Source organism: Paenibacillus sp. cl141a, from assembly GCF_900109305.1.
Taxonomy (GTDB): domain Bacteria; phylum Bacillota; class Bacilli; order Paenibacillales; family Paenibacillaceae; genus Paenibacillus_AQ; species Paenibacillus_AQ lautus_A.
Window position 1 is genome coordinate 860,941 of the sequence record NZ_FNZO01000002.1, and the last position, 57,671, is coordinate 918,611.

Here is a 57,671-nt window from a genome sequence, read left to right on the forward strand (position 1 = left end):
ACGAGGAAGCGGGAAGCGAATCGCCCAACATGCATGCTTTATTCGAGCGGTTCATGAAGGAGGAAGCTCAAGCCGGCAGGCTGAATAAAGCCTTAACCTTGGAGCAAGCCGTACAGATTTGTTTCACCGTTTTTTACGGGGCGTTTCTGACGGCTCAGTTGTACAATTCCACGGAAATCGGCTGCTTCTACGAAACGCACCTAGGTCTGCTAGAAATCAAGGAAGGGGAGTGAGCAAGCATGAGCAAAGTGATTCCAGGTCGATATACCGCCCACATGGACGGTTCTTTCGTTGTATTCGTCATCGGGTTTCGAATTAACAAATGGTGGGCGGTACATAAGTGGCTGCCGGTCATGAACGCCATGTCCCCGATGCTGCAGGAGCTGTATCGGAACAAGGAGGAGCTCGGCTTCATGGACGGTACCTATCATTTTTCGGGGCGCGGGCTTACCCTCATCCAATATTGGAGAAGCTTCGAACACCTCGAGCACTATGCCCGCCACGGAGCCAACCACCTTACGGCATGGCGGGATTTCAACCGCAGGGTCGGAACGGGAGGGGACGTGGGGATTTTTCACGAAACCTATCTGGTCCAGGAAGGCCAGTATGAATGCCTGTACAACAACATGCCGCAGTTCGGTTTGGCCAAAGCCGGAGCCCATGTATCCGCGACAGGCCGCAGGGAAACGGCAAGCCGGCGGCTTGGCCGCGAGGGTGAACCCGCTGTGCCGACTCCTCCCAATCCCTAGCCCCTTATAGATTTACGGCGGCGAATCCTCTACGTTTCCCTCAGTAAAGATAAGTTTGATTACCATAGGATCAAGACCAAGTCAATGCTATGGAAGTAATGATGCTTTAGACGCGTTTTTCTTCCGAGTTTCAAAAAAGTGTTGGTAAACCCCGTCCGTTCTTCTATGATGAAATTACTTTCAATCGATGACGAGATAAGGAATTAAACGCTCAGGGGGATGCCTATGGGAAGGAAAGCGTGGTTTTACCGTCAGCTTTTATCGTATATGCCGGTCTTCTTTATCGTGATTTCCTTTGTGTTTTTTGTCTTTTTCCAAATGCTCGGGGAACAGTCGCGGCAAGGCGCGATTCAGGCTAATGAGACGATGATTCAGCAGGCGATGCGTTCGGTCGACAATTCGCTGAAGGCCATCGATCAGATGCTGGTGCAGGAATTGCTGTTCAACCCTGATATGTCGGAATTTTTCAATCAAGAGGATCAGGACAACGTCTATTTGAACATGCAGGCCGTGAAGGCCATGAAGCAGTTCAAGGTTTCCAACCCGCTTGTGGATTCCATGGTCCTCGTTCGAACCCAGGATGAATTCGTCCTAAGCACTTCGTCCACCTTCCGTTTGCAGGATTATGCGGATTATGACTTTCTCCAGCCTTATTTGAGCCAGGTCAATAGCGAAGCAAAATGGAGTGCCCTGCGGAATTTTCGGGAATTCAGCTTTAACAGCACGCAGCAGGTGGTCACCCTGGTACGGGATGCTCCCTTCGTTACCCATGGCAAAGGCGTGATTGCCGTCAATATCAAGGTGGACGCCATACATAACATGATTCAGGGCATGGTTAATCCCGAAGTTAGTTTCATTCATGTGATGGACACGGGGGGCCGATCCTTGATCGCCGGCACCTCGGGCGCCGAGCACGGGGAACTTGTGTCCCAAGCGATATCCCCTTACACCGGATGGGTTTACGAAGGGGGGCTTACCCAAGGCAGGGTGGTGGGTATCGTCAGCCAATTGTACAATGTCTGGTTTATCGTCGGCCTTCTGATGTGCATGGCCGGCGTGGTCTGGATCGTATTCGTCACGCGCCGGAACTATAAGCCGATTGAAGCCATCGTGTCCCGGATTTCAAAATATTCGCAGACCAAAACGAGCGTTCTGCTCCATGGCGGCAAACAGGATGAGTTTGCTTTTATCGAATCGGCGCTGGAGAGCCTGCTGGAACAGGCGAGCAGCTTTCAGCAGCAGCACCGTGAAGATTTGCTCCTGCGCAAAGCGTACCTGTTTCAGCAGCTGATGGAGGGACAGTATCCTTCTCATCTGGAGCAGTGGAACGAGCAGCGCGAAGCCATGGGGCTGCCGGATCTGTCCCAACCACAGATCGTCAATGTCATCGAAATCGATAAATACCCACTGTTTTGCGAACAGTATCCTCAGCAGGACCAGTATCTGATCAAGTTTGCCTTAAAAAGCGTCGTTCAAGAAATTGCGGCCGGGCAGGAAACGATGCTCTGGACGGAATGGATCTCAGCCTCGAAGCTGGGAGTTCTCGCGGCAGCGGAAGATCAGGATCCGAATCGGCATGTGGCCACGCTGCTGGAGCAAGCCCGCCAGTGGGTAGAGGAGCACCTGAAGCTGACCATAACCGTTGGCATCGGAGAGAAAGCGGAGCGGTATACGGAGATCCCGGAATCCTATGAGCAGGCACACGCCGCATTGAAATACAAAATGATCCTCGGCGACAACCGAATCATTCATTATGCCGAAGTATCCGGTGAGGACCGGGGGAATGCATTCGATTTTCTGAACCTGATCCGCTCGATGGCGCAGTCCTTCCGGCTTGTCAACAAAGATTGGCAGGCGAAATACAGCACCCTTATCCATAATATCGAGCAGAACATGCTGGACCGGGACGGCGTGGTGAACCTGGCGGATTACATGATGTACTCGCTGGGGCGCGAAATGTCCTGCATGGCGAAGGAATTTCAGGAATTGTGGCTTACGGAGGGGCAGCCTGCCTTACGGAACGCGCTTCAATCGTCCGATACGCTGGAGGAGCTGGAACAGGAACTCGGGGAGGCTTTATCCGCTCTATACGACAGCATCCTCGCTCTCATGGAGGGCCGAAATCATGCGGACACGATTCAGAAGGTTCGCTTGTATATGGAGCAGAACTCCAGCAACCCGGACCTGTCCCTCAATTATTTAAGCGAACGCTTCGGGATGAACTGGAAAACGCTGAGCAAGCTGTTCCGGGAGGAGACCGGCCAGAAATTCGTGGATTATTTGATCGAGCTGCGGATGAACCATGCCCGGAGACTGCTGGAAGAAACCCTGCTGCCCGTACAGGATATCGCCACCGAAGTCGGATATTCCAACGCCATCTCGTTTGGCCGGATGTTTAAAAAGCTGATGGGAATGTCGCCGGGGGATTATCGGGAGCAAGCTGCTATCAAGCAGCAGAAATTCGGGAACTAACGATCCTTCTGACTGCTTCATGCATACTGAATCAAGTAGAGAGTCCTTCTGACTAGTTCATGCATACTTTAGCCAAGTACAGAGCCCTGCGGACGATGCTGTCCTGCGGGCTTTTTTGCCGTCAACGGAGAGAGGTTTAGCGGCGGAAAAAGGTTTATCGTTCTCACGGCCTGCCAGCTCTGAAATTTTCCCCTGCTCGCGGAAATACGTTGATTCGGAGAATCTTGTTTATTGATCGGATGGAACCGTCCGCTCTAAACTTAGGACCAACACAAAGCGAAGGAGGGTGACCCCATTGGCTCGTATGAGCAGCACAATTCCAGTACCTGCAGATGCACAGGCACCAACGAATCTACGATCGAACAAGCCCATGAACCGAACGAGGAAGAAGCTGATGAAGCACTGGCAGTTCTACCTGCTCGTGTTCTTCCCGTTAGTCTACATCATCCTCTTCAAATACGTTCCGATGTTCGGCGTACTGATTGCATTCAAGGAATACAACGTCGTACAGGGGATCTTCGGCAGTCCCTGGGTAGGGTTCGATTATTTCCGGCAATTGTTCGACGCGCCGTTCTTCTGGCAGTATGTCCGCAACACGCTCGAGATTTCCCTGTACGGCCTGCTGGTCGGATTCCCCGCACCCATTCTGTTGGCGCTGGCACTGAATGAGATCAGGAACGGCCGATTCAAGAAAACCGTCCAGATGGTGACCTACGCGCCGTACTTTATTTCAACGGTTGTCATCGTCTCCATTCTGATCGTGAACCTCTCACCCAACACCGGGCTGATGAGCAACCTGTTCCGGGCGCTGGGACTGGAAACCGTTGATTTTCTCGGCGTGCCGGAGCTGTTCAAATCGATCTATGTCTGGTCCGATGTATGGCAGTTCACCGGTTACGGCGCCATCATCTATATTGCGGCCTTGGCAGGAGTCAATCCCGATTTGTACGAGGCGGCCCGAGTAGACGGGGCGACCCGGTTTCAAAAAATCGTCAATATCGATATTCCCAGCTTGTTTCCGGTCATCGTCATTTTGCTCATATTGAATCTGGGCAATCTGATGAGCCTGGGCTTCGAGAAAATCTATCTCATGCAAAACCCGCTGAATCAGAACACGTCCGAAGTCATCTCCACCTATGTGTACAAGGTCGGCCTGCTCGGAGCGAACTTCAGCTTCTCTGCCGCCATCGGCCTGTTCAATTCCGTTATCAATTTCATTCTCTTGGTCATCGTCAATTACGTATCCAGAAAAGTCTCATCCACAAGTCTATGGTAGGAGGAATCGCATGAGCAGATCAACCATACGGGAGTCCGCTGCAGACCGGATTTTCCTTGGTATCGTATATTTGTTTCTATCCGTCGTCCTGATCGTCATCCTGTTTCCGCTGCTGCACATTGTAAGCGCATCCTTCAGCTCCCCGGGAGCGGTGTCGTCGGGCAAGGTGTGGCTGTGGCCGGTGGACGTGACCCTGATCGGCTACAAAGCGGTATTCCAGAATTCCAACATTCTGATCGGGTTTGGCAATTCGCTGTTCTATGCCGTTGTCGGCACGCTTGTCAACGTCGCATTCACGGTGATGCTTGCATATCCGTTAGCCCGAAAGACGTTTTACGTTCGCAACATCATCATGATGCTGCTGGTGTTCACGATGTTTTTTGACGGCGGGCTCATTCCGAACTATCTGCTCGTAAAGTCGCTCGGCATGCTGGACACGCGCTGGGCCATGATTATACCGGGTGCGTTAGCCGTGTTTCAGGTCATCATCGCCAGAACCTTTTTTCAAACCACGATCCCGGAGGAGCTCGCCGAAGCGGCCGAAATGGACGGCAGCAGCGACATTACCTTTTTTCTGAAAATCGTCCTTCCGTTATCCAAGCCGATTCTGGCCGTGCTCGCGCTGATGTACGCCGTCGGCCATTGGAACTCCTATTTCAACGCCCTGATTTATTTAAAGGACAGCAGCCTGTTTCCGCTGCAAATCTTCCTGAGGGATATTCTGATCCTGAATTCCGTCAGCGCCGAGATGGTGACCAACGTGAATGAGCTGCTGGTCCGCGAAGGGCTGAAGGATCTGCTGAAGTATTCGCTGATCGTTGTGGCAAGCGCCCCGGTACTGGTCATTTACCCGTTTGTGCAGAAGTATTTTGTCAAAGGCGTGATGATCGGGTCCTTGAAAGGGTGATTCCTGCTTATTGTGAAGGAGGTGAGGCCGGCAGTACAGAATGGGTAAATTCCGAAGAACGGACACATAGGGGGTATATGCAACATTACGGTTCGGTTATGAAGTACGGGCAAGCATTTCATATTAGGGAGGAATTGATTTGAAAAGGTTCACTGGATTAGGTTTAAGTCTGATTCTCGCGGCAGTGCTGGCTTTATCCGCTTGCGGCAAATCGAGCGAAACAGGAACTGAAAATCCGGCAAGCCCTCCGGAGTCTGGGGCACCCGTTGAACTATCGGTATTCGCTCCTCAGTCCGCCGGCATCGAGAGCCTCGATGTCAATCCATTCTCCAAGCATATCGAAGAGAAGCTGGGGATTACGTTCAAATGGAATACGACGCCCGACGCGGTATTCAACGACAAGAAACTGCTGATGCTGGCCAGCGGGGATTATCCGGCGCTTATTATGAATGCCGGCATATCCAAGGCGGATCAGATCAAGTACGGAATGCAGGGGGCCTTTATCCCTTTGAATGATTTAATCGACCAGCATGCGCCGAACATCAAGAAGGCATTGGAGGAAGTTTCCTATTTGAAATCCGCCATGACCGCCCCGGACGGCAATATATACGCGCTTCCGAAGGTGAACGAGTGCCTGCACTGCACGTATGGCCAGCGGATGTGGATCAATACGACCTGGCTCGAGAAGTTAGGGCTTGAAATGCCAACGACCACCGACGAGTTCTATGAAGTGCTGAAAGCCTTTAAGGAGCAGGATCCGAACGGCAACGGAAAGGCAGACGAAATTCCGATGACCACTTCGCTCGATGTATGGGGAGGAGGAGTTGACGCCTTTTTGATGAATGCTTTTATATACAACAATGGTACGACATATCTAAGCGTGAAGGATGGCAAGGTGATTTTGTCCGCGGCTGAGCCCGAATGGCAGGAAGGGCTGAAATATCTGCGTAAGCTTTATGGCGAAGGACTGATCGATAAAGGAGCCTTTACGCAGAACGGCGATGCCGTCAAGCAACTTGGCAACAAAGCGGAGAATGTGGTCGGAACCGTCGGTTATGCGCTGATCAGCAGCGTGCTGGAGCCGACCGACGCCAAGCCCCGCCATAAGGAGTACGATGTCGTTCCCCCGCTGAAAGGACCGAATGGCGTGCAGCTAGCAGGTTATAGCGTCGGAGCAGGGGACGGATCGTTTGTCATTACGAACAAAGCGACGGAGGAGCAGCGGATCGCAGCGATCAAGCTGGCGGATTACTTGTTCTCCGAAGAAGGCACCGTGATGACGTCCTGGGGGTTCGAGGGAGACGGATGGCGAAAAGCGGAGTCCGGTGCGCTTGATTACAACGGCGAACCGGCCGCATACGAAGCGTTGAAGCGGGACGTGCCCGAGGGTTCCCTTGACGTAACCTGGTGGCAGCTCGGCACGATGCTGATGGTGAATTCCCTCCGCGAATCCTTTGTTGCTCCGGAAGATCCGCTCGGCAACGGAGCCTACGAGTATCGTTTATGGCTGGCTGCCAAGAAATATGAGTCTTTTGCCAAACCGGAGTTAGTGTACCCGACCGATGTGTTCATCGATCCGAAAGACGCAACCTTTATCGCGCAGATTCAGAAGACGATTCAGGATTACGTGAAATCGAACCTGGCCCAGTTCGTAACCGGCAGCAAAGACATCGAGAAGGATTGGGATGCCTATGTCAGCGGATTTAAGGGGCTTCAGCTGGATAAGTATCTGGAGATTCATCAGAAAGCATTAGACAATCAAGGATGAGGTATGGGAGGTTTATCGCTTGCACAATTTCATTGAATACGCTGCCAACATCGAGCCCTCGGAACGTCAATTAGCCGTACAGGAGATGGAGTTCTACGCCTTCTTCCATTTTACCATCAATACGTTCACGGATATGGAATGGGGCACGGGAAAGGAAGACCCGGCACTGTTCAATCCGGCGCAGCTGGATGCGGATCAATGGGTCGGCGCTTGTGTCAGCGCCGGGATGCGCGGCTTGATCCTGACCTGCAAGCATCATGATGGCTTCTGTTTATGGCCAAGTCAGTATACGGAGCATTCCGTGAAGAGCAGCCCTTGGCGAAACGGACATGGGGATGTGGTGAAGGAGGTTGCCGATGCCTGCAGGAGAGGGGGGATCAAATTCGGCATCTACTTGTCCCCCTGGGACCGGCATGAACCGTCGTATGGGGATTCGCCGCGGTACAATCAATTTTTCCTGAATCAGCTAAGAGAGCTCCTGACCGGCTACGGCGAGATATTCAGCGTCTGGTTTGACGGAGCCTGCGGCGAAGGACCGAACGGGAAGCGCCAGGAATACGATTGGGATGCGTATTACGCCCTGATTCGGGAACTGCAGCCGAATGCCGCCATCTCGGTATGCGGGCCGGATATTCGCTGGTGCGGGAATGAAGCGGGGCATTGCAGGGAGTCGGAGTGGAGCGTCGTTCCGGCGTCGCTGCGCCAAAATGAAGCGATCCAGGAAAAGTCGCAGCAAACGGATGACCGGGAGTTCGCGCGCCGCTATGAATCCGGCGAAGAGGATCTCGGCAGCCGGAGCGTCATTCAAGGCGAGAAGGAGCTGGTATGGTATCCGGCCGAAGTGAATACCTCGATCCGTCCCGGCTGGTTCTACCATGCGTCCGAAGACGATAAGGTTCGATCGCTGGAAGAATTGCTGCATATTTATTACGGCTCGGTTGGCGGCAATGCCACCTTTCTGCTCAATATTCCGCCGGATACCCGCGGACTCGTACATGAGAACGATCTGCGGCGACTGCAGGAACTCGGGGACGCCATCCGAACAACGTTTGATACCGATTTGGCAGCCGGCGCGGATATTACGGCTTCCGAAACGAAAGCCGGATCGGATGCTCGAAATGTGGTCGATGGTAACAAGGATACGTATTGGAGCCCCGAGGAGGGGACGGAATACGCCGTGATTGAGCTGGACCTCGGGCGGGCGATCGATTTCGATCATATCGTATTGGCCGAATACCGGTACGGGCAGTGGATCGAGCGCTTCGAGCTTGAATGTATGGAAAAAGGGAACTGGCACACGATCCAATCCGGGACGGTAATCGGGCGCAAACGCATCTGCCGCTTTCCCGCCGTACGCGCTCAATATATCCGCCTGACCATTTTGGAATCGAGATGGTGTCCGCGCCTGTCCGGCATGGAAGTTTACCGGAGCTCGAGGGATTGATGGGAGGACTGCAGATTTGCAGTCTCGCCTAAGGATGGGCAGGAATAAGGCGGCCATCGCAAAAGAGCGGTGGCTCCTTTTTTTCGAAAACGCAAAATTCACCTTCCGTTCCATCCAGATTAGTGTAAGATGTACGTGAAAGTACCTCATTCCATTGTAGAGAGGATGCAATCTGCATGAGTCATTCCATAACGTTTGAAACCCGGCTGTTAAGCTCTCTGTCCAAAGTGTTCGCCGATGAAGAACTGTCCCCGGCCCCGTACGACGCAGGGGCAGCGTTTAGCAATGAGACATTCTCGTTTCAAGTTGCCTACCGTTCCAATCGCTTGTTGAAAAACATCCGGGTCATTCTGCAATCTGAGTTAAGCGAACGGGTTACCGTCCGCTCCGTAGGCCTGGTTCCGTCGGAGCTGCCTACGTATCATGATCATGACGAGTTTATCTTAAGAGCTACGCCCGGGCTATATCCGGACCCGCTGCTGCCTCTGGCATCAGAGCCTGTTATAACCGGCTGCCCGGGCCAGTGGAGAAGCCTCTGGGTCACGGTGCAACCTGAGGAAGAGATCCAGGGAGGTACATATGAAATCCGGATCCGTTTTGAATCGGAATCGGGAGATACGCTTGGGGAAGAGGTATTTACGCTGGAAGTGATTCCGGCAGCCTTGCCTGCGCAGAAGCTCATTCATACGGAATGGTTCCATGCCGATTGCCTGGCGAATTACTATGAGGTGGGGATTTTTAGCGAGCGGCACTGGACGTTAATCGATCAATTTATGCAGACCGCGGCACTGCATGGGATCAATATGATCCTAACCCCGGTGTTTACGCCTCCGCTGGATACGGAAGTGGGCGGGGAGCGGCCGACGGTACAACTGGTCGATGTCGAGGTAAGCGAAGACGGAAAATATGCGTTTGGGTTTGACAAGCTCGACCGCTGGGCTGACCTGTGCGATTCCAATGGCATTCAGTATCTGGAATTCTCGCACCTCTTCACGCAGTGGGGAGCCCGGCATGCGCCGAAGATTATGGCTAACGTGAACGGTCAGTTGGAGAAGCTGTTCGGATGGGAGACGGACGCGACCGGAGAAGCGTATCATTCCTTCATCAGACAATTCATTCCTGTCCTGACCGGTTGGATCGAAAGCCGGGGACTTGAGCAGCGCTGTTATTTCCATGTTTCCGATGAGCCGTCCGAGTCCCATCTGGAGGCTTACGGGCATGCAAGCCGGCTGATGAACGAGCTGCTTCCGGACTATCCGATCATTGACGCGCTCTCCGATATTTCGTTCTATGAGCAGGGGCTGGTGAAGCGTCCGATTCCGGGCAGCAACCACATCGAGCCTTTCCTGGAGCAGCAGGTAACGCCGCTGTGGACCTATTATTGCTGCTCCCAGTACAAGGAAGTGTCCAACCGATTCTTCAATCTGCCTTCGGCGAGGAACCGGATCATCGGGATTCAGCTGTATAAGTTTAACATCGAGGGATTTCTCCATTGGGGATATAACTTTTGGAATTCGCAATACTCGAAACGCGCCATTGATCCGTTCAAGGTGACGGATGCAGATTGCGGTTTTCCTTCCGGGGATGCTTTTGTGGTATATCCCGGCGAAGAAGGGCCGATCGAATCCATTCGGCTGAAGGTATTCCAGGAAGCGCTTCAGGATTTGAGAGCGCTTCAACTGCTGGAGACGCAGATCGGCAGGGAGGCAGTGCTGCAGGCGCTGGAAGAAGGGCTTGAAGAGCCGATCACCTTCAAGACGTACCCGAGGGATCCGGAATGGCTGCTGTCGAAGCGGCAGTGGATCAATGAAAAGATCAGGGAAAGCTTGGCTGTGAGGTAAGCGGGCCGGGCATACGGCTTATTATGATGAATCAGGGCCATTTTAGGCCGAACGAATCCCGGCGTTAAACTGCCCCACCTTCCTTTGAGAAGGTGGGGCAGTTTTTGATTTTCCGATCTGTTTTTTCGCCTGATGGGTACCAAGCATGTTTCATTCTTGCTTGTGCATGATCCCGTATGGTTCCATGATAAAGAGAACGTGCATGTCATCAAGGTATACCGGCGCAAAGGGCAGTCCAATCCTAGAGATGAGATGGTCGGGATTCTGCCAACGATATCGGCAAACCACGCCCGAGGTGAAAGAGGCCTGCTGTGGTTCTAGTGGTGCCGCCGAAATTATGCCATCATAAGAGCAAGGGGGAAAGGAACGATGTATTTGGATTTCAAGTTGGCGAATGACCGCCCGGCGTATATTCAAGTCAAGGATTACATGAAGCGCTTGATGACAACCGGGGCGCTGCAAGCCGATCAGAAGCTTCCCTCCACGCGTGAGTTAAGCGCGCTGTTTCGAGTGGGCCGCAATACGGTGTTGAGCGCATACTCCGATTTGGAGGATGAAGGCTATATCTACGCGGTTAAAGGGCAAGGACACTTTGTTTCCCCTTCGATCAGCGGGGCATCCGCACAGCCGGAAGGCAAACGGCTGGACTGGGGTCCTCGCCTGAACGAGTATGCCAGGCTTGCGGAAGCGAATGATCTGATGAAGCACGGGATCCGTGCTGAGAAGGGCTCCATATCGTTTACAAGCATCGCTCCCGACGAGAAGCTGTTCGACCTGCCCAATGTCAAACGTGCATTCCTGGACCGGATGTCGCTTGAAGGCGATATCCTACTAAATTACGGTTACGCCAAAGGCTATAAACCGCTTATTGATTACCTTCTCCGTTACATGGAGAACAAAGGCGTGAATATTCAGGGCAAAGATATGCTGATTACCAGCGGTTTTACGGAAGGCTTAAGTCTGGTGCTATCCGCCTTGAACCAAGGGCATGGCCGCATCCTATGTGAGAATCCCACGCATCATACCGCCATTAAAAATTTTAAAATGCACGGGTATGCCATTACCGGCGTCGAGATGGAGCAAGACGGCATCAGTCTGACAGGGCTCGCACGAGAGTTGTCGGAGCGGTCGTACGACATGGCGTACCTTGTGCCTTCCTATCATAATCCTACCGGAATCGTGATGTCCCACCAGAAGCGGCTGGAAGCGCTGCGGCTGCTGAATGAGCACGAGATTCCCGTGATTGAAGACGGCTTCAACGAGGAGCTGCGTTATTCGGGCTCCCACATCGCGCCTCTCGTTGCATGTGCAGGGGGAGAGAACAACAGCGTGATTTACTTGGGCAGCTTCTCCAAGATCCTGTTTCCCGGCCTGCGAGTCGGATGGGTGCTGGCCGACAAGACCCTGATTCATTATCTGGAAAGCGTGAAGCGGGCCCGCAGCATTCATACGTCGACTCTGGATCAGTCCCTGCTCTTTCAATATTTGTACAATGGCAACTTCGAGAAGTATTTAAAGAAAGCGAAGGCCGAGTACAAGCGAAAATATGAGCTTGCGATCCGCTGCTGCGAGGAGTGGATTCCGATGGAGCGGCTGTCCGGCGACGGCGGGCTTCACCTGTTCGTTGAGTTCGGTCCGGACTTCCGGACGCGGGAGCTGCTGGAAGCCTGTTCCGCCCAGGGCGTGGTGTTTACGCCAGGCGATATTTTCTATACCGATGGCGGCGGCCAGCACACGATGCGTCTTGGATTCTCCCGCGTTTCCGACGAGAACATCGAGAAGGGGATTCGGATCATCGGCGAGACGGCAAGGAAGCTGGTGTAATGTGACGTCAACGGAGAAGGCGGAATTATTGTGGAGAAGCGAAGCGTTCTCCTTTGCCGTCGGATTTCAACAACGAGAATTCAGATCAGTGGAAATCTGAGGGCAACGAAAGATCGGAGGAATAATCCGCATGCGGAGTGATGATTAACATACAAAAGAATGCTTCTCCGAGAAATCATGGGCTGCAACGGAGAAGGCGGAATTATTGTGGAGAAGCGGAGCGTTCTCCTTTGCCGTCGGATTTCAACAACGAAAATTCAGATCAGTAGAAATCTGAGGGCAACAGAGATCGGAGGAATAATCCGCATGCGGAGTGATGATTAACATACAAAAGAAAACTTCTCCGAGAAATCATGGGCTGCAACGGAGAAGGCGGAATTATTGTGGAGAAGCGGAGCGTTCTCCTTTGCCGTCGGATTTCAACAACGAAAATTCAAAATCAGTGGAAATCTGCGGGCAACAGAGATCGGAAAAATAATCCGCATGCGGAGTGTTGTACAGGCAATCAGCTTGAAGAAATTATTGAGGAGGTCTACATCATGAAGGTTGGCGTCATCATGGGAGGTGTATCCTCCGAGAGGGAAGTTTCACTCATGACCGGCAAAGAGATGACCGCTCATTTGGATAAAAGCCGCTACGAGGTTTATCCGATCGAGATTCACGATAAACGCGAGCTGATCAGCAAAACCGAAGGCATCGATATTGCGCTGCTCGCCCTGCACGGCACGTTCGGAGAAGACGGAACGGTCCAGGGCACCCTTGATACGTTGGGGATTCCGTATACCGGCAGCGGCGTTCTGGCCAGCAGTCTCTGCATGGATAAAGATTTGAGCAAGAAGCTGCTGCGTTACGAAGGATTGCATACGGCTGACTGGATCATGGTCAGCTGCATGGAAGAGCTGGCGGCCGCCGACGTGGAGGGGCTCGGTTTTCCCGTTGTGGTGAAGCCGAATGCGGGCGGGTCCAGCATCGGTACCCGGATCGTACGCGACCCGGCTGACCTTGCATCCGCCGTCGAAGAGGCGCTGCGGTGGGACCGCTTCGTCATGATCGAGCAATGGATCGAGGGAGAAGAAATCACCTGCCCGGTCCTGAACGGCGATATGCTTCCGATTGTGTCGATCAAGCCGAACTCGGAGTTTTTCGATTATGCATCCAAATACGAAGAAGGCGAAGCGGATGAGCAGGTGATCGAGCTTCCCGCAGAACTTCAGGAGCAGGTGCGCACAGCCGCGCTTCAATGCTATAAGGCGATGAAGTGCAGTGTATATGCCCGGATCGATATCATCCTGAAGGGAAAGATTCCTTATATTTTGGAGGTCAACACGCTTCCGGGTTTAACGAAGACCAGTCTGCTGCCAAGAAGCGCGGAAGCGGCGGGATATTCGTTCAGCGGACTGTTGGATGCCTTGATTGAAACCTCATTATCGGAACGAAAAAGCGAAGGCAAGGAGTAGAAGGATATGAAGACAACGAGCAGCTTTCTAACATCGACGGTGCAAGTCATGCCGCCATCCGGCATCCGGCAATTTTTTAATGCTGCGGAAGCGGATGACGAGGTCATTTCGCTCGGCGTGGGCGAACCGGATTTCGTGACGCCCCAGTGTGCGATCGATGCATGCAAACGGGCGCTGGAGCATGGGCGCACGATGTACACGCCGAATGAAGGGCTGATGGAGCTGAGGGAAGGAATTGCAGACTATCTGCATGCCGGCTTCCAGCTGCAATACGAGCCGTCGAGGGAGGTCCTGGTTACGGTCGGCGGAAGCGAAGCGATTGATCTTGCGCTGCGGGCGCTCATCTCGCCTGGCGATGAAATTATCATTCCCGTACCGGGATATGTCGCCTACGCTCCTCTTGTGCAATTGAACGGCGGCACCGTCGTTGAGCTGGAGCTATCCGCCGAGCATGGCTTCAAGTTGACGGCGGATGCACTGCAGCAGGCGATTACGCCCCGGACGAAAGCGGTCGTTGTTAACTTTCCGAGCAATCCGACAGGAGCCGTCATGACCCATGAGGATTGGCTTCCGATCGCGCGCCTTGCGGTCGAGCACAATTTGGTGGTGATTTCAGACGAGATGTATGCCGAGCTTACTTATAGCGGCACGCATACGAGCGTCGCTTCCCTGCCGGGGATGCGGGAGCGGACCGTCATCATCGGCGGATTCTCCAAAGCCTTCGCCATGACGGGCTGGCGGGTCGGTTACCTCTGCGGCGATGCCGGGCTGGTGAGCGCTATGGTCAAGATCCATCAGTATACCGCGCTCTGCGCGCCTATCATGGGACAGATTGCGGCCATCGAATGTTTAAGGAACGGGCTCGGGGATCGGGACGAGATGAGGCAGGCTTACGATGAGCGCCGACAAATGTTTGTGCAGGGACTGAGCGATATCGGCCTGAGCTGCCGCGATCCTCAGGGAGCTTTCTATGCATTCCCCAGCATAACCGGAACCGGCCTCGGTTCGCAGCAGTTCGCGGAGCGATTGCTTCGGGAGGCCAAAGTAGCCGTTGTGCCGGGCCATGTATTCGGTGCCGGGGGCGAAGGCTTCATTCGCTGCTCGTATGCCGCTTCGTCCGCTCGACTCTGCGAAGCGCTCGAACGAATGGAACGCTGGCTTCAAACGCATGTACGTGCCGAAGGTCTTCATGCCCTACAGAATTCTTGACAGCTTCCGGTAATCGGTAGCGGTAATCCCCTCCAGCCTCCGGAAGATCCGGCTGAAATAATGAATGTCCGGGTATCCGACGCCTTCGCCAACCATCTCGATCGAGATGTCGGATTCCCGAAGCAGCCGGCGCGCTTCCCGGTGACGAACGGATTGCACGAATTCGCTCGGCGGCATCCCGGCAAGGCGCTTAAACAATTTGGCGGTATGATCCGCGCTTAACATCAAATGCTCCGCGATGACTTTGTTGCTCCAGTCTTTGGCTGGAGCTTTTTCGATTTGAGCCATCAGCTCGATCAGCTTGGCCTCGTGCGGCGACGTTTCCGTCAATGCCCGGGAGGGGTGCGTCCGAAACAGCTGAACCAGCACATCCAGCATCAGTCCCTTGCAGGCAAGCTCATAGCCGGCGGGACGCAGGGTGAATTCCTCTACGATGCGTTCCATCATCTGTACGCATGGCAGGGGTGGCGTGTAGATAATCCGGGAAGAAAGGGGAGGGAAGGCGGATGATACGGCTTCATGCGCGAACTTATCCGTATCCACCATGGCTTCGTTCACGATCATATCGGCTTCCGTCTGGATGTCCAGCTCATCGAAAAAATCAAAATGGATTCCCAGAAAACGCGCGTCGGGATGGGAAACCACCTCATTCTGGTGGTAAACGCCGGACGGCAGGAAGATCAGCTGGCCTGCTTCCACGGCATGCCGGTTCCCGTACATCGTAGTAACGGCTTCCCCATGGCATACATAGAGCAGCTCGAAATCATATAACCTGCGCTGCGGGAGAGCTCCCGTCCCCATGCGTTGAAACTGTGCATAATGAATGCTGGGCGACCATTCGCGGAAAGGCGCTTCGCGTTTTACCGGATAATCGGGGTCCATATCGGCCATCGTAGATTCACTCCCAAATGTTAGTAAGAGAATAGAACGGAATTGTCCAAATAATCGCTTTTCTTTCTAAATCATTTCTTGGAATGTTTATTTATTATATAAGTATTATTACATCCAATTGGTTTATTTACAACTTGACGGAAAAAGTCAAATGATGCGTTTCAGAAAACATTTGTAACATCATCAACCTATGAATTTTAGGAGGGATTTGCGATGAAAAAAGGGATTAATATCTGGTCGTTCCCGGGAGAGGCTTCCATCTCCGACTGTATCCGATTGGCAAAAGAAGCGGGCTTTGACGGAATCGAATTATCGCTGAACCAAACGGGGGAGCTCGGCCTCCAGGCAGGCGATAAGGAAGTGCAGAACATAACGGCACAGCTGAAGGACGCAGACCTCGATATTGCAGGATTGGCGACAGGTTTGTACTGGGACTATCCGATGACCAGCGACGACCCGGCTATCCGTGAGAAGGCCATGGACGTGTGCAAAAAGCAGCTGGAGCTCGCGGCTGCATTCGGTGTGGATGCCATTCTTGTGATACCAGGGGCGGTCGGCGTCGATTTTGTTCCCGGTTCCGCAGTCATTGACTACGAATATGCTTACGAGCGGGCACAAGAATCCATTCGCAAGCTGGTTCCCTACGCGGAAAGCGCCGGCGTTTCAATCGCGCTCGAGAATGTATGGAACAAATTCCTGTTGTCCCCGTTGGAATTGCGGACCTTCATTGACGAGATCGGTTCCGACTATGTCGGCTCATATTTTGATGTAGGCAACGTCGTGCACAACGGTTATCCGGAGCACTGGATTCGGATTTTGGGCGAGCGGATCAAGAAAGTCCATTTCAAGGATTACCGCAGGCAGGCAGGCGGATTGCACGGTTTTGTCGACCTGCTGGCAGGAGACGTCAATTATCCCGCAGTGGTAGAAGCTCTGCGCCTGATCGGCTACGACAACTATGTCACGGCAGAGATGATCCCCGCCTACACCCATTATTCGGAGCAGATCATATTTAACACGTCCAATGCGATGGATGCGATTCTCGGACGGACGCCGTCTTTGCGCAAGCCGGACGCGCGGCAGCATCAAGGACAATCATAATCATAAGGGATACGGAGGGAATGAGAATGCTTAAGATCGGAATATTGGGTTTTGGTTTCATGGGCCGCATGCATTTCGACAATTATCTTCGTTTGGCTCAAGAAGGGGCAGAGATCGAGCTGGTGGCGATTTGCGATCTCCTCATCGATGAGCTTAAAGACAGCAAAGCCAACGGGAATATGGCGACCGAGCGGGATGTCTACGACCTGGAGCCTTATCGTCTTTACGACCATGTGGACAAGATGCTCGAGCATGAAGAGCTGGATATCGTGGATGTGTGCCTGCCAACGTATTTGCATGCGGATATGTCCTGCATGCTGCTGGAGCGCGGCATTCATGTCCTGTGCGAGAAACCTGTTGCGGGCAGCTCGGAAGAAGCCTGGCGCATGGTGAAAACAGCGGAACGCACGGGCAAAACGCTGATGATTGGACAATGCCTGCGTTTCTGGCCGGCTTATGAATATTTGAAAGAATGCGTGGAGGACGGCCGCTACGGCAGCATCGTTGCAGGCGAATTCTTCCGGGGATCGGAGCCGCCTAAGGGCTGGTTCCTGGAAGGGGAGAAAAGCGGAGGCTGCATCACGGACATGCATGTGCATGACGCGGACATGATCCACTGGCTGATGGGCAAACCGGAGCGGGTGTCCACATTCGCCAAAACGATCATTGAAGGTAGCTCGTACGATATCGTATCCACCCATTACACTTACCCTGACGGGAAAGTGATTAACGCCCATGCGGATTGGACGCTGCACGGCGAACATGGCTTCTATATGGGATACCGGGTAAATTTCGAGGAGGCTACCCTGGTGTTCGAGAATAATGAATTGAAGGTGTATCCTGAAGACGCACCGGGCTTTACAGCCGAACTGTCCGGAGATTCCGGCTACTACCGCGAGCTTCAGTATTTTATCGAGCATGTTGCGCAAGGAAAGCCGGTAACGGTATGTACGCCAGACAGCGCGGCCGGGTCGCTGGAAATTATCGAAGCCGAGATCCGTTCCGCGAGAGCGAACGGGGCTTTGGAGACCGTGACGGGGAAACAAGCGGTATCTTAAGGGCATACAAGTTTTAAGTTCCAACACACATTATGAGACAAACAACAGGCCGATCAGGAAATTTCCTGATCGGCCTGTTGTTTGTGTTTATCAAGACCGTTCCAAGCGAACGTTGCGGTTTGCTTGGAACGGTCTCAAAGCTTGCGTCGGTTTATGCTCTGAACGTCTTCAAGAAGTCCACGGCAAGCTTGATGTCCGCTTCCGGATTGGTCTTCACTTCGCGTTCGATGGTCAAATACCCGGTATAGCCGATATCTTTAAGGGCTTGCAGGTAAGCATTCCAGTTAACGCCGCCTTCGCCAAGCGGAACCTCACGAAACTTCTCGCCGGATTCCGCCATATCGGCAATTTTGTCATGGTCAAGCGCGGGTGCTTCATATCCGAATTCGCCGTATACGTCACGAGGATCGATGTAGTCTGCCAGCTTGATTCCGTCCTTCGCGTGCGTATGAACGATATAATCCTTCAGGTTGTATACGCCCTGTACTGGATCGTCCCCTGTGACCATGACCATGTTGGCCGGGTCAAAGTTAACGGATACGCCGTTGGAACCCAGGCCGTCCAGGAATGATTTCAAGTGAGCCGAAGGCTCCGGTCCTGTCTCGATGGCAAAAAACGCGTTCATCGAGTTCGCGAAGGTGCTGAGCTCTACACAGGCCTTATGCATCGTTTCGTATACGCGGCCGTTGTGATCCTGCGGCACGATACCGATATGGGTTGTAATGATATTGGTTCCAAGCTCCAAACCGAGCTCCATGATCCGCTTGGATTTTTCGATTTTGGCCGCATTTTCGGCAGGATCCTGAAAGCCGTGTCCGCCAAGATCACCGACGAGGGCGGAAATTTCAAGTCCCAGGGAATCGATATAATCCTTCAATTCTTTTCGAGCGGAAGCGGAGAGGTTGGCCGGATCCATTTCGCCGTGAACGGCATAGATCTGAACGCCGTCCGCCCCGACCTCCCGTGCTTTGACAAGACCTTCTCTTACGCCAACCCGAAAGCTGTCAACGATAACGCCAATTTTGTTAGGCATGATAGGCTTCGACATCCTAATATCCCCCTTATATCATCCTTGTGTGATCCATAAGCCGTCTGCTTTACGCTTCGTTCCAGGCTTTACGGACATATTCCAAACCAAATTTAGCACCCGTGCGGCAATCTTCCATCCCTTCGAATTCGATCGAGATATAGCCGTCGTAACCGGATTCCTTCACGATGCGAACGACTTCCGGCATATCGATATCGCCTTGGCCGACAATCGCGCCGCGCAGCCAGTTGCCGCTGGAGGTGTTAAACCAGCCGGATCCGGGCGCGCGGTTAGCCGGACGATAGTAGAAGTCCTTGAAGTGAACCATGGACGCGAGGCCGATGTTGTTCGCGACAGCCACGGTGGATATCTCGTCTGCACAGAGGAAGTTCCCGATGTCCAGGGTAGTTTTGAAATTAGGGTGGTTCACGGTCTGAACCAGAGCTTTGACGCGGTCGCTATGCTGAATGAAGTAACCATGGTTCTCCACGCTGGTGGTAATGCCGCGTTCTGCCGCGTAATCGGCAATGATGCGGCATGCATTGGCCAGCCGCGGAAGTTCCTCCAGGAAATGCGTGATGGACAAGTCCTTGGAAGAGCCTACGTCATGGCGCATCAGCTTGACGCCAAGCGCAGCCGCAATGTCCACTTCGCCTTTAACTCGTTCAATCTCCGCTTCATAAGCAGCGTCATCCAATTCCGCAAAATTGGCGCCGATGGCGTAGTTGGAGATTTCAAGTCCTTTGGAGGCGGCACGGGATTTGATCGTATCGATCAGTTCCGGCGTTTCCTTGAGGTTAAAGCCGAGCGGAACGATCTCGATATGCTCTCCGCCGATTTCCGCAACGTAGTCGATGACGTCGGTAATGGTCATTTCGCCTCTGTTCATGGCCTGGTACAGGCTGTACGAGCTTACTCCGAGTTTCATAGGAGAACTTCAGCCCCTTTCTCGGCGGATTCATAAATGCCGCACAGAATCTTCATGATCTCAACGCCGTCTTCAACCGGGCTGAGCGGTGTCGTGCCGTTCTCGATACAGGAAATGAAGTGATTGACCTCGCTTTGGAAAGCAGCGTCGAAGTCGAATCCCTTGTTGTCGGTTTGCGGCTGGATATTGATGATGGTATCGTGCTTCTCGGTTACGATGGAAACCTCAGGGTCGATCTCGAATCCGCCCTTGTCTCCATACAATTTAACGGATTGCAGATTTTCCTTCGAGTGCAGCGTGAAGCTTACGTCCACGAGCAGAGAGGCGCCGTTTTCAAAACGGATCATCGCATTCGCCATATCCTCGACGGTGTTCTTCTCGGCATCATAATCAGCAGCTTTATAGAAGGACAGGTTGCGCACGTTAGAACGATTGCCCAGCTTCCGGTATGTATTGGCACTGACGGCAACCGGCTTCGGACGGCCCATCATGTACCAGCACAGGTCGATGACGTGCACGCCGATATCGATGAGCGGCCCGCCGCCGGAACGTTCGATGTCGGAGAACCAGCCGCCCGGATTGCCAAGGCGGCGAATGGAGGAAGCCTTCGCGAAGTAGATCTCCCCGAATTCACCCTTGTCTGCAAACTCGCGGAGCATTTGAGCGTTAGGGTCATAGCGTCTTACGAAACCGACCTGGAGCATTTTGCCGGAGGATTTCACGGCCTCCTGTACTTGAAGCGCTTCCTCAACGGTGCGGCAAAGCGGTTTCTCAACCAGAACGTGTTTGCCGGCGTTCAGTGCCGCAATGCTGATTTCGGCATGCGTATTGTTCCAGGTACAGATGCTTACCGCATCGATTTCCGGATCGGCCAGAAGTTCTTTATAGTCCGTGTAGACTTTGGTAGCGCCGTATTTTTCAGCTGCGCGCTGTGCTCTTTCTTCGTTTAAATCGCACACGGCGAGCAAATTCGCGTTCGCATGTTTTTGATAGGATTGCAAATGCATAGCAGAGATTGATCCAGTGCCAATGACGCCAACATTAATAGATTTCATGAGTTCACTCCTCTGAATTTACTGCATTACACTTTCGTATTATAATGCTTTTAGAAGAAGACACCATGATAAACCGTGCTGTTTGTTTGTACAATTGTGCTGTCTTACTGGAAGGAGATCAGAGCATTGGACAAAACACTGCGAGAACCGATGACGATGCCGGATCCTCAGTTTCCGATCAAGGTTCATCGTTGCGAGTTTGATGGACGGGGACAGGTATTATTTAATCATCACTGGCATGAGCATCTTGAAATATTATATTTTGTTTCGGGGGAAGCGACGCTGGAATGCGGCTCGACCACCTTTACCGCCAAGGAAGGCGATATGATCGTCATTAACCGGGATGAACTGCATTACGGCCTCAGCCAGTCGGACCATTTGTTTTATTATGCGTTAATCGCAGATTTCTCGCTGCTGCAGAGCCATTCCCTGGATGCGCCCGAGATGAAATTCATCACGCCGATCACCCAGAACCGGCTGATCTTCGAGAACCGAATCAGCGGGGATGATGCGCTGGCGCCCATGCTATCCATTATCAAAGAGCTGGAACGGCAGGAATTCGGTTATGAGCTGGCTATCAAATCGGAGCTGTACCGATTGCTTACGCTCCTGCTTCGAGGTTATGTCGCAACGGTTTTGACGCAGGATGAATACGCCCGGCGGATGAAGAACGTCGAGCGGTTTGCACCGATATTCAAGTATATCGAGGAGCATTACCGGGAGGATCTGTCGGTGGAGCAGTTATCCGGCATGGCCGGCCTCAGCCGTTTTCATTTCAGCCGGTTGTTCAAGGAAATCAGCGGCCGGACCGTAACGGAGTACGTGAATGAAACCAGGCTCAACCGGGCGGATTACCTGCTCCGCGAAAGCCCGCTTACGGTATCGGAAATCGCGGCCGCTACCGGATTCAACGATATTTATTATTTCAGCCGGACCTTCAAGAAATATAAGCGGATGGCTCCATCGGCTTTACGGAAAAAGTGATCCCGGGGTTTTGCGGTTCTATCAGGTTCCATATAGACATAAATATAAAAGCGACATATAATGAGTAATCATATTGATTGCATAAAGCGGCGGAGACGACGGAGAACCCTTTTGCTTACATGCATACCGTATTTGGTATGCATTCCAAGCAGAAGCGGTTCTTTTTTTTAGATTATTGAATGTAAAAGTTTTCAGCGAAGCTGAACCCATTCGATAATCGCAAGAAAAACGTCCACTAAATGCGGTCTGTCTTCTTTGAAGGTACGTCGATAGATGTTTTCTTATTATATGTTGAGAGAGGAGAATGTCAGGTGGACACAAGCTTATCCGCCAAGATGCGGACCCGTTATTTACAGGACATGTCGGCAAATAAGCTGGATGTGCTGGTGATTGGCGGCGGTATCACGGGGGCGGGCATTGCTTGGGACGCCAGCTGCAGAGGGATGAGCGTCGGCTTGGTGGAGATGAATGATTTTGCTTCGGGAACGAGCGGCAGATCAACGAAGCTGATCCACGGGGGACTCCGGTATTTGAAGCAAGGGGAAATCGGCCTGGTACGGGAGGTGGGCTCTGAACGGGCACTGCTTCACCGAAGCGCTCCGCACCTGGTGGAGCCGATCCCCATGCTGCTCCCTATTTATAAAAAAGGCACCTATGGTTATTTTGCCAGTTCCGTCGGGTTGTATCTGTATGACTGGCTGGCGGGTGTCAAACGCAGCGAACGGCGAAAGATGTTTCGGAGGGAGAGCACCCTGGCTCTTGAACCGCTCTTTCGGAAGGAGGGATTGAAAGGTTCCGGTTATTATTACGAATACCGCACCGATGATGCGCGTTTGACGGTCGAAGTGGTAAAGTCTGCAAGGGCTAAGGGAGCGCACATCGCGAATTATGCCAAGGTGCAGGAATTTATATATCGAGGAGGAAAAGTAGCGGGAGCACAGGTGGAAGACCAATTGAGCGGGGAGACCTATGCGATATACGCCAAAAAAATCATAAACGCCGCTGGTCCATGGGTGGATCAGGTCAGGCTGAAGGATAATTCGCTCAAGGGCAAGCAGCTGCTCTTAACAAAGGGCGTTCACCTGGTGGTGGATCATGCCAAGCTTCCCGTACGACAGGCCGCTTATTTTGATGTGCCGGGCGGCCGAATGATGTTTGCCATTCCGCGGGAGGGCAAAACGTATATCGGAACGACTGATACCGTCTATAAAGGGTCGATTGAGACGCCCGGCATTACCGAGGAAGACTGGCGCTATCTCATCGATGCGGTCAATCATGCGTTTCCGGAAGCAGGGCTGAAGCCAAGCGATATCGAATCCGGATGGGCGGGGCTGCGGCCGCTCGTTCGCGAGGAAGGAAAAGGTCCTTCGGAAATATCGCGAAAAGATGAGTTGTTTATATCCGATTCCGGGTTGATCTCGATTGCGGGCGGAAAGCTGACCGGATTCCGGAGAATGGCCGAAAAGGTCGTCAACCTTGCAGCCAGACAGCTGCAGGACGCCGATGGCACCATCTATCCTCCCTGTACGACGGATCGGGTTCCGATAGGCGGAGGAGACCTGAACGGACTCACCTATGCGGAAGCTCAGGAGAAGCTTATTAAACAGGGCGAATCCCTCGGCATCAGGCACGATGACGTGAGGAGCCTGATGACCAGGTATGGTACCGATACCCTTGAACTGTTTAAACGGATCAGGGCTGCTTCCGACAAAACAGAAGCTGTCGGATTTAGACTGCTGCGTGCCGAAATCGAGTATTCCATCGAATGCGAAATGACGATGAGTGCCGTGGATTTTCTGTTAAGAAGAACAGGCTGGATGTTATTCGACCGGCCCAAAACCGAGCGAGTCATTGCTTCCGTCATGAGCTTGATGGGAGAATACTTAGAGTGGGATTCTGAGGAAGTCGACAGGCAATGGGAACTGCTGCAGGACCAATTGCAGGCGGCATGGGGAGTGGCGGAAGGCAACAGAACAGAGCTGGCTGCAGCTCCGACAGATCGGGAACAAGTCAATGATGCGGTCTCCGAAGAAGAAACCGGGCATCCATCGGCCGTGTCGGCGATGAACCGATAAGGTTTATCATGATGATCTTGTCAAATGTAAAATGTGGATGTAGTATAACCTTATAAAGTTATAGAGCGGGCAGAGATGATGAGAAGCCCTTTGCATAACGAGAATCTTTCATTTGTCATGAATGAAGGTTTCTTCCATGCAAAGCGCTTCTCATTTTTTTGTATCCGCAAGGAACCGCCGGTCCAGGGACTAAAGGACATGGCGCTGTCATATGTATACCTTACGTACAGGGGCTGGAGATATAACAGAGATATTTGACCAGACCTGTCCCATGACGTTTGAAGGCGAAATTACAGATTGAACATGCAGAGGAGAACGAAGTATGGATCATTTTGCAGGGTATATTTTTGATTTGGACGGTACGATTTATCTTGGGGCCGAGGCCATTGACGGTGCCGTGGAGACCATTCATTACTTGCAGGGACTGGATAAGAGGCTGTTGTTTTTGACCAACAAAACGATAGACTCTAGGGAGAATTATTTGAAGAAATTAGCGAAGCTTGGCATTCAGGTTGAATTGAATCATATTCTGAATCCCGCGCTTGTTACGATTCATTATCTTCAGAAGCATCATCCGGATGCAAAAGTATATGTCATTGGCGAGGATATATTGAAGGATGAACTGCTGGACAATGGGATACGATTCGCCTCATCCCCGGAGGAAACCGACGTCGTGGTCGTATCGTGGGATCGGGATTTTCACTACCGTCATCTGGATTTTGCATATCAGGCGATCAAGGGGGGCGCTGAGGTTATTGCTACCCACCCGGATCGAACATGTCCGATGCCTGGCGGTGATGTTCCGGATTGCGGCGGCATGATTGGTGCCATCGAAGGCACTGCCGGCATTACCATTACGACGGTCATGGGCAAACCCTCCGTCTTGACGGCATTGACGGCTCTTGATATTTTGGGAGTGAAGGCCGAAGATTGCCTGATGTCGGGGGATCGGCTGGAGACGGATATCAAGATGGGCAATCAGGCGGGAATGAGCACCGCTTTGGTGCTGACCGGGGTGTCGACCCAGGAGGATCTGATGGACAGCAGCGTGAAGCCCACCTATGTGCTGAATTCGGTTCACGATATTTATCTCAGCGGTACTGCCTTGCAGCAGGCAAACGAAGCACAATGACGAGTATCTACAAAAATATGCCGGGGCAACGGGAGAATTGGAGAGGTTGCGGCGGCAACGAGGTGAAGACATGAAAACCAGTGTTGAAGGTGCACAACGAATTTCGTATTGCTTGAAACGTAAACCCATTATTACTTCATTAATGAATGCGGATGAACTTCCTGCCGTGTTAGCGACCGAATCGAACATCGTATTTATTCTCAAAACCGATATTTTTATCATTGAATCGATCGTCGAGGAGATTCGCGAGGCAGGCAAGCTTTCGTTTGTGCATTTTGATCTGATTGAAGGGATCGGCAAAGATAAGACGGGAGTTAAGTACTTGGCTGAGAAGGTTGGCATCGACGGGATTGTCACGACAAAAAACACGGCGATTGTGGAAGCAAAGAAGCTGGGCTTGTTAACGGTTCAGCGTCTGTTCGTATTTGACTCCGTCTCCCTGGACAACGGGATCAAGATGATTAAGGCCTCCAATCCCGATGCCATTGAAGTGCTCCCGGGCATGGTGTGCCAGCGGATTATGGAACGTATTCGCGCAGAGGTGGACGTGCCTGTCATTGCAGGGGGGCTCATGATCGATTTGGAGGATTTTGATACGGCTCTAAAGAGTGGTGTAATCGGCATATCCACCTCCAGCAAAGAGTTATGGCGCTGGCAGGATGAACATATGGCATAACGAAGAGCCGCCTTACAAGATGAAGATGGGTGGAGATTAGGAATGGATGTGTTTCAACTGGATACGGAGACCATGCTGATGCGGCTGCTGTTCGCTGCATTGCTCGGCGGTTTGATCGGTTGGGAGCGGGAACGCCGGAATAAGCAGGCCGGGTTAAAAACCCATCTCTTGGTTGCCGTCGGATCGACGCTGATTATGCTGACTTCCATCTACGGGTTTGACTCTGCACTAATCAATCATCCCAATGCGAGGTTTGATCCTGCCCGGCTGGCAGCACAGGTTGTAAGCGGTATCGGTTTTCTTGGTGCCGGAGCCATATTGCGGCGTTCCAATCATATCATTTCAGGTCTGACCACGGCCGCCACGTTATGGGTGGCAGCGGCTATCGGTTTAAGCGTGGGCTCCGGTTTTTACTGGCCTGCAATCATCACGACAGCGATCGTTCTGGTCAGCACGCTGGTGCTGAATAAATTGGAATCGAGGTTTCTCTTTATCAAAAAGTCCGGCAGCTTAAAGATTATCATCGAGGCGGGTGACCGTCCGGTACATGTAAGCACGATTACGGAGTTGCTGCAAAAGGCCAATATGACGGTGGAAGGCATGATCGTGAACAATGACACGACGGAAGACGATTCGACCAAGGTAACGATGGAATTCCGGGTATATTCTTTCAACAGCAAGGGAATTAACGGATTGTTCGAGCAGTTGTGGCAGGTAGAGGGGATTAAGCAGGTTCGCATGAACTGGCGTGATTAAGGACTCGGCGTTGCTTCGTTGCTTGATGGGGGAGTTTTGGACCGACAAATCATGGAACATGGAGCGGTGAAATGTCCTGTAAAGGCTGAGCCCGGGGGAACCCGGACTCGGCTTTTTTGGTTTTCTAATGGATGGAGGAAGCATTGAGTGACGAGTCGCCCCTGTTCCGCGCTTTCGTCCAGTTAAAAGCCGAGATGCTTCTGGCTATCAGAAACTGGGCTGCATAATACGTGGTCATGATCCATACGTTCGAATAAAGGATATCGGAAACAAACATGTTCCAGGACAGGATCGAGTCCGAGATGACAAAGAGCAGACTTCCAAGCAAGGCTAACTGGTTTCCGGTCATGACGGAGGTCCAGAGCATGGTCGAGATGACCACAATATAAGCGATGACGGGAAATATCAAAGCCTGCTCCCCATGTGAGTTGAGAGAGGTCACCAATTGAAAGCCCATCCAGACCGAATAGGCCGCAATCGGAACGATGCTGAGGAGGCGGGGAAGCGAATATCGCCATTGTCCCAGGAAGCTGACCGTATAGAACAGGTGACCGATCAGAAAAAAGGTAAGGCCGACGACAAACCAGATCAGCGTACCGTCACCGATCATGCAGAAGAACAGTCCCGATAACAGAAGATAGTGAACCTTCGTGGCACGGGGCGGGAATTGCCGATATGCAAACAGGATGATGAGCCACATGGGGATGAGCTTGAACAGCAGTTTGACGAGCATGGGCTCGGAAGGAATGAAGAAAATGTAAAGCAGACTCATGATCAGGATGAACAATGGCAGCAGATATCGTTTCAAATCAAATCCCCCCGGCAGAAATGTAATCTCATGCTTAGACAAGTTCTTCCTCAGCGTCCCAATTCCTCTTTCCTGATCCTTGGCTGTATAAAAGGTATGTTGAATTAATATAAATGGGGCTAGCCTCTGTAATAGATGTTTTATAATGGAAATGGGAAGTGAACTGAGCTGAAGGAGGGGAGAGTTTGTGATGAAGAAACGTCAAGGAGTGAAAAAGCTGCTGGCCGGTATGATGGCAGCGATAGGGATCGCCGGTTTCCTGTTTGGAGGAGAAGAAGTTTGGGCTTCGGGCACATCTTCAGACAAACCCATTGAAATTAGGGTCAATGGCGGCAAATTGCTGTTGGATTCGCCTGCTTTTATTCATCAAGGGAGGGTGATGGTGCCATTCCGCGGCATTTCGGAAGCTATGGGTGCCGACGTGCGTTGGAATCAAGCCGATCGGACGGCGATCGTAAGCAATGGCAAACATACGACGAGTTATACCGTTGGGCATACCCATGCCGTGAAGGACGGCAAGGACGTAACCCTGGATGCTCCGCCACTTCTCAAGGAGGGACGAGTTTACATCCCGCTCCGTTTCTCGGCTGAAGGGCTTGGAGGCAAGGTGTCCTGGGATAACAAGGCTAAAGAAGCTATGATTTATCCGCAACTCACGCCGAAAGAGGCAGAAGCCGCGCTGTCCAAAATCAGTGCTGAAGCGATCGAATTGTTAAAAAACAAGGATTTTGAGAAGCTGGCCGAACTCGCTCATCCAGACGGAATCACCTTCTCACCGTATGCTCACGTCGACCGGCAGAAGGACGTAACGCTCAGCAAGCAGCAGCTGCGGCAGGGATTGAACTACGACGCCGTTTACCGATGGGGTGAGTTTGACGGCAGCGGAGAATCGATTTCGATGACTTTTGATGACTATTACAAGAAATTCATTTATTCGCTGGACTTTGCGAAGGCGCCATGGATCGGATACAACCAATCGAAGAGCGAAGGAAATACGGCGAACAATGCCAGCAGCCAGTATAGAGAGGCCGGCATCGTTGAGTATTATTATGATGGAGTTGATCCTGATTATGCGGGCATGGACTGGGAAAGCCTGCGGCTAGTGTTTGAGCGGTATGAGGATCGTTGGGTATTGTCCGGCATCATACATGATCAATGGACGATCTGAGACTGGCCTGATTAGTTGAAACCATGATGAAATAATGGTTTCGACATTTTTTTTGAAAAAATCCTTGCTTTTTAACTTGGGGCGTAATATACTCTTAATTACGGTGATCAACGATCACGACTTACATAATATGCGGTCGTGGCGGAATTGGCAGACGCGCACGGTTCAGGTCCGTGTGGGCTTACCCCCGTGGAGGTTCGAGTCCTCTCGACCGCATCTATGAGCAAAGCTGTTTTTCAAGTGGAATTCGACTTGAAGAACAGCTTTTTTTCGTTCCTCTTCATGTGGAAATCGCGTTATACTGAATAGGAGGGACCGTTCCGTATGAGGCTGATGGAATGGGACGACTAGCGTAAACAGCCGTTACGGTTGGTTACTTAGAACATAAAGGGGTGTGATCGCATGATAAAACCTCGAAACAGGATGGGCATTATGCTGATGATGTTGATCGCAGTCAGCGTAGCTGTCGGATGCCAGTCATCGGATAAAGGGAATGGGGCCGGGCCTTTGCCGACTGAGGCATTGGTGAATTCCCCCAAGGGAGATATTCCTGAGACAACGCCGCCTTCCGGCACGGATGAGCCCTCGGGCCATACGGATGGCAGCGCAGGAAACGGTTCCGCAGCAGACACGCAAGAAGATCCAGCGGCCGAACCCGATGTGGATTTATCGGATGTGACGGCAGTCCGGCTCGTTAATCATAACTCCGGCTGGATCGGGGGAGAAGGCTGGATTGCTTTTAGTGATGACGGAGGCACGGAATGGGAGGTTCAAGCTCAGCCGAAGGGCACAGTACGCCAAATCTTTGCGCTGAACGGAAAGCAGGCCTGGACCGTGATGGAGAATAACGATCTGTATCGTACGACGGATGGCGGAGAAACATGGAACCGGATAGGAAGCACGCCGAATGCCGGCTTTCTCCATTTCATCTCGCCTGAAACGGGATTCAGCGGTCAAGCCAAAACCGAGGACGGAGGCAAGACCTGGAGCATTCAGGATATGCCGGATACGACCACCCGAGGCAATGACCAAAGAGCCGCCACTGACGGAGTCGTTCAACATTTCAAAAACGATGGCGTTAAGCCTGGGAAATTATACGTTATAAACGAGACGAAGACCCATAACTAATCATAACAAAGCAGACCGGAAAATTACCGGCCTGCTTTTTTGAGCTTATGCCTAAATGTTCATCAAGAATCAGGCAGAACGACGAGCCTCGCATGGTTCTTAAGGGAGCTCTTTGAATATTCTTCGGGAGCCTGCCCAAAGACCGGCTGCAATTCCAAAAAAACCGAAGAGGGAAACCAGGACCATCAGATTGTAGGAGTGCCATCCGAGCAGGAATCCGATGCCGCTTCCCATGGTCGTTCCAGCCAACAATCCCAGTGAAGCGCCGATTTCCTTCTGACGCAGCTTCATTCGTCAGTCACCTCATTCCTGGCTGCTTTCGTATGCCCGATGTTACTTGTATTCCCTGAAAACCTCAAACTATGCCATGACACAAAATAAGCCCGGCTTGGCCGAATGGAGTCCGGCAAGCAGAGCATTTGTGTCAGATCATAAGTATGGTTATTGGTTTAACGGCTAGTTTTATCGGGACTCTTGCTTCAGTGCGCAATCTGCGAATAACACAGACTTAGGGATTCGGAAGAACTGTTCCGCTTTCTCCTGGAATGCTGCTGAAGGTACGGTGCCTTGGTGCAGCCATTTGCGGAACGTGCCGGGATGCACGCCGATCCAGCGGCTGACATCGCTCACCGACAAATCATGAACCATGCACAGGCCTGTCAGAATCCGATTGCTGACCGGAGAGCGTGTCAGGGTGCGTTTCATGAATCGGGAAGGCGCTGGCTGACAGATCAAGGGCGACTTGTCCAGCAATTCTTCTCTGAAGAGAATGTGGCGGGGGTAACCCAAGTAGTCGCAGGCTTTCTCCAGGTTGTTTTTTCCGGGAACGCGTCCCTCATATACCCAGGCGCTGACGCTACGGGAGGATACTCCCAGTTCCTCGGCCAATTGCGACAATTTGATATCGTTGGCCATAAGTACGGCTAACAGGACGCGGTTACGAATTTGGCAGCGGGTCGGCCGACGAAAGCGCTTGACTCGCACGCCTTTCCCCAAATATTTACGATTGATCAGGGACCACGCCTCAATGGAGTGTTTTTCTTGCTGCAGTTGTGTAGGCATAATTCCTCCGATTTTTTTAACACAATACTACAATATTCGACACCAGCTTTTCAATAGCCAATCATTAAACATTTGTTTCCATTTCGTTGTTACATGATTTATGGAGCCGGAGATGTGGTTCGATAGACCTACAATGTGTATTTGGTCTTGTTGGATCATTGTTCGTATTTTTATAAAAATTAACGAATTTTCTCTTGGGAAAAATTAAATATAGAGTAAAAGGCGAACAATTATAAATATTTGTGTTGACTCATTCGTAATTCCGTTTTATATTAACTATGGTTGTTGAAGAGAAAAATAGGCTTATTCGTATATCCCTGAAAATAAGGTTCAGGGGTTTCTACAAGGGACCTTAAATTCCTGACTACGGATAGGGTGCGCAAGCATACCTATTCGGAGCAGGATTTTTTTGTGCCTGGAATCGGTGTGCGTAAACGACAGTCAAACACACAGGGGGATATGATGAGCAAATATGATGTTATCGTTGTTGGTGCCGGTCCTGCAGGAATTTTTGCATGTTATGAGCTGACATTGAAATCACCGGGCAGCAGGGTGCTGCTGGTTGACAAGGGACATGATATTTACCGGAGAAGCTGTCCGATTCTGGAGGAGAAGATTAAGCTGTGTCCTCCGGCGGTAGGCCGGAAGGAATTCGCCGGCTGCCTGCCGGCCTGCTCGATTACGGCCGGATTTGGTGGAGCCGGGGCGTACAGTGACGGCAAATTCAACATCACCACAGAGTTTGGCGGCTGGATGACCGATTATTTGCCCGGATCCAAAGTCATGGAGCTCATTCAATATGTGGATGCCATCAACCTGGAGCATGGGGCGACGCCAGCCATTACAGATCCGACGACCCATGCAATCCGCGATATTGAACAGCGAGGATACGCAGCAGGCCTTAAGCTGCTTCGCGCACAGGTCAGACATCTTGGAACCGAGCAGAATTTGGAAATCCTGAAGTCGATTTATGAATATTTAAAGACAAGGATTGATATGGCATTCCGGGCGGAGGTCGAGGACATCGTCACCGTCAAGGAGGACGGCACCCACCGCATTACCGGCATCGCGATGAAGGGCGGAGAGGTCCATGAGGCGAATCTGGTGATGGTTGCCCCTGGCCGCGACGGGTCTGCCTGGTTGACCGGCATTCTTAAAAAACGCAGATTGAAAATGCATAATAACCAAGTGGATGTCGGCGTGCGCGTCGAAACCTCGGATGTGGTCATGCGCGAAATCAACGAGCATTTGTATGAAGGCAAATTCATCTTCAACACTTCGGTCGGGACCCGCGTGCGGACATTCTGCAGCAATCCTTCCGGCCATGTCGTGGTGGAAAACCACAGCGGGGTCATGGCAGCCAACGGCCATTCCTACAAGGATCCGGCATTGGGCTCGGCCAATACGAACTTTGCGCTGCTGGTATCCCATAAGTTTACGGAGCCATTTGATAAGCCTAACGAATACGCGCGCGAAATATGCAGGCGGGCGAATGATCTGTCCAGCGGCGGAGTCATCGTCCAGAAATACGGCGACGTGCTTCGCGGCCGGAGATCCACCGAGGGCAGAATCCGCGAAGGGTTTCTTGAGCCGACGTTGAAGGAAGCCGTTCCAGGCGATCTTGGCTTGGTGCTGCCCTACAATACGATGAAGAGTCTGATCGAGATGGTTGAAGCGCTTGATCAAGTCACGCCGGGGATCGCGTCGGAGCACACGTTGTTCTACGGCGTGGAGGCCAAGTTCTACTCCGCAAGGCCGAAGCTGTCGGAATCCTTCGAGACGGAGATCAAGGGGCTGTATTGCGGCGGGGATGGCGCCGGAATTACCAGAGGACTTGCTCAGGCAGGAGCCGCCGGGGTCTGGATTGCTCGGAACATGCTGAATCATATTTAGCGCATAAATCCTAATGGCTGGCCATTTTATAGGATGTTCATGCAGGAGCACGTTCTGGCGCCGTCCAGTCGGTGCTCCTGTTTGGTTATATCCGGCGAGCCTTGTATGCTCCTCAGGTTCGTGGGAGCGATTTCTTTTTCCGGACGAACGGGGTATGATAGATACGAGAGATTTACATATATGCTAGAGATGGAGGAACGGACGATGATTAAACATATTGTTTTTTTCAAATTGAAGGATCCAACCGCAGAGAATATTGAGAAAACCGTGCAGGTGCTGCGCGACATGGACGGTAAAATTCCGTTGCTGAGATCCCTTGAAGCGGGTGCCGATGTGATCCGCTCCGAACGCTCTTATGATTTGGCTTTGATCGTTGAAGTGGACAATCTTGAAGATTTGCAGGCTTATGCCGTTCACCCTGTGCACCAGGAAGTGATCCAATACATCAATACGGTGAAAGATCATACGCTAAGCGTTGATTTTGAAGTGTAGGCTGTAGATAGACTTACAACAACAGGCTGGAGGAGATTTGCGGTGTATTATGTGAATCAAGAGCAAATTGAACGGCGGCTGAACGCAATTCCGGACATTGCGGAAGGTTTGCGGGCCGCGGCGCAATCGTGGGACGGAGGCCTGGTGCTGGGCCTGGTTCAGGAGCGTGCGCTTCATCTGGCGATCGAGGTCGTCACGGATGTCGGCAGCTACCTGATCGACGGATTTATTATGCGGGATGCCAGCAGTTACGAAGATATCATGGATATCAATCATGAGGAAAAGGTGTTTCCGCAAGAGGTTCATAAGGTGCTGATGGAGCTGGTTCGTTTACGTAAGCCGCTCGTACAGGACTACTATGATTGGGACCGGCAAGCGCTCCATTCTTTAACGCCCGTGCTGCCCGACGTGCTGGAGCAGTTTGCGGGAAACGTTCGCGAATATTTAAAGAACGAGCTGTACTGATGGCTGTTTAGCTTGAATGGTTTCTCCCATGACGGCATCGGCTCGCTCATCCATATGACTCATGGAAGTACAGACCGTTCAGGGAAATCCCCTGAACGGTCTGTTTTTTGTTGAATTCGTACCCTTGCCGGCATGTTCCTTGTGCGGGCGGGGATATTCGTTGTTCTCTGGCCGCAATAAAAAGATCGCCGATGTTGTGTCAAGACAAGCCCATCCTGCTTATAATGCATCAAGCGACTAGGCATCCGCCCGGTCGGACGAAAGGAGGAGTTCCCGATGACAGAATGGAGTGCGCTGGCCGCTGCCGCCGGCATCGTACTGATCGCGGTTGCCGCGGTGGTCATGATGCTGTCGATTAGAAAATTGATGCGGCGGGCTGAGGCCATGCTGGGCCGGCTTGAAGAAGACAGCGCCCAATTGACACAGGAGGCTTCGCAAGTGCTTGAGCAGGCTTCCGTCTCTTTGGAGATGATACAGCGTCAGCTGGCAGCCGGCGAAGCTTTTGCCGCTTCCATGTCCAGTGCAGCGACAGCCGTAGCCAAGACGGCCGATGCGGTTCATGCTGTTGGGAAAAAAGCTTCCATAACGGCCATTGAGCATCTGGAACGTGCTCGCCTCGATAATGAACGGCAGATCGGGGAGATGTTCCGTTGGGTGGATGCCGGTATGACGCTCTGGCATTCCTGGAACAAATATGCCTCCAAGTCCGGCGAAGGGCAGGCCAAATAGAAGGAGAGATGGGATATGAAGGAAAAAAGCAAAGGACTCCTCTGGGGAGTATTGATCGGCAGTGTTGCAGGTTCTGTTACCGCACTTCTTCTGGCTCCGAAATCCGGCAAAGAGCTTCGGGATGACATTGCAGACGGCGCACGCGGAATCGGTGCCAAGGTGCAGGAGGCAGCGGAGAAGGTAGGCGAGCAGGGCGTTAATCTGATCGGCATCATGACGGATCGTGCCGAGAATGTCATCTCCGACATTCAGTCCTGGCGGAGCCGGCAGGAGAGCTGGCTGGCAGCAGAGGAAACCGCACAGGTGTCCTCGTTTGATGAGGATTTTGAAGAAGAGGCGGATGTGCCCCCTGTTTCGGAAGAGAAGTTCAACGATTAAAACCAGGGATCATCGGTCTTCAGCACATCGATTGCGGGAATAAGGATCACGCCAAAATACATGAAAAGCCGGGGCGGCCAAAACGCTCCGGCTTTGCTGCGTTTAGTGTTTAGCATGCTCAGGGGGGATTATTATCCCTTGTTCCTATAATGGAAATTCGGCGAACGCATGTCATTATGATAGGATGCATGGAAAATATGCGTGGTGGCCGGCGAAACCGGAGGAATCAGCCAGCTCCAGTCTCCGGTAAGCTCGCGCCCGGCCTGCGCTTCACGCCGTTCGAACAGACCGAACTGGGCTGCAGCCGAGTGATGGTCCACGATGCTGACGCCCGCCTTTTTGTAGGAATAAAGCACGGCCACATTGAGTTCGACCAGTGCACGATCCCTCCACAGGGTGGCTTCGCTTGAAGTCTCCAGTCCCATCAGCTTGGCGATGAGCGGAAGCTTGTTGTAACGGGCCTCGTCTGCGAGATTGCGGGCACCGATTTCGGTTCCCATATACCATCCGTTGAACGGAGCGGCCGTATACGTAATACCCCCGATCTCAAGCAGCATGTCCGAGATGAGAGGCACCCCGTACCATTTTAACCCTTCCTCTTTAAGCTCCGGAAGATCAGGATGCTCCAGGCAGACCTCCAGCACGGAGGATTTCGGTATCGGCAGCCACTCAGGCGGCTCATTCCCCTGCTGCACCACCAGCGGCAGCACATCATGGGCGGTCAAGTCACCCTGCCAACCCATCTCCATGCATTCCTTCGTGAAGGCGATCGAAGCCGGGTCGCCAATCGTGCCGTCCGGCGTTTCGTAACCCGCATACCGAATCAATTGATGGTTTTTGATCATAAGGGGAGCTTCCGCGGGACGCGCAGCTCTGAAAATGGTAATCGTAGGTATGATCTTCCCGCCATTAGTGGCACTCTCGATATGGTGGAGAAGCGCCGAAAAGACGTCGGAGGTTTCCGTTAAGTGTCTGGCATCAATGACCTTCAGGCGATCCCAAAACAGTCTCCCGATACAGCGGTTGCTGTTTCGCCAGGCCATTTTGGCCCCGTGCGTCAGTTCCTCGATCGTATGTTCGTATGTACCTGTCCGCTCGATCTGTGAGCGGATGTCGCTGATCCGGGATTGCACTTCTTCCCCGGTCCGGTTTAACTCTGCATAACAGAGCCCGATAAACTGCTCCGCAGCCTGAAAAAGGCCGGTGAGATGTATGCTGTCGTTCACGTGAGATTCTCCTTTTCTATAAGCACGCTTACTATAGTATAAACTACCTAAGCTCCGCATCTGGAGCAAGAGTCCTACAATTGCTTGAACATCGTATCCATGGTTTTTCACAACGGCGCCCTTGTTGAAGATAGGGGGGAATTGGGGTAAGATTTAAGGTACATTTCGATCCGAAATGACATATGGTATCACTGTAAACCATGAATTTGACAAGAAGGAAGCGGTGGGTTCGTGCAGCAAGCAATCGCAATACTAGACTCGGGTGTGGGCGGGCTGACTGTCGCCAAAGAAGTGATGAGGCAGCTCCCGAGAGAGAAGATTATTTATTTCGGAGATACAGCCCGCGCACCCTACGGACCCCGTACACCGGAAGAAGTCCGTTTATTTACGGAGCAAATCGTAGATTATTTAATTCAATATGATCCCAAAATGATCGTTATCGCCTGTAATACGGCAACGGCGGCGGCGCTTGATTATATTTCGTCCAAAGTGCCCGTGCCGGTCATCGGTGTCATTCATCCAGGGGCACGAGCCGCCATAAGCGCAACGAAGACCGGACACGTCGGCGTGATCGGTACGGTCGGAACCATTGGCAGCGGAGCGTATACAGCGGCTCTGAAACAGCTGTCGCCATATATCGGGGTAGAGAGTCAAGCCTGCCCCGAACTGGTACCGCTGGTCGAACACGGATTGTTCCGGTCCAAGGATTCTCTGCAGGTGGTAGAGCGATCGCTGCGAGGCATCAAGGATACCTCCATTGATTGCCTGATCCTGGGTTGTACCCACTATCCGTTCCTCATGAATACGATTCAAACCGTCATGGGGCCCAATGTGAAGCTGATCAGCTCCGCCGATGAGACGGCACGCGAAGTCAGCACGATTCTGTACGATAAGGGCCAACTCGCGAGCAGCATGGAAGGCCCGGTGCATCAATTTTTCTGTACAGGAGATCCGGAGATTTTTCAGAGCATTGCAACCGAATGGCTTGGTGAGCATATCAAGCGGACGCCAGTGGTATGGCAGATTACGAAGCTATAATTCACGTTTCATACTTTCAAGCTTGTTAGAATGATTACGAATACGAGAATGCGAGGCAGGCAGGACAAGGGATGAGGCCCTTTCCTGCCTTTCTTTGGTTTCACGATCGCCTTCATGGCTGCATCATTCATGTCGGACAAGCGGCTGCTCATATACATGGATTGGACGCTAATTGAAGCGGCTTAGCCGCGGAAAGGAATCCATTATGCAGCAATATGTCGTACAGAAAGGCGATACACTAAGACGCGTGGCTGCCAGATATGGTCTGGCGTATGAACAGCTGATTACGGCAAATCCATGGGCCGCCCAGCAGCCGTATCTCCGGCAGGGACAAATGCTCTATCTTCCTGCATCGCTGCGACGGCGGTATGTCATTCAGGAGCATGATACGTTTGATCGTATTGCCAGTGCGTTCCGGTTTCGCAAGGAAGCCTTGGAAGAATTGAATCCCGGTTTATCGGCTAATCAGCTGCCCCTGGGAAAAACGATCGTTCTGCCGGGCCCAACGCATAAGCATTTGATACGGTTATCCGGCGAATATGGGCCGGGGGATCTAGAGCGCGATATCCAAGAGATGCAGCTGCTTTACCCTGCCATCGAGTGGAGTGTCATCGGACGGAGCGTGCTTGGCAAACCCATATATGCGGCCAAAATCGGCAAAGGCCCGAAGAATCTTCACATGAATGCGGCGCTGCATGCCAATGAATGGATCACCACTCCTTGTCTGATGCGATTCATGGAGGAGTACGGCAGAGCGTTGGTCCAAGATTCAACGGTTTATCATCAGGAGCCGACGGCCTGGTACCGGGACTATACGCTGTGGGTTGTCCCGATGGCAAACCCGGACGGGGTAGAGCTCGTACAAGAAGGAATCACACCTTCTCAACCATATTATGAACGTCTGCTGGAATGGAATGGCGGTCGCGAGGACTTTCGCCGATGGAAGGCGAATATCAACGGCGTGGATTTGGGGGACCAATTCCCGGCCCATTGGAACGAGGAGGTTGCACGCAGGGGCAAAACGCGTCCTTCTCCGCAGGATTATGCGGGGGCTAAGCCGCTGAGCGAGCCGGAAGCCGACGCCGTCTATCAGCATACCCTGTCGATCTCTCCGGAACGAGCCGTTTCCCTTCACAGCCAAGGCAGGGAAATTTATTGGAATTACAGGGACTACGAGCCTCCGGAAAGCGAGAACATGGCCAGAATAATGGGTCAGGCGGGCGGTTACAGGCCGGTGAAGCTTCAGGGGAGCGATGCGGGCTACAAGGATTGGTTCATCCAGCATTTCAGGAGACCGGGCTTTACGGTGGAGATTGGATATGGGATTAATCCGCTGCCGCTTGAGGATTTCGAGGACCTGTGCGTCGAGGTGGGATCGATCCTGTCGGCGTTCATGTCTTTGGAATAACCTGATAATGAAACGAGAAGCATTCCTAAACGTATACAAAGCTAGAAGAATCGGCCGCTGCTTGTCATGGATCAAGGCAGTGGCCTCTTTTCGCCCTCTGATTGATTGCGGGCCGCATAGGAATAGCCGGGATTTCTTAGAGATTCAGGAATTGGGTAATATATATTCATGCAATTGAAATGGAGGTATGCACCATGAAGTGGAGAAGATTATGGTCGCTTCGGCGCTGGTCGCACGTATTCCAGCGGATATTCGGGTACTTGGCCTCTTCCCGGATTGCTTTAGGGGACAAGCTGTTATTCCTGGTTCCGGTTGCGCTGTACTGGGTGCTGCCGGATTTCATGCCTTTCCTGCCGATCGATGATATCGGGGTCACGATGCTGCTGATGAACTGGTTCGTATCCCGCGTCGAACGGAAATATCCGGGTTTGCTCGGTGAGAATCAGGGCACGGTCAAGCGCGCAAGGTAAGTGGCCTTCGGGCAGCGGCAATACGGACAGAACCCTTGCGAAAAAGTCGGCAGGGGTCTACAATAACATATTGAATGAAACATCCGTGAGGAGATGAATATACGTGAAATGTAAAATTACCCGCAATGCGGCCAAAGTGATAAAGCGAGAGCTGGACAAGGAAGAGAACAAGGACAAGAAACTTCGCGTGCTGGTTACCCATGCGCATGGCGATCATGCCCACTATGGACTGGACCTGGACACGCCTAAGGAAAGCGACGTCGTCGTATCGACCGATAAAGAGATCGACGTCATTTTGGAGGCTGGACAACCTTTTCTGGACGGCGTCAAAATCGACTATCTTTATTTTCCCGAGGAAGGCTTTGTCATTACGAATCCATCTCAAGGGAATCACGGCGACCACTAGGATACTTCAGAACAAAGAAGGTAATGAATAATGGCTAATGATATTCGCGTCTGCGAGAAATGCAGGCATACGAAATTGAAGACAATCATCCCGAAGATTCAGAAAATGGTGCCGGATGCCGACATTAAGGTCGGCTGTAAATCCTATTGCGGTCCTTGCGGCAAACGCGCATTCATTTATATCAACGGCCGGTATGTCAGCGCACCTACAGAGGATGAAGTGCTGGCGAAGGCGCTGCCGTTTGTGAAGTAACCAACAGGCTGTTCTGGCCCCCAAACGAAGATTCATGGATTTCCCATATCTACGGGTATAGTTCCTGGCTCAGCCATCCATGCTAAGAGGGCAACAGGAACAATGACTTTAGAAGGGAGCATCCGTCATGAACAGTCACGATTCCAGTCTTCACTCCAACAGTCCAAGCAACAGCGCGTTAGATTCCGTGGAGAAACTGCACCGTGCCGTATCCTCGGCCATGTCCCATCCGACGGAACAGTTAATTCAGCAAGCGGAGAATTCGTTATCCCATACAGAGCAAGCGGTCGCTCAGGTGATCGAGCAGGGGAACCGAAACGCCGTGGAATTGGCGGAAGAGTTGTTAGGTGAAGAGAAGGAACGCCTGTCCAAGCTTCGTTCGGCTAAAAAGTAAATCATCCTGTGCAAGCCCGTTCCAAAGCTTTCAAGCTTTGAACGGGCTTTTTGGCCAACTTATATGAATCTGGGGCAGCATCAGCCTGTTTTTTGGTTAAGTGGGGCGCCAGAATTTAGATAGAACCTAAATCCGATGCTGTTCTATTACTCCGTTTGACCCTTGCCCTGTTCTTTAAATAATTTCAGCAGATCGTACGTGATGACTTCGTCCGAGATTTGCAGCTGCTTCCGGGTTTCGTCGTACCCGTCACGGCAGGCCTGGATGTCGGTTGGCTGACGCGTCGTCAGATCATAACAGGTTCCACCTTCCAGCCCGGCCGTTTCGGAAGGCAGGTAGAACACCTTCTCTTCCGAAAAAGCGCCGCTGCGCAGCGGAATCAGACGAGGCTTATCATCAAACAGATGGCCCCCGATCCAGTAATACGGCGCTTCCGATACGCCGAGAAGATGAAGGATGCTCGGCGTCACGTTCATCATGCCGGCGGCCTCGGGATAGACTCCGGCATTCCCGCCGTCAGGCAGGCGAATGAGCAGGGGGACCTGGTTCATGATCTGTTCCATGTCGAGTGCGTTCAGATCCCGTCCCAGGAACTTCTCATAGTCCGATATTTCCTTGATCGAATTATCATGATCGCCATAGATGAGCAGTATGGTATTATCCCACAGCTCTTGCTGCTTCATCTGCTCCTCGAACTGGCCGAAGGCTTCGTCCACATAATGGATCGACTGCAGATAATCCCCGAACATCGTGCCTTCAAACTCTCCAGTATCCAGCTTGCGGGCATCCTTCGGGACATAATACGGATGATGGCTCGTTAACGTAATCAGGAAGGAATAGAAGGGCTGCTCGATGCCTTTCATGCGATCCAGCGATTGCGCGAAGAATGCTTTGTCGCTCAGCGACCATCCGAGCACATCGTTCATTTCATAATCCTTCTTGCTGTAAAAACGGTCATAGTTCATTTCCCGATACATCGTCGTCCGGTTCCAGAAGCTGCTGTCATAGGCATGGAACACGTTCGCGGCATAGCCCTGTTCCTTCAGAATCTCCGGAAGAGTATCGTACTCGCGATCGGCATATCGCGTAAACACGGAACCCGTGGGCAGGGGAAGCAGGGAGCTGTGCGTGACAAAGTCCGCATCGGACGTTCGTCCTTGCCCGGTTTGATGGTAGAAATTGCTGAAATACATGCTGTCCTTCATCAAACGGTTGAAGTTGGGGGTAATTTCCTGCCCCCCAATCGACTGGCCAATGACAAAATTCATGAAGGCCTCTGTCTGGATCATGATCACGTTGCTGCCTTTATACTTGCCGAACAAAGCCCCGGTTCCGGATGCTTTCCCACGCTTGGCATCAAACCATGCCTTGACCTGGTTGACCTCTTCCTGAGCCAGCTTGGGCTGGCCGATGAGATGATCCCGGCCGTAACGGTACAGATCATATCCGTGAAAACCGATCAGTCCCGTCACGTTATATAGCGTAATATTCCACCAATTGCCTTCAAAGAGGCCGACAGCCCAAGTATCGGACGCTTTCTTGATGGGAACGAAAGTCATCGACATGCCAAGAATGAAGACGAGCGCACCAGCTGCCAACCGGCCAAACACCCGTTTCCGCCGATGCCGCTGAAATTCACCCGGGAACCCGTACGTTTGGGAGGTCGTTCTCCGTTTGCGGAACACCATCACGGCCGTAAACGGGACGATGACAACCCAATCGATAAAAAAGAGCAGGTCGACGCTGTGTATAAGGGAACGGATGCTGTCCCCGAGCGAACCGACTTGACCGGCCTGCATGAGCACCGGCACCGTTATGAAATCATCGAAGTACCGGTAATAGATCAAATCGGCGTACAGGATCCCCGTCCATACCAGATTGAGCAAGGTTAATGAAGCGAGCCGGCCTCTTGCCGGGAGCCATAAGGTCCAAAAGGAGATCAGCAGGAGCGAGCCGACGGCGATCACATAGTCTGCCCGGTCCAGCTTCATATTGGCAATATGGAGCTGATGATCCAGCATGATCAGCTTGTACATCATGAGGATAAGGAATAACAGATAGGCGGTGTACCGGTAATGCAGTCCTCTGGAGACCCGGCTGCGGATATCGATCCATGATGGCGATGAGAGCACGAGGGTATCCTCCTTTATCTAAAAACTAAAACATTCTCGAAACGTTGTCTGATTTCTATGCAAGAACGTCGATAGACGCTTTTCTAATTATAGCTTGGCCCGGCATGAATTCAAACCGCGATGCAGACAAAAAAGCCGCCCGAAGGCGGCGGTTCAAGCGGCATCATGACGTTATTCCGCCGATTTGTTACGCGGTGGCAAGGGCCCCAGATATTGATAATACTGGCACTCGATCCGGCCGTTGAACAGCTTGCGGCGCTTGTCCGCCTTGCGGCCGAAGTAATGCTCGAATTGCTTGGTCGGGCTGATCGCGAAGAAGGACCAGGTCGGAAGCGAATGCATGACGGAACCGAATTGGCGGATCAAACGTTCAACTTCCTCTTTCTCGCTTAACCGTTCGCCATAAGGCGGATTGGTGATGATACAGCCGAATTCACCATCAGGGATGGCTTTGGCCGCTGGAAGGACCTTGAAGTCGATTTCGCCGGCAAGGCCCGCGCTTTTGGCCGCGGCTTTGGCTACTTCGATGGCTTTCGGGTCAATATCGCTTCCTGCGACATGGAGCGGAATATCGTCCTTCACTGCATCAAACGCCTCCTCGCGCGCATCCTCCCACAGGCTGTCTCCAATGATATCCCAGTGCTCGGACGGGAACGACCGGCGCAGGCCAGGCGCAATGTTCCAGGCCATCATGGCGGCTTCAATCAGGATCGTGCCCGAACCGCAGCACGGGTCATACAGCGGGCGATGCGGGCCCCAGCGGCTTAACTGCAGCAGGGCGGAAGCCATCGTTTCTTTCAGCGGCGCTTCCGTCACCAGCTTGCGGTAACCTCGTTTATGCAGGGCTGGCCCTGTCGTATCCAGCGTCAGGATGGCTCGATCCTTCAAGAGAGATACCTCAACTACATAACGGGGACCGTTCTCGGGGAACCATTCCGTGCGGTGCGAGAGCTTCAGCTTCTCCACGATTGCTTTTTTCACGATGCCCTGACAGGCGGGAACGCTGCTAAGCTGCGATTTATGGGAACGTCCTTCCACGGGGAATTCGCCATCCGCCGGAATCCATTCCTCCCACGGCAGCGCTTTGGTTCCTTCAAAGAGCTCGTCGAAGGTCAGGGCCGTGAATTCCCCCATCTTGACAAGGATGCGGTCCGACGTCCGAAGCCATAGATTGCAGCGGCAAATATCGATCAGGTCACCCGAAAAGGTAACTCTTCCATTCTCTACTTCCATGTCGGTATACCCGAGCTCTTTCAACTCGCGGGCAACGACGGCTTCCAGCCCCATCGGGGCCGTCGCGATCAATTGTAATCGAGGCATTAACGATGTCAACTCCATTTAACATGTGTACGGCGAGAGTCGCCGCCGGTTCAATCTATATAGTATAGGCGATTGCATTGGCTAAGACAATTATCATATGATAGTTCTCGTTAGGTTTATCGGAGTCAAGGCATGTTATTAGAAAAAGGAGGCAGCCTCATTGCTTACGACCCCTGATGATTATGTTAACCAATTATACCCAGAAGATGAAGAGCTTCAGCTTGTAATAGAAGCCATCCGCGAGCACGGGATGCCGGAGGTTTCGGTGGCACCGGCATACGGCCGGCTGCTGACTATGCTGGTACAGACTGCCGGCGCAAGGAATATTCTCGAAATCGGCGCCCTTGGCGGCTATAGCGGCATCTGTTTGTGCCGCGGACTCCCGGCCGACGGCAAACTCACGTCCTTAGAGCTGAAGGAAGAATACGCGGCACTCGCAGGACGTCATCTGGAGAAGGCCGGATTCAAGGATCAGGTGGAGTACCGCATCGGTCCGGCGGCGGATAGTCTGGAGGTTTTGAAGCAGGAAGGGCGGACATTCGATTTTTTCTTTATTGATGCGGATAAGGAGAACTATCCTCTGTACTTGGAATATGCCATGGAGCTTGCCAATCCCGGTGCCCTCATTGCCGGAGACAATTGCTTTTTGCGGGGCCGGACACTGAACTCGGAGAAGAACGGTCCTTCGGTTCAGGCCGTCCGCCGTTTTAATGAAATCATCGCGACGGACGAGAGGCTGATCAGCACGCTGCTGCCCGCCTATGACGGGCTGATCCTTGCGCGCGTAAAGGGATGAAACGGATAACACAAAGGGGCTGTCCTCGGGTCGGTTAGACCACGGGACAGCCCCTTTGTGGATAAGACGGTTGCGGTTATTCTGCTGGCAGGCTCAACGGTATTTGGGCGAGGGCTTATGCGAGAACAGTTTCCGCCTTACCCATAACATATTGATGATCAGCAGACAGCCGGATGTAATGAACAATCCTTCGATTCCGATGAATCCGGATAAGAATCCGCCGATCACCGCGCCCAGCATATTGCCAAGCGCAAGCGAGCTTGTGTTGAAGCCGAAGGAGCGGCTTTCCATGCCGTCCGGCGTGTAGGAGCGAATCAGCGCGTTGACGCTTGGCAGCAGCCCGCCCATGAACACGCCCATCATGAACCGCACGATAATCAGCTGCCACACGGATTGCACGAAGGCTTGCGGGATCAACGTAAGTCCCGTACCGATCAAGGCGTACGTCAGTATGCGGTGCGCGCCGACCTTGTCGCTGAGCTTGCCGAGAATCGGGGAGGCGATCATGTTCGACAGCCCCGTGACCGCCACGACGAATCCGGCCCATATCGCGATATCCACCGCGGATCCATGAAGCTTCTGAACATACAGCGGGAGCAGCGCCATAGGGCTGATCATCGCGAATTGAAGCAGGAACGTAACAGCGAATAACGCCGGCAGCTGCGGAATGTGGCTCAGCTCCTTGAGCCCGGCGATAACCGATGGCTGCGGCGCCTTGGCTGCCCGCTCGCGGTTGAAGTTTTCCTTGACGAGGAACAAGGCGAGCAGCGAGGCCGTAAAGATTAACCCGCCTGTAATATAGAAAATCGGCCGGAAGCCGACCCAGCTGGCCATGAGTCCGCCGATCAACGGACCGAGTATAGTGCCGGCGACTTGTCCGGATTGCATGATGCCCATCGCGAACCCCATCCGATTCTTCGGCGTTGTGCCCGATACGAGCGATATCGCCGCAGGGTTAAATCCCGATATGGTACCGTTCAGCAGCCGAAGAGCCAGCAGATGCCACGGATGGGTGGCAAACCCCATGCACGCGATGACAAGCGCCATGCCGAAGCCCGAGCGCAGCAGCATGATTTTGCGTCCGTACTTATCGGCGACTTTTCCCCAGATCGGCTGAAAAATAAACGAGGTCAGGAAGTTGGCCGCAAAGATCAATCCGGCCCACACGCCTATCTCCCGGTCTCCCACGACATTCAGGTCCTGGGCCAAATACAATGTCAGGAACGGGGTGATCATGGTCATCCCGGAGTTGACCAAGAACTGCCCGAACCAAAGCACAATGAGATTGATTTTCCAATTGGTCAATGTGCCCTTCACTTCCTTTCTAAGCTGTCGGGTCCGGCGCGAACCGGACGTATATGGAATTACCCTAAAAAAGCCGTTCTTCCAGTATAACATATTTAAAAAGTGCCAAATGCTAACAATGTCATAAGATTGTCATGCGATTTTCATAGGATGTCCATGTAAGACGGTTGTTACTTACTTTTAAAAAGGGCATAATGTTCTTTAGGAAACTTTATACACATTGATGGGGGCCTAATCATGACCTATAACGATCAATTCATCCGCGCTTGCCGCAAGCAGGAAGTGGACCACATTCCTGTATGGTACATGCGACAAGCGGGACGCTACGACCCGGAGTATCGAAAGATTAAAGAAAAGTACTCCCTGCTGGAAATATGCAGTCAACCCGAGCTGGCGGCAGAAGTGACCCTGATGCCGGTACGGAAGCTCGGCGTGGACGCGGCTATTTTATATTCCGATATAATGAATCCCGTTGCCTCGATCGGGGTAGACTTCGATATTGTGAAAAATATCGGTCCCGTGATCGACAATCCGATCCGATCGGCAGCGGATGTAGAGAAGCTTCGCCCGATCGACGTGGAAGGTGATCTCGGCCATGTCTTGGAGACGATTCGCATTCTGGAGAAGGAGCTGGACGTTCCGCTCATTACGTTTGCCGGTGCTCCGTTCACGATTGCCAGTTATCTCATCGAAGGCAGACCTTCCAAAAATTATCTTCGCACGAAAGAGCTTATGTACAGCGAGCCGAAGGTATGGTTTTCGTTGATGGACAAGCTCGGCGACATGGTGATCGCTTATTTGCGCGCCCACGTGGCAAACGGCGGGAAAGCGTTTCAATTGTTCGACAGCTGGGTGGGAGCTTTGTCTCCAAAGGATTTCCAAACGTTTGTCCTTCCAACCATTCAGCGTATCTTTGCTGAGCTTCAGGACCTAAGCGTGCCGAAGATCTATTTCCCGGGGGTAAGCTCAGGAGAGCTGCTGCCTACGCTTACGGATCTCAGCACGGATGTCATCGGTCTCGACTGGCGAGTGTCCATTACGGAAGGACGCCGCCGTTTGGAGCATAAATATGCCGTTCAGGGCAATTTGGATCCGACGGTTCTGACCGGGCCTATGCCGGTCATTCAGCAGTATGCCAAAGAAATTATCGATCAGGGGATTCAGGAGCCGGGCTTTGTGTTTAATCTAGGACACGGTTTATTCCCGGAGGCATCCCTGGAGAAGCTGCGTGAGCTGACCTCGTATATTCACGAATACTCCGCTCAAGCACTGCAGGCAGGAGCACAACGCTCTTAAACGTTGAATATTTTATTAGCCAAGAGGTGAGATGGTATGAAGAATAAGATTGGCGTATTGGTCATGTCCTACGGCACGCCGGAGAGCATGGAAGGAATCGAAAGTTATTATACGCATATCCGCCGCGGAAATAAGCCGTCGGAAGAGCAGCTCAAGGAGCTGACGGACCGCTATGAGGCGATTGTGGGAGGCGTGTTTCCGCTCCGCGAGAACACGGACCGGCAGGTCCGCACGCTGCAGGATACATTAAATGCGGATCCCCGGGCCATCGACCTTGAGTTTGTGTGTTATCAAGGCTTGAAGCACGCGGCTCCGTATATCGAAGACGGCGTGGAGCAAATGGTCCGGGACGGGATCAAGGAAGCCGTCGGCATCGTGCTGGCTCCCCATTACTCCACCATGAGCATCGGATCCTACGTGAAGCGTGCGCAGGCGAAAGCCGATGAGCTGGGACTTCAGATTTCGTTCGTGGAGAGCTACCACATGCATCCGAAACTGATCGAGGCTTTTGCGGACCGGGTGTCGGCGAAGCTGAACCAGTTCGAGCAAGCGGGGGCTGTCCGGGACAGCGTGAGGGTGCTGTTCAGTGCCCACAGCCTTCCGGAACGCATCTTGTCCGTCGGAGATCCTTATCAGGATCAGCTGCTTGAGACATCCAAGGCCGTAGCCGAGAAGGCAGGCGTGAAGCAGTGGCAGTTTACGTGGCAAAGCGCCGGCCGGACGGCGGAGCCTTGGCTGGGCCCGGACATTCTGGATACGCTGCAGACGCTGAACAAAGAAGAACAGGTGGAGGACGTGCTGGTAGCACCGGTCGGTTTCGTATCGGATCATCTTGAGGTGCTGTACGATTTGGATATCGAAGCCAAAAGCATTGCCAAGGAGATGGATATGCGGCTTGAGCGCATCGACTCCTTGAACAGCGACCCGCTCTATATGGAGGCGCTCAGCGACTCCGTGATCACCTTGATTGGACTGTAAGCGGTTCTTACCCGAATTTCTCAACAGAATGCTTTGATATGGAACTCCCCGGCGACGGGGGGTTCTATTCTTTATGGGGAAGCTGGTATAATGGGGGAAGCGACTTATTGCGCGAGCTCATGAGTGAATAAAGGAGTGACCTATGCAGCATCTGTCACGATCAGAGAAAAGCAAGGCCGAGAAGAAGGCCCGTAAGCAGCGAACCGGACAGGTTTGGCTCATTTTAAACCTATGCCTGATTTTTATGATCGCTGCTTTGCTTGTTTATCATTTTAAATTCAAGGAAGATCCGGTTACGCAAACGGCTTATCCCCCTGGTATGCCGGACTTTGGCATGGAAGGGGAGCAGGCGGGAATCACCGGCCCCGGGCAGCAGGACGAAGGTGCGGGAACGGATTCCGATCCTTCGAAGACGACGGAGCCCGGCAAACCTCCCGATTCCGTGATAACGGGGCCAGATGGCAGCGCGGCGGATGAACCTGCCGATGACGAGATGGCAGCGCGAGTGGTCATGCATTTTGCAGGGGACACGTTGTTCTCGGGCAAGGTGGAGGCTGAGCTGAAGAAGCATGGATATGATTATCCCTACAAGCACCTGGGTGCCGCATTTCTGGAGGACGACCTAACCGTGCTTAATCTGGAAACCCCGGTTACGACCGGAGGCATTGGCGCCGCCAATAAGAAATTCGTATTCAAGTCCTCTCCGGACGTATTGCCCGCCCTCCGGGATGCCGGGGTGGAAGCCGTTAATCTGGCTAACAATCACATCCTGGACCAGGGGCAGGAGGGGCTATTGGATACCTTGAAGCACCTGAAGGACCATGATATCCGTTATGTGGGCGCGGGGCGGAACGAGAAAGAAGCCTTTGCGGCCCAGTATTTCGAACGACAGGGCTTGACGGTTGCCCTGCTGGGCTTCAGCCGCGTTCTGCCGGAGACGACCTGGTATGCGCTGGAGAACAGGCCCGGGGTCGCCGGGGCTTATGACCATGTGCTGCCCAAGGCGGTTGAAGCGATCCAGGAGGCAAGGAGCAAGGCCGATCTGGTGGTTGTCATCGCCCATTGGGGGGAGGAGCTTCATAAGACGCCGAATGTCCATCAGATCAATCTGTCACGCGCATTCATTGACGGCGGCGCCGATCTGATTATCGGCGGCCACCCGCATGTGCTGCAGGGATTGGAGCAGTACAAGGGCAAGTGGATTGCGTACAGCACGGGGAATTTCATCTTTACCAAATCATCGAATGCCGATACGTGGAAAACAGCCGTGTTCCGGGCTTCATGCAGCAAGCAAGGTGATTGCGACCTGAAGCTGACGCCTTACCGTACGGAGATCGGGCAGGTCATTCCGCTTGAAGGCAAAGAAGCTGAAGCTCTGCTGAAAGAGGTCCAGGAGCGATCCGTGGGCGGCGTCCAAATAGCGCTTGATGGTGAAGTTACAGCAGGCAAGGCCGCAGACTAATTCGTTAAACGTTACATCAAGGAGGTCCCACCATGAACAATTTATGCGTGGCTCACCGGGGATTTTCCGGTAAAGCGCCTGAAAATACGCGCGCAGCCATTCAGATGGCGATGGATGAGCCCTTCGTGCATTGGATGGAAATTGATGTGCAGCTGACTCGGGACGGGGTCCCTGTCGTGATCCATGACTTCAGCGTGGATCGTACGACGACCGGGAAGGGCAAGGTGAAGGATCTGACCTGGCAGCAAATCCGGAGGATGGACGCCGGAGAATGGAAGGGACGCCAGTTCAGAGGAGAGCAGGTTCCATCGCTGGATGAGGTCCTGCAGCTGGTCAAAGGCCGATTGAAACTTAACATCGAACTCAAAACGAGCGGGGACATGTATCCCGGCCTGGAAGCCGCTGTCCTGGAGCGGATTCAAGCGCACCGGATGCTGCCGGACGTGGTGCTTACTTCGTTTGAACCGAAAGCGTTGATGAAGGCAAAGGAATTGGAGCCCGACGTAAAAACCGGACTTATCATCGATGCGCATCCTCGCAATTTGCTGGCACGCTTGAAGCAAATGAAATGTTCCTTTTTATCCATCGGCTACTCCCACCTGGATGCGGCTTTTGCGTCAGATCTGGTGAAGAACGGCATTACGCCCATGGCTTGGACGGTGGATGATGCGAAGAGCATGAGATCGCTCGCCCGAATGAATCCCGCCATCATGATCTGTACGAACCGGCCCGATACATGGGGCCAAATCTTTATTCATAAAATTGCACCAAAAGTTCCGTTCTGGCGAAGAAAATGGAGGTTTTAATTGATGTGTGCCCTAGTGAATAACGTTTATTGTGTAGGACGTAATTACCAACTGCATGCGGCGGAGCTCGGCAATGCCGTACCGGAAGAGCCGATGATTTTCCTTAAACCCTCGCATGCCGTCGTTCCACTGGACGGCAGCGTGCTGAAGCTGCCCATGGACAGGGGCAGCCTTCATTTTGAAGGCGAGCTTGTGATTCAGCTAGCGGAGGATTACGCGCCAGGCAAGACCGTGGACGAGCTTGTAAAAACGATGGCCCTGGGCATCGATTTCACGCTGCGTGACGTACAGACGGTCATTAAGGAGAAAGGACACCCGTGGACGGCAGCAAAGGCGTTTAAATCTTCCGCTCCGCTTACGCCATCCATCGCTTTCCCGGGAACCGCCAAGCTTGAGGATAAGGATTTTACCGTCTGGAAGAACGGCGCCCAGGTCCAGCGGGGAAATGTGAAGGATATGATCTTCTCCCTTCAGCGCATCATCGATTACATCGGCGAGCATTACGGTCTTGGTGAAGGGGATTTGATCTTCACAGGCACGCCGGCGGGCGTGGGACCCACGGAATCCGGCGACGTGTTTGAATTGTTCTGGGGAGACGTCCGTCTGGGCCGCTGCGAAATCGGGTAATCTGACAAGCTTTATTATGGGAGGGATCGCGGATGGATTGGCTGATCGGGGCAGCGGGTGCCGTCATCGTGGCAGGAGCCGCTTACAGGAAACGATCGTTATCGGAATCCGGAGCCTTAGCCGCTATTCTGATGGGTACCATATATTACGGAGCAGGGAACGCGTTTTGGTTCGGAACCCTGCTTCTTTTTTTCATAACGTCCACGCTGCTCTCGCGGCATGGGAAGCAGCGGAAGGCGGACCTGGAGAAATCCTATGCCAAGACCGGCCGGCGGGATGCCGGTCAGGTCTTCGCCAATGGCGGCATCGGCATGGTGCTGTGTCTGCTGAACGTATGGATTCCGTCCCATCTGTGGGTGTACCTGTTTATAGGCGTCATGGCTACGGTGACGGCGGATACCTGGGCCACGGAGGTAGGCAGCCTTAGCCGGAAGCCTCCGCGTTCCGTGCTGAACGGAAGGGTGCTGACAGCCGGGGAGTCCGGCGGCGTGTCCTGGGTCGGCTCTGCGGCGGCGGCGGCAGGGAGTACGCTGATTGGGGCAGGCGGATGGCTGCTGGCCGAGTGGAGCGGCATGAATGCGGATCTGTTGCCGTATGTCCTGGCTGCCCTTGCGGGCGGCATGGTCGGAGCTTTTGCCGATTCGTACCTCGGCGCGACCATGCAGGTAATGTATCGCTGCCCGGCGTGCGGCAAATCGGTGGAAGTGTCACGACATTGCGGCCAGGATACGGTGCGCATGCGCGGACATGCCTGGATGTCCAACGATGCGGTCAATCTGGTCAGCTCATTGCTTGGCGGCGCGGCAGCTTATGGGATTGCGGCGTGGATTGCGTTATAATGTATCCGTCTTACCGATGAACGAACGATCAACGAAATCTATAGATGTAAGTAGGGATCATAACGATGAATATATTGACTGTGGAACAGGTAACGAAAAGCTATGGAGATAAAATTCTGTTTCAGGATGCTTCCTTCGGGATGGAGGACCAGGATAAAATCGGGATCATCGGCGTAAACGGCACGGGGAAATCCACGTTTATGCGCGTTATCGCGGGGCTTGAGCCGCCGGATGCCGGTAAAATATCGATGGGCAATCGCATCCGGGTGCGTTATTTGGCCCAGAACCCCGAGTTTGATCCGGACAATACCGTCCTGCAGCAGGTATTTGAGGGCGATCTTCCTGAGATGAAGGCGGTGCGGGAGTACACCGAAACGATGGAACTGCTGGAGCTGCATCCGAATCGCGAAGACCTGCAGCAGAAGCTGCTGAAGCTCAATCAGACGCTGGATACGCTGCAGGCGTGGCAGCTGGAAAGCGATGCGAAAACCATCCTGTCCAAGCTGGGCATCCGGAATTATGACGCGAAGATGGGGACGCTCTCAGGCGGCCAGCGTAAGCGGGTCGCATTGGCCGCAGCCTTGATCCAGCCTTCCGATTTGCTTATCTTGGATGAGCCGACGAACCATATCGACAATGAATCCGTGGCCTGGCTGGAACAGTATCTGCAGAAGCGCCGGGGTGCGCTGCTCATGATTACGCATGACCGGTATTTTCTGGACCGGGTGGCCAATGTCATGCTGGAGCTGGATCACGGGCGGCTGTTCCGATATGAGGCGAATTACAGCCGCTTTCTGGAATTGAAGGCGGAGCGCGAGGAGCGTGAGGCTGCTTCCGAGCAGAAGCGCCAGAATTTGCTGCGAAGCGAGCTGGCCTGGATTCGCCGAGGAGCCAAGGCGCGTACGACCAAGCAGAAGGCGAGGATCGAACGATTCGAGAAGCTCAAGGATCAGGAGATGGTACACAGCTCCGGCGAATTGGACGTCTCGGTCGCTTCCACCCGGCTGGGACGAAAAATTCTGGAGATTGAAGGTCTGCGGAAGAAGAGCGACGACAAAGTTCTCATTCAGGATCTTTCCTACATTGCCGTTCCCGAGGATCGGATTGGCATCGTTGGCCCGAACGGCAGCGGCAAATCCACGCTGCTCAACCTGATTGCCGGGCGGCTTCAGCCGGATGCCGGGGAAGTCGTGCTTGGCCCCACGGTTAAGCTCGGTTATTTCACGCAGGAGCATCAGGAGATGGACGGCAGTAAGCGAGTGATTGAGTATATCAAGGATGAAGCGGAGGTTGTCCGCACAGCGGACGGCTCGGCCATTACCGCGGCCCAGATGCTGGAACGCTTCCTGTTCCCGCCGGCGCTGCAGTGGACGCCGATTGCCAAGCTGTCCGGGGGCGAAAAGCGCAGGTTGTACCTGCTGCGGGTGCTGATGAGCGCGCCGAACGTGCTGCTTCTCGATGAACCGACCAATGATCTGGACATTCAGACGCTGTCCGTCCTGGAGCAGTACCTGGATGAATTCCCGGGCGTCTGCATCGTCGTATCCCATGATCGCTTTTTCCTGGATCGAACAGTGGACAAGATCATGGCGTTTGAGGGCAACGGACAGATCCGTGTCCATGTCGGTTCTTACAGCGAATATGCCGAATGGATGCAGCGCCATGGCGGCGAAGCCGCCGGGGGCAAGGCGGAAGCATCCAGTGCCAAGCCTGCTTCGGGAGGATCAGACAGCGGTTCCGCTCAGGAAGCGCCGCGGGAGCGCTTGAAATTCAGTTATAAAGAACAGCGGGAGTATGAGCAGATTGACGCTCTTATCGAAGCCGCCGAGAACAAGCTCGCTTCGATTCAATCGGAGATGGAGACCGCCGGCAGCGATGCGGCCAGGCTTCAGGAGCTGATGAAGTCCCAAGAGGAGACGGAAGGCGAGCTGGAGCATTTGATGGAGCGCTGGACCTATCTGAACGAGCTTGCGGAGAAGATTGAGCAGAGCAAGAAATCTTGAATTTGAATGCAATACAACAATAACAAAGGGGCGTCCCCAGGCTGAAGGCCTTGGCGGGACGCCCCTTTTTCTGTATGGAGATGACTTATTTCACGTAGGCAGCCAACAGCTTAACGGTGTTAAGAATAGCTTGTTTATGCGTTCTTTCCATCGCATGGGATGCATGAACGCCGGGGCCGATCAGCGCAGCCTTGATGTTGCTGCCGGCGGAGAGCGCCGCGGATGCATCGGAGCCGTAATGCGGGTACACGTCCACCGCATAAGCAATGCCTTCGTTTTCGGCCAGCTGGATCAAACGGCTGGTCATGCCGTAGTCGTAGGGACCGGAAGAATCCTTCGCGCAGATGGACACATCGGTTTCCTTGCAGCTCAGGTCATCGCCGATGCAGCCCATATCGACCGCAATTAGTTCATGGATGTCGGCAGGAATATAGGCGGCGCCATGTCCGACCTCTTCATAGTTCGAGATGAGAAGTTTCACATTGTAGGCAGGCTTCCAGTTATCCCGCTTCATGCTTTCGAGCAAGCCGAAGAGGGCGGCGACGCTGGCTTTGTCATCTAGATGGCGGGATTTAATGTAACCGCTCGGCGTAATGACCGCACGCGCATCAAAGGATACAAAATCACCAACGCCGATTCCGAGTTTCTTCACATCATCGGCAGATTCCACCAATTCGTCGATCCGGACCTCCATATGGGCTTCCTGGCGCTTGAAATCACGGGCATCGCTGTACACGTGAACGGAAGGATGCGTGGACAGGATCGTGCCCGTATATTTCTTGCCGCTGCGCGTATGGATGATGCAGTATTCATTCTCGATGCTGTTCATCATGTATCCGCCGACGGCGGTCAGCCGGAGCGTACCTTCCGATTTTACGGCACGAACCATGGCGCCGAGCGTGTCCACATGGGCGCTCAGGCCGACGGTTCGGCTGCCGTCTTGTCCGGGAACGGACAGGACGGCTCCGCCTTTCTCATTCCATTCCAGGGAAACTCCAAGCGAAGCGGCTTCCTGCTCGATCCGCTTCATGATGTCGTGGGTATACCCGGTAGGGCTCGGCGTATCCAGCAGTTCTTTTAGCAGGTCCAGCACGTAAGTTTCATTCGGTTGTATCGACACGGGTTTGTTATGCCTCCTTGGTTCGATGGGACAGCCTTCCCTATTCAACGGGAACGTCCTTCTGATCTTTCTTGTTTTCCTCTTCCGCAGTTTGTATTTCAGGGGTGTATCCCGTTACTTCACGGATATGTATGAGCTGCTCCGCTAACGAACGGATTTCCTTCTGCATTTGATATTGACGGTAAATCCCGAACGTGCCGACGATCAGTCCCCCGATCAGCGAGCATCCGATAATCAGCAGAATCAGCGGTACGTTGACGGTGCCGAACAACAGGTTCACGGCAACCGGATTGACATTGATGACGGCGAACACAGCCGTAATCAGGGCAAACAATAAGGCTGCGATTAACGACCATTGAATTTTCATGGGGAACTCCTCCTTCCTCCAAACAGTATAAAATCCCTCGCCCGTAAAGGGCAAGGGATTTTATTCCACTGGTCAATTGAGATTAGCTCATGCCCGCGAAGCTGGGCTGTTTATTTCGTCAACTGCTCCATTTGGTTGATGACGTCTTCAAATACGCTCATCGCCTCACGGATCGGCTCCGGAGAAGACATATCCACGCCGGCTTTCTTGAGGATGTTGATGGAGTAATCGCTGCCTCCGCTCTTCAGGAAGCCGAGATAACGGTCAACGGCAGGCTGGCCTTCCTCCAGGATTTGCTTGGAGAAACTGGTCGCAGCCGAGAAGCCGGTCGCGTATTTGTACACATAGAAGCTGTTGTAGAAATGAGGAATCCGTGCCCATTCCATGCCGATCTCTTTATCCACTTGCATGCCTTTGCCGTGATATTTCACGTTCAGCTCGTAGTAGATGTCGGAAAGATCCTGTGCCGTCAGGGATTCGCCGCTTTCCACGCGTTCGTGCACGATCTTCTCGAACTCGGCAAACATCGTTTGACGGAATACCGTCGTCCGGAATTGATCGGCATAGTAGGTAAGCAGATACATCTTCTGCTTCGGATCCTTGGCGTTCTTCAGCAGGTAATCCATCAGCAGCGCCTCGTTCGTGGTTGACGCCACTTCGGCCAGGAAGATGGTGTACTGCGCATCACGGTATTTCAAGGCGTTGTCGGAGTAGTAGGAGTGAAGCGCATGACCCATCTCGTGAGCAAGGGTAAACATGCTGTTCAGGTTATCTTTATGGTTCAGCAGAACATATGGATGGGTGCCGTATGCGCCCCAGCTGTACGCGCCAGTCCGTTTGTTCTCATTCTCGTACACGTCGATCCAGCCGTTGTCATAGCCTTCCTGCAGGCTGCTGAGATAATCCTCACCAAGCGGCGTAAGGCCTTCCTTGGTCATTTGTTTCGCTTCCTCGTATGTGATATCCCATTTGTACTCTTCTACGAGCGGAGCGAACAAATCGTACATATGAAGCTCATCCACGCCCAGCAGCTTCTTCCGGAGCTCCATGTAACGGTGAAGGAGCGGCAGGCTCTCGTGAATGGTGTCAATCAGGTTCGTGTAGACTTCCTTCGGAATGTTATCCCCATAGAGAGCCATTTCCAGAACGGAAGGGTATTTGCGAACGCGGGAGTAGAACATGTTTTTGTTAACGTTGGCGTTCAGCGTAGCCGCAATCGTGTTTTTCTGCTTGCCGTAGGTTTCGTACACGGCTTTGAAAGCACGCTCGCGAACCTCGCGGTTCGGGCTCTCCAGGAATTGAATATAATTGCCGTGCGTAAGCTCGACGTCCTTGCCGTCCTCGTTTTTGATTTTCGGGAATTTCATGTCCGCATTGTTGAGCATGCCGAAAATGGTCTGCGGTGCAGAAGAGAGGTTGCCGACTTGAGCCAGCAGCGCTTCTTCCGTCTTGGACAGCACGTGCGCTTTCTCCCGTTTCATTTCGGTCAGCGTGAATTTGAATTCCTTCAGGGAAGGGTCTTCGATCAATTTATCCAGTTCCGTTTCGGACAGGGACAGAATTTCAGGCGTGATGAAAGAGAGGGCTTCTCCGGCTTCCACGTTCAGTTTTTTGGCTTTGGCGGTTAGTGCCTGATATGTAGGGTTTGCCGTATCCTCGTCATGGTGCATATGAGCGTATACGTATAAACGTTCGGCATGGTATGAGATTTCGTCTTCGAGCTCGAAGCATTCCTTGATGGAAGCTGCGTTGTTTAACTTGCCTTGGTAATCGGCGGTCCGTTTCAGCAGATTCTTCAGCTCCGCAAAGCTTGCATCCCAAGCCTTTTGATCAGCAAATAAATCCTCGAGTTTCCATTGATGCTGTTTAGGGACATCAGCGCGTTTCAACAATTGTTCCATGGAAATCCTCCTTGAATGATATGGATTAGTTGGAGTCCGGGTTCCTTCAGACAAGACTTCGGAGCGGGCAGCGGATAGAGCTAGCAGGCTGATGGCAAGCGTAATGCAGAGCACCTTGGCGCCTCTCATGGCATAATACCTCCTCGAATTGAAGCATCCGAGCGATAGTATGCCGCTTACCCGCCATTTTCATCCTATAAATTTACGAGGAACCCAGATTCAAGAAACTGTATACAATAAGGTAAAAGGCAAACAAGATAAAGGCGACGGCAATCAGGGCCATCCCCTTTCTTAGTCTTTGGGGTATCCGATCCCGGTACATGATCATGATGGCACCAAGACTGAAGGCCAGAATAATGAAGATGACGATATTCGTATAATCCATCCGTTACACCTGCTTAAAGGCAGCCATCATTTCTCTCCACTCATCTTCCCGGCCTTCGAAATCTTCTTTGGGAAAGCGGTTTTGAGCCCAGTGCATCAAGGCTGGCCGACTCATGAAGGTATGGGTCTCTTCACCCCACTGGTCGGAAATTTCGCGAAGAACGATGTATCGGCCCTGAACTTCGACCGTCATCATGTTCCACTTGTCTTTTTTGTATATTTCATGTTTTTTGATCATATGCATCTCCGTTTGCTACTTAGGCTTTTGGGTAAATGATAACGCACTCGCGGGCTTAAAAGCAAATCATCTTCTGATTAAAATAGTGTACCGAAAAAAGCCCCTTAGGGCGAATTGACGGATTGCATTGTCAGAAAACATGGGATATAA

At 52.7% G+C, this 57,671-nt stretch carries 57 protein-coding genes, 1 tRNA gene and 1 riboswitch (1 of these 59 running past the window's edge); of the genes, 41 read left to right on the forward strand and 17 right to left on the reverse strand.

Annotation, left to right across the window (positions count from 1 at the left end; all coding sequences use genetic code 11):
• The 12 genes from BMX45_RS09055 to BMX45_RS09110 all read left to right on the forward strand — a co-directional run.
• A protein-coding gene (locus tag BMX45_RS09055; RefSeq protein ID WP_090909378.1) for a TetR/AcrR family transcriptional regulator crosses the window boundary here: on the forward strand, positions 1 to 233 show its final stretch. It extends 412 nt beyond the left edge of the window; the window shows 233 of its 645 coding nt (coding positions 413-645); its start codon lies beyond the left edge, outside the window; the stop codon is at positions 231 to 233.
• A 6-nt stretch (positions 234 to 239) separates the two neighbouring features.
• Positions 240 to 749, forward strand: a complete 510-nt coding sequence (locus tag BMX45_RS09060) for a DUF4188 domain-containing protein (protein WP_090909379.1) — start codon at positions 240 to 242, stop codon at positions 747 to 749.
• A gap of 225 nt (positions 750 to 974) precedes the next feature.
• On the forward strand, positions 975 to 3,221 hold the full coding sequence (locus BMX45_RS09065) for a helix-turn-helix domain-containing protein (RefSeq protein WP_090909380.1): 2,247 nt from the start codon (positions 975 to 977) through the stop codon (positions 3,219 to 3,221).
• A gap of 295 nt (positions 3,222 to 3,516) precedes the next feature.
• The gene (locus BMX45_RS09070; protein ID WP_090909381.1) at positions 3,517 to 4,497 is read left to right on the forward strand and encodes an ABC transporter permease; all 981 of its coding nucleotides are present in this window, start codon (positions 3,517 to 3,519) and stop codon (positions 4,495 to 4,497) included.
• A gap of 10 nt (positions 4,498 to 4,507) precedes the next feature.
• Positions 4,508 to 5,404: a carbohydrate ABC transporter permease gene (locus BMX45_RS09075; protein WP_090909382.1), complete on the forward strand. Its 897-nt coding sequence runs from the start codon at positions 4,508 to 4,510 to the stop codon at positions 5,402 to 5,404.
• A 139-nt stretch (positions 5,405 to 5,543) separates the two neighbouring features.
• Complete coding sequence (locus BMX45_RS09080) at positions 5,544 to 7,172, forward strand: ABC transporter substrate-binding protein (RefSeq protein ID WP_090909383.1); 1,629 nt, start codon at positions 5,544 to 5,546, stop codon at positions 7,170 to 7,172.
• Positions 7,173 to 7,191: 19 nt separating this feature from the next.
• Complete coding sequence (locus tag BMX45_RS09085; RefSeq protein WP_090909384.1) at positions 7,192 to 8,616, forward strand: alpha-L-fucosidase; 1,425 nt, start codon at positions 7,192 to 7,194, stop codon at positions 8,614 to 8,616.
• A gap of 176 nt (positions 8,617 to 8,792) precedes the next feature.
• Positions 8,793 to 10,457, forward strand: coding sequence for a DUF4091 domain-containing protein (locus BMX45_RS09090; protein ID WP_090909385.1), 1,665 nt, complete (start codon positions 8,793 to 8,795; stop codon positions 10,455 to 10,457).
• Between the two features lie 132 nt (positions 10,458 to 10,589).
• Positions 10,590 to 10,778 (forward strand): hypothetical protein, encoded by a 189-nt coding sequence (locus BMX45_RS31265; RefSeq protein ID WP_090909386.1) that lies wholly within the window; start codon positions 10,590 to 10,592, stop codon positions 10,776 to 10,778.
• Positions 10,779 to 10,826: 48 nt separating this feature from the next.
• Positions 10,827 to 12,281 carry an aminotransferase-like domain-containing protein gene (locus BMX45_RS09100; RefSeq protein WP_090909387.1) on the forward strand — a complete coding sequence of 485 codons (1,455 nt, stop codon included), beginning with the start codon at positions 10,827 to 10,829 and terminating at the stop codon, positions 12,279 to 12,281.
• 539 nt (positions 12,282 to 12,820) lie between these two features.
• Entirely contained in the window at positions 12,821 to 13,738 is a 918-nt protein-coding gene (locus tag BMX45_RS09105; protein WP_090909549.1) for a D-alanine--D-alanine ligase, read from the forward strand.
• A gap of 6 nt (positions 13,739 to 13,744) precedes the next feature.
• Positions 13,745 to 14,947 (forward strand): aminotransferase class I/II-fold pyridoxal phosphate-dependent enzyme, encoded by a 1,203-nt coding sequence (locus BMX45_RS09110; RefSeq protein ID WP_090909388.1) that lies wholly within the window; start codon positions 13,745 to 13,747, stop codon positions 14,945 to 14,947.
• On the opposite strand, the gene BMX45_RS09115 is transcribed toward BMX45_RS09110, so the two are convergent.
• Positions 14,933 to 15,838, reverse strand: a complete 906-nt coding sequence (locus BMX45_RS09115) for a helix-turn-helix transcriptional regulator (protein ID WP_090909389.1) — start codon at positions 15,836 to 15,838, stop codon at positions 14,933 to 14,935. The genes BMX45_RS09110 and BMX45_RS09115 overlap by 15 nt on opposite strands.
• Positions 15,839 to 16,051: 213 nt before the next feature.
• Here BMX45_RS09115 and BMX45_RS09120 point away from each other — a divergent pair, with 213 nt between their 5' ends.
• The gene (locus BMX45_RS09120) at positions 16,052 to 16,939 is read left to right on the forward strand and encodes a sugar phosphate isomerase/epimerase family protein (RefSeq protein ID WP_036660164.1); all 888 of its coding nucleotides are present in this window, start codon (positions 16,052 to 16,054) and stop codon (positions 16,937 to 16,939) included.
• A 26-nt stretch (positions 16,940 to 16,965) separates the two neighbouring features.
• Positions 16,966 to 17,997: a Gfo/Idh/MocA family protein gene (locus BMX45_RS09125; RefSeq protein WP_090909390.1), complete on the forward strand. Its 1,032-nt coding sequence runs from the start codon at positions 16,966 to 16,968 to the stop codon at positions 17,995 to 17,997.
• Positions 17,998 to 18,148: 151 nt separating this feature from the next.
• Here the strand turns inward: BMX45_RS09125 and BMX45_RS09130 are convergent, their stop codons facing one another.
• Genes BMX45_RS09130 through BMX45_RS09140 form a run of 3 tightly spaced genes read right to left on the reverse strand, consistent with a single transcriptional unit; the run spans position 18,149 to position 21,007 of the window.
• A complete protein-coding gene (locus BMX45_RS09130) occupies positions 18,149 to 19,045 on the reverse strand; it encodes a sugar phosphate isomerase/epimerase family protein (protein ID WP_090909391.1) in 897 nt (298 codons plus the stop codon).
• 49 nt (positions 19,046 to 19,094) lie between these two features.
• Positions 19,095 to 19,952, reverse strand: a complete 858-nt coding sequence (locus BMX45_RS09135; RefSeq protein ID WP_090909392.1) for a sugar phosphate isomerase/epimerase family protein — start codon at positions 19,950 to 19,952, stop codon at positions 19,095 to 19,097.
• A complete protein-coding gene (locus tag BMX45_RS09140; protein WP_015736732.1) occupies positions 19,949 to 21,007 on the reverse strand; it encodes a Gfo/Idh/MocA family protein in 1,059 nt (352 codons plus the stop codon). Before BMX45_RS09140 ends, BMX45_RS09135 begins: the two co-directional genes overlap by 4 nt.
• A 126-nt stretch (positions 21,008 to 21,133) precedes the next feature.
• Here BMX45_RS09140 and BMX45_RS09145 point away from each other — a divergent pair, with 126 nt between their 5' ends.
• The 5 genes from BMX45_RS09145 to BMX45_RS09165 all read left to right on the forward strand — a co-directional run bounded on the left by BMX45_RS09145 (position 21,134) and on the right by BMX45_RS09165 (position 26,630).
• Complete coding sequence (locus tag BMX45_RS09145; protein WP_090909393.1) at positions 21,134 to 21,991, forward strand: AraC family transcriptional regulator; 858 nt, start codon at positions 21,134 to 21,136, stop codon at positions 21,989 to 21,991.
• Positions 21,992 to 22,302: 311 nt separating this feature from the next.
• Positions 22,303 to 24,066 carry a glycerol-3-phosphate dehydrogenase/oxidase gene (locus BMX45_RS09150; RefSeq protein ID WP_090909394.1) on the forward strand — a complete coding sequence of 588 codons (1,764 nt, stop codon included), beginning with the start codon at positions 22,303 to 22,305 and terminating at the stop codon, positions 24,064 to 24,066.
• Between the two features lie 322 nt (positions 24,067 to 24,388).
• Positions 24,389 to 25,198 carry an HAD-IIA family hydrolase gene (locus BMX45_RS09155; protein WP_090909395.1) on the forward strand — a complete coding sequence of 270 codons (810 nt, stop codon included), beginning with the start codon at positions 24,389 to 24,391 and terminating at the stop codon, positions 25,196 to 25,198.
• A 70-nt stretch (positions 25,199 to 25,268) separates the two neighbouring features.
• The gene (locus tag BMX45_RS09160) at positions 25,269 to 25,874 is read left to right on the forward strand and encodes a glycerol-3-phosphate responsive antiterminator (protein ID WP_009593577.1); all 606 of its coding nucleotides are present in this window, start codon (positions 25,269 to 25,271) and stop codon (positions 25,872 to 25,874) included.
• A 42-nt stretch (positions 25,875 to 25,916) separates the two neighbouring features.
• On the forward strand, positions 25,917 to 26,630 hold the full coding sequence (locus BMX45_RS09165) for an MgtC/SapB family protein (RefSeq protein ID WP_009593619.1): 714 nt from the start codon (positions 25,917 to 25,919) through the stop codon (positions 26,628 to 26,630).
• Positions 26,631 to 26,754: 124 nt separating this feature from the next.
• Here the strand turns inward: BMX45_RS09165 and BMX45_RS09170 are convergent, their stop codons facing one another.
• Positions 26,755 to 27,438 carry a lysoplasmalogenase gene (locus BMX45_RS09170; protein WP_090909550.1) on the reverse strand — a complete coding sequence of 228 codons (684 nt, stop codon included), beginning with the start codon at positions 27,436 to 27,438 and terminating at the stop codon, positions 26,755 to 26,757.
• Between the two features lie 190 nt (positions 27,439 to 27,628).
• Between BMX45_RS09170 and BMX45_RS09175 the strand changes: the two genes are divergently transcribed.
• From BMX45_RS09175 to BMX45_RS09185, 3 genes are all read left to right on the forward strand, one after another.
• Entirely contained in the window at positions 27,629 to 28,606 is a 978-nt protein-coding gene (locus tag BMX45_RS09175) for a copper amine oxidase N-terminal domain-containing protein (protein WP_090909396.1), read from the forward strand.
• 132 nt (positions 28,607 to 28,738) lie between these two features.
• Positions 28,739 to 28,822 (forward strand) — tRNA-Leu (locus BMX45_RS09180).
• Between the two features lie 186 nt (positions 28,823 to 29,008).
• On the forward strand, positions 29,009 to 29,734 hold the full coding sequence (locus BMX45_RS09185; RefSeq protein WP_254778002.1) for a WD40/YVTN/BNR-like repeat-containing protein: 726 nt from the start codon (positions 29,009 to 29,011) through the stop codon (positions 29,732 to 29,734).
• A gap of 99 nt (positions 29,735 to 29,833) precedes the next feature.
• Here the strand turns inward: BMX45_RS09185 and BMX45_RS09190 are convergent, their stop codons facing one another.
• Entirely contained in the window at positions 29,834 to 30,025 is a 192-nt protein-coding gene (locus tag BMX45_RS09190) for a hypothetical protein (RefSeq protein ID WP_090909398.1), read from the reverse strand.
• Positions 30,026 to 30,196: 171 nt separating this feature from the next.
• Complete coding sequence (locus tag BMX45_RS09195; protein ID WP_009593788.1) at positions 30,197 to 30,796, reverse strand: helix-turn-helix domain-containing protein; 600 nt, start codon at positions 30,794 to 30,796, stop codon at positions 30,197 to 30,199.
• A gap of 287 nt (positions 30,797 to 31,083) precedes the next feature.
• Positions 31,084 to 31,183, forward strand: a riboswitch (purine riboswitch).
• 75 nt (positions 31,184 to 31,258) lie between these two features.
• Between BMX45_RS09195 and BMX45_RS09200 the strand changes: the two genes are divergently transcribed.
• From BMX45_RS09200 to BMX45_RS09220, 5 genes are all read left to right on the forward strand, one after another.
• Positions 31,259 to 32,689, forward strand: coding sequence for an NAD(P)/FAD-dependent oxidoreductase (locus BMX45_RS09200; protein ID WP_090909399.1), 1,431 nt, complete (start codon positions 31,259 to 31,261; stop codon positions 32,687 to 32,689).
• Positions 32,690 to 32,893: 204 nt separating this feature from the next.
• Entirely contained in the window at positions 32,894 to 33,181 is a 288-nt protein-coding gene (locus BMX45_RS09205; RefSeq protein ID WP_036672979.1) for a Dabb family protein, read from the forward strand.
• 42 nt (positions 33,182 to 33,223) lie between these two features.
• Positions 33,224 to 33,646 carry a DUF86 domain-containing protein gene (locus BMX45_RS09210; protein ID WP_009593787.1) on the forward strand — a complete coding sequence of 141 codons (423 nt, stop codon included), beginning with the start codon at positions 33,224 to 33,226 and terminating at the stop codon, positions 33,644 to 33,646.
• 276 nt (positions 33,647 to 33,922) lie between these two features.
• Positions 33,923 to 34,375 (forward strand): DUF948 domain-containing protein, encoded by a 453-nt coding sequence (locus BMX45_RS09215; RefSeq protein ID WP_090909400.1) that lies wholly within the window; start codon positions 33,923 to 33,925, stop codon positions 34,373 to 34,375.
• A gap of 15 nt (positions 34,376 to 34,390) precedes the next feature.
• A complete protein-coding gene (locus BMX45_RS09220) occupies positions 34,391 to 34,753 on the forward strand; it encodes a YtxH domain-containing protein (protein ID WP_090909401.1) in 363 nt (120 codons plus the stop codon).
• 131 nt (positions 34,754 to 34,884) lie between these two features.
• Here BMX45_RS09220 and BMX45_RS09225 read toward each other — a convergent pair whose 3' ends face one another.
• A complete protein-coding gene (locus BMX45_RS09225; protein WP_090909402.1) occupies positions 34,885 to 35,979 on the reverse strand; it encodes a nitric oxide synthase oxygenase in 1,095 nt (364 codons plus the stop codon).
• Positions 35,980 to 36,210: 231 nt separating this feature from the next.
• Between BMX45_RS09225 and racE the strand changes: the two genes are divergently transcribed.
• Positions 36,211 to 37,017: a glutamate racemase gene (gene racE / locus BMX45_RS09230; RefSeq protein WP_009593789.1), complete on the forward strand. Its 807-nt coding sequence runs from the start codon at positions 36,211 to 36,213 to the stop codon at positions 37,015 to 37,017.
• Positions 37,018 to 37,025: 8 nt separating this feature from the next.
• Here the strand turns inward: racE and BMX45_RS31270 are convergent, their stop codons facing one another.
• Positions 37,026 to 37,169 (reverse strand): hypothetical protein, encoded by a 144-nt coding sequence (locus BMX45_RS31270; protein WP_175495066.1) that lies wholly within the window; start codon positions 37,167 to 37,169, stop codon positions 37,026 to 37,028.
• 53 nt (positions 37,170 to 37,222) lie between these two features.
• Between BMX45_RS31270 and BMX45_RS09235 the strand changes: the two genes are divergently transcribed.
• From BMX45_RS09235 to BMX45_RS09255, 5 genes are all read left to right on the forward strand, one after another.
• The gene (locus tag BMX45_RS09235) at positions 37,223 to 38,425 is read left to right on the forward strand and encodes a M14 family metallopeptidase (RefSeq protein WP_090909551.1); all 1,203 of its coding nucleotides are present in this window, start codon (positions 37,223 to 37,225) and stop codon (positions 38,423 to 38,425) included.
• 194 nt (positions 38,426 to 38,619) lie between these two features.
• Positions 38,620 to 38,895: a hypothetical protein gene (locus BMX45_RS09240; protein WP_090909403.1), complete on the forward strand. Its 276-nt coding sequence runs from the start codon at positions 38,620 to 38,622 to the stop codon at positions 38,893 to 38,895.
• Positions 38,896 to 38,998: 103 nt separating this feature from the next.
• On the forward strand, positions 38,999 to 39,301 hold the full coding sequence (locus tag BMX45_RS09245; RefSeq protein ID WP_009593786.1) for a HesB/IscA family protein: 303 nt from the start codon (positions 38,999 to 39,001) through the stop codon (positions 39,299 to 39,301).
• A 30-nt stretch (positions 39,302 to 39,331) separates the two neighbouring features.
• Entirely contained in the window at positions 39,332 to 39,553 is a 222-nt protein-coding gene (locus BMX45_RS09250; RefSeq protein ID WP_090909404.1) for a YuzB family protein, read from the forward strand.
• Positions 39,554 to 39,680: 127 nt separating this feature from the next.
• A complete protein-coding gene (locus BMX45_RS09255) occupies positions 39,681 to 39,947 on the forward strand; it encodes a hypothetical protein (RefSeq protein WP_009593780.1) in 267 nt (88 codons plus the stop codon).
• 146 nt (positions 39,948 to 40,093) lie between these two features.
• On the opposite strand, the gene BMX45_RS09260 is transcribed toward BMX45_RS09255, so the two are convergent.
• Positions 40,094 to 42,079 carry an LTA synthase family protein gene (locus BMX45_RS09260; RefSeq protein WP_090909405.1) on the reverse strand — a complete coding sequence of 662 codons (1,986 nt, stop codon included), beginning with the start codon at positions 42,077 to 42,079 and terminating at the stop codon, positions 40,094 to 40,096.
• A gap of 171 nt (positions 42,080 to 42,250) precedes the next feature.
• Positions 42,251 to 43,399 (reverse strand): THUMP domain-containing class I SAM-dependent RNA methyltransferase, encoded by a 1,149-nt coding sequence (locus BMX45_RS09265; protein ID WP_090909406.1) that lies wholly within the window; start codon positions 43,397 to 43,399, stop codon positions 42,251 to 42,253.
• A 160-nt stretch (positions 43,400 to 43,559) separates the two neighbouring features.
• On the opposite strand from BMX45_RS09265, the gene BMX45_RS09270 reads away from it, so the two are divergent.
• Complete coding sequence (locus BMX45_RS09270) at positions 43,560 to 44,195, forward strand: O-methyltransferase (protein WP_090909407.1); 636 nt, start codon at positions 43,560 to 43,562, stop codon at positions 44,193 to 44,195.
• Positions 44,196 to 44,288: 93 nt separating this feature from the next.
• Here the strand turns inward: BMX45_RS09270 and BMX45_RS09275 are convergent, their stop codons facing one another.
• Positions 44,289 to 45,500, reverse strand: coding sequence for an MFS transporter (locus BMX45_RS09275; RefSeq protein WP_041622038.1), 1,212 nt, complete (start codon positions 45,498 to 45,500; stop codon positions 44,289 to 44,291).
• Between the two features lie 237 nt (positions 45,501 to 45,737).
• On the opposite strand from BMX45_RS09275, the gene hemE reads away from it, so the two are divergent.
• From hemE to taeA, 7 genes are all read left to right on the forward strand, one after another.
• Positions 45,738 to 46,796, forward strand: coding sequence for a uroporphyrinogen decarboxylase (gene hemE, locus BMX45_RS09280; protein ID WP_090909408.1), 1,059 nt, complete (start codon positions 45,738 to 45,740; stop codon positions 46,794 to 46,796).
• Positions 46,797 to 46,832: 36 nt separating this feature from the next.
• Positions 46,833 to 47,774 (forward strand): ferrochelatase, encoded by a 942-nt coding sequence (hemH, locus tag BMX45_RS09285; protein WP_090909409.1) that lies wholly within the window; start codon positions 46,833 to 46,835, stop codon positions 47,772 to 47,774.
• 142 nt (positions 47,775 to 47,916) lie between these two features.
• A complete protein-coding gene (locus BMX45_RS09290; protein ID WP_090909410.1) occupies positions 47,917 to 49,236 on the forward strand; it encodes a CapA family protein in 1,320 nt (439 codons plus the stop codon).
• 32 nt (positions 49,237 to 49,268) lie between these two features.
• Positions 49,269 to 50,042, forward strand: coding sequence for a glycerophosphodiester phosphodiesterase (locus BMX45_RS09295; RefSeq protein WP_090909411.1), 774 nt, complete (start codon positions 49,269 to 49,271; stop codon positions 50,040 to 50,042).
• A gap of 3 nt (positions 50,043 to 50,045) precedes the next feature.
• Entirely contained in the window at positions 50,046 to 50,669 is a 624-nt protein-coding gene (locus BMX45_RS09300; RefSeq protein WP_090909412.1) for a fumarylacetoacetate hydrolase family protein, read from the forward strand.
• A 32-nt stretch (positions 50,670 to 50,701) separates the two neighbouring features.
• Complete coding sequence (locus BMX45_RS09305; protein ID WP_090909413.1) at positions 50,702 to 51,508, forward strand: DUF92 domain-containing protein; 807 nt, start codon at positions 50,702 to 50,704, stop codon at positions 51,506 to 51,508.
• 65 nt (positions 51,509 to 51,573) lie between these two features.
• Positions 51,574 to 53,511, forward strand: coding sequence for an ABC-F type ribosomal protection protein TaeA (gene taeA, locus BMX45_RS09310; protein WP_090909414.1), 1,938 nt, complete (start codon positions 51,574 to 51,576; stop codon positions 53,509 to 53,511).
• Positions 53,512 to 53,596: 85 nt separating this feature from the next.
• On the opposite strand, the gene BMX45_RS09315 is transcribed toward taeA, so the two are convergent.
• The 5 genes from BMX45_RS09315 to BMX45_RS09335 form a co-directional block, all read right to left on the reverse strand.
• Positions 53,597 to 54,631 carry a M42 family metallopeptidase gene (locus BMX45_RS09315; RefSeq protein ID WP_090909415.1) on the reverse strand — a complete coding sequence of 345 codons (1,035 nt, stop codon included), beginning with the start codon at positions 54,629 to 54,631 and terminating at the stop codon, positions 53,597 to 53,599.
• A 40-nt stretch (positions 54,632 to 54,671) separates the two neighbouring features.
• Positions 54,672 to 54,998 carry a LapA family protein gene (locus BMX45_RS09320; RefSeq protein WP_090909416.1) on the reverse strand — a complete coding sequence of 109 codons (327 nt, stop codon included), beginning with the start codon at positions 54,996 to 54,998 and terminating at the stop codon, positions 54,672 to 54,674.
• 110 nt (positions 54,999 to 55,108) lie between these two features.
• The gene (gene pepF, locus BMX45_RS09325) at positions 55,109 to 56,899 is read right to left on the reverse strand and encodes an oligoendopeptidase F (protein WP_090909417.1); all 1,791 of its coding nucleotides are present in this window, start codon (positions 56,897 to 56,899) and stop codon (positions 55,109 to 55,111) included.
• 202 nt (positions 56,900 to 57,101) lie between these two features.
• Complete coding sequence (locus tag BMX45_RS09330; RefSeq protein ID WP_009594848.1) at positions 57,102 to 57,284, reverse strand: hypothetical protein; 183 nt, start codon at positions 57,282 to 57,284, stop codon at positions 57,102 to 57,104.
• Between the two features lie 3 nt (positions 57,285 to 57,287).
• Complete coding sequence (locus BMX45_RS09335; protein WP_009594800.1) at positions 57,288 to 57,521, reverse strand: hypothetical protein; 234 nt, start codon at positions 57,519 to 57,521, stop codon at positions 57,288 to 57,290.
• Positions 57,522 to 57,671: the final 150 nt, after the last annotated feature.

Coding starts and splice junctions, on each gene's coding strand:
- BMX45_RS09060 (WP_090909379.1), top strand. CDS start 240: ATGAGCAAAGTGATTCCAGGTCGATATACCGCCCACATGGACGGTTCT.
- BMX45_RS09065 (WP_090909380.1), top strand. CDS start 975: ATGGGAAGGAAAGCGTGGTTTTACCGTCAGCTTTTATCGTATATGCCG.
- BMX45_RS09075 (WP_090909382.1), top strand. CDS start 4,508: ATGAGCAGATCAACCATACGGGAGTCCGCTGCAGACCGGATTTTCCTT.
- BMX45_RS09090 (WP_090909385.1), top strand. CDS start 8,793: ATGAGTCATTCCATAACGTTTGAAACCCGGCTGTTAAGCTCTCTGTCC.
- BMX45_RS31265 (WP_090909386.1), top strand. CDS start 10,590: ATGGGTACCAAGCATGTTTCATTCTTGCTTGTGCATGATCCCGTATGG.
- BMX45_RS09100 (WP_090909387.1), top strand. CDS start 10,827: ATGTATTTGGATTTCAAGTTGGCGAATGACCGCCCGGCGTATATTCAA.
- BMX45_RS09105 (WP_090909549.1), top strand. CDS start 12,821: ATGAAGGTTGGCGTCATCATGGGAGGTGTATCCTCCGAGAGGGAAGTT.
- BMX45_RS09110 (WP_090909388.1), top strand. CDS start 13,745: ATGAAGACAACGAGCAGCTTTCTAACATCGACGGTGCAAGTCATGCCG.
- BMX45_RS09115 (WP_090909389.1), bottom strand. CDS start 15,838: ATGGCCGATATGGACCCCGATTATCCGGTAAAACGCGAAGCGCCTTTC.
- BMX45_RS09120 (WP_036660164.1), top strand. CDS start 16,052: ATGAAAAAAGGGATTAATATCTGGTCGTTCCCGGGAGAGGCTTCCATC.
- BMX45_RS09125 (WP_090909390.1), top strand. CDS start 16,966: ATGCTTAAGATCGGAATATTGGGTTTTGGTTTCATGGGCCGCATGCAT.
- BMX45_RS09130 (WP_090909391.1), bottom strand. CDS start 19,045: ATGTCGAAGCCTATCATGCCTAACAAAATTGGCGTTATCGTTGACAGC.
- BMX45_RS09135 (WP_090909392.1), bottom strand. CDS start 19,952: ATGAAACTCGGAGTAAGCTCGTACAGCCTGTACCAGGCCATGAACAGA.
- BMX45_RS09140 (WP_015736732.1), bottom strand. CDS start 21,007: ATGAAATCTATTAATGTTGGCGTCATTGGCACTGGATCAATCTCTGCT.
- BMX45_RS09155 (WP_090909395.1), top strand. CDS start 24,389: ATGGATCATTTTGCAGGGTATATTTTTGATTTGGACGGTACGATTTAT.
- BMX45_RS09160 (WP_009593577.1), top strand. CDS start 25,269: ATGAAAACCAGTGTTGAAGGTGCACAACGAATTTCGTATTGCTTGAAA.
- BMX45_RS09165 (WP_009593619.1), top strand. CDS start 25,917: ATGGATGTGTTTCAACTGGATACGGAGACCATGCTGATGCGGCTGCTG.
- BMX45_RS09175 (WP_090909396.1), top strand. CDS start 27,629: ATGAAGAAACGTCAAGGAGTGAAAAAGCTGCTGGCCGGTATGATGGCA.
- BMX45_RS09185 (WP_254778002.1), top strand. CDS start 29,009: ATGATAAAACCTCGAAACAGGATGGGCATTATGCTGATGATGTTGATC.
- BMX45_RS09190 (WP_090909398.1), bottom strand. CDS start 30,025: ATGAAGCTGCGTCAGAAGGAAATCGGCGCTTCACTGGGATTGTTGGCT.
- BMX45_RS09195 (WP_009593788.1), bottom strand. CDS start 30,796: ATGCCTACACAACTGCAGCAAGAAAAACACTCCATTGAGGCGTGGTCC.
- BMX45_RS09200 (WP_090909399.1), top strand. CDS start 31,259: ATGAGCAAATATGATGTTATCGTTGTTGGTGCCGGTCCTGCAGGAATT.
- BMX45_RS09205 (WP_036672979.1), top strand. CDS start 32,894: ATGATTAAACATATTGTTTTTTTCAAATTGAAGGATCCAACCGCAGAG.
- BMX45_RS09215 (WP_090909400.1), top strand. CDS start 33,923: ATGACAGAATGGAGTGCGCTGGCCGCTGCCGCCGGCATCGTACTGATC.
- BMX45_RS09220 (WP_090909401.1), top strand. CDS start 34,391: ATGAAGGAAAAAAGCAAAGGACTCCTCTGGGGAGTATTGATCGGCAGT.
- BMX45_RS31270 (WP_175495066.1), bottom strand. CDS start 37,169: ATGAGCAGCCGCTTGTCCGACATGAATGATGCAGCCATGAAGGCGATC.
- BMX45_RS09235 (WP_090909551.1), top strand. CDS start 37,223: ATGCAGCAATATGTCGTACAGAAAGGCGATACACTAAGACGCGTGGCT.
- BMX45_RS09240 (WP_090909403.1), top strand. CDS start 38,620: ATGAAGTGGAGAAGATTATGGTCGCTTCGGCGCTGGTCGCACGTATTC.
- BMX45_RS09250 (WP_090909404.1), top strand. CDS start 39,332: ATGGCTAATGATATTCGCGTCTGCGAGAAATGCAGGCATACGAAATTG.
- BMX45_RS09255 (WP_009593780.1), top strand. CDS start 39,681: ATGAACAGTCACGATTCCAGTCTTCACTCCAACAGTCCAAGCAACAGC.
- BMX45_RS09265 (WP_090909406.1), bottom strand. CDS start 43,399: ATGCCTCGATTACAATTGATCGCGACGGCCCCGATGGGGCTGGAAGCC.
- hemE (WP_090909408.1), top strand. CDS start 45,738: ATGACCTATAACGATCAATTCATCCGCGCTTGCCGCAAGCAGGAAGTG.
- hemH (WP_090909409.1), top strand. CDS start 46,833: ATGAAGAATAAGATTGGCGTATTGGTCATGTCCTACGGCACGCCGGAG.
- BMX45_RS09290 (WP_090909410.1), top strand. CDS start 47,917: ATGCAGCATCTGTCACGATCAGAGAAAAGCAAGGCCGAGAAGAAGGCC.
- BMX45_RS09295 (WP_090909411.1), top strand. CDS start 49,269: ATGAACAATTTATGCGTGGCTCACCGGGGATTTTCCGGTAAAGCGCCT.
- BMX45_RS09300 (WP_090909412.1), top strand. CDS start 50,046: ATGTGTGCCCTAGTGAATAACGTTTATTGTGTAGGACGTAATTACCAA.
- BMX45_RS09305 (WP_090909413.1), top strand. CDS start 50,702: ATGGATTGGCTGATCGGGGCAGCGGGTGCCGTCATCGTGGCAGGAGCC.
- taeA (WP_090909414.1), top strand. CDS start 51,574: ATGAATATATTGACTGTGGAACAGGTAACGAAAAGCTATGGAGATAAA.
- BMX45_RS09320 (WP_090909416.1), bottom strand. CDS start 54,998: ATGAAAATTCAATGGTCGTTAATCGCAGCCTTATTGTTTGCCCTGATT.
- pepF (WP_090909417.1), bottom strand. CDS start 56,899: ATGGAACAATTGTTGAAACGCGCTGATGTCCCTAAACAGCATCAATGG.
- BMX45_RS09330 (WP_009594848.1), bottom strand. CDS start 57,284: ATGGATTATACGAATATCGTCATCTTCATTATTCTGGCCTTCAGTCTT.
- BMX45_RS09335 (WP_009594800.1), bottom strand. CDS start 57,521: ATGATCAAAAAACATGAAATATACAAAAAAGACAAGTGGAACATGATG.